This is a genomic window from Amycolatopsis pigmentata (genome assembly GCF_042684065.1).
In the GTDB taxonomy this organism is placed as follows: domain Bacteria; phylum Actinomycetota; class Actinomycetes; order Mycobacteriales; family Pseudonocardiaceae; genus Amycolatopsis_E; species Amycolatopsis_E pigmentata.
Map to the genome: position 1 here is coordinate 1 of NZ_JBHUKR010000016.1, position 51,849 is coordinate 51,849.

The 51,849-nt window shown below is 63.7% G+C and carries 41 protein-coding genes and 1 pseudogene; 8 read left to right on the forward strand and 34 right to left on the reverse strand.

Going from position 1 to position 51,849, the window contains the following annotated elements; translation table 11 throughout:
• Positions 1-50 precede the first annotated feature (50 nt).
• Entirely contained in the window at positions 51-1,418 is a 1,368-nt protein-coding gene (locus ACFSXZ_RS27375) for an MFS transporter (RefSeq protein WP_378268088.1), read from the reverse strand.
• A gap of 225 nt (positions 1,419-1,643) precedes the next feature.
• Here ACFSXZ_RS27375 and ACFSXZ_RS27380 point away from each other — a divergent pair, with 225 nt between their 5' ends.
• Positions 1,644-2,303 carry a helix-turn-helix domain-containing protein gene (locus ACFSXZ_RS27380; RefSeq protein ID WP_378268089.1) on the forward strand — a complete coding sequence of 220 codons (660 nt, stop codon included), beginning with the start codon at positions 1,644-1,646 and terminating at the stop codon, positions 2,301-2,303.
• Positions 2,304-2,338: 35 nt separating this feature from the next.
• Here the strand turns inward: ACFSXZ_RS27380 and ACFSXZ_RS27385 are convergent, their stop codons facing one another.
• Genes ACFSXZ_RS27385 through solA form a run of 3 tightly spaced genes read right to left on the reverse strand, consistent with a single transcriptional unit; the run spans position 2,339 to position 6,092 of the window.
• Positions 2,339-3,862: an aldehyde dehydrogenase family protein gene (locus tag ACFSXZ_RS27385; RefSeq protein WP_378268090.1), complete on the reverse strand. Its 1,524-nt coding sequence runs from the start codon at positions 3,860-3,862 to the stop codon at positions 2,339-2,341.
• The gene (locus ACFSXZ_RS27390) at positions 3,859-4,833 is read right to left on the reverse strand and encodes a succinylglutamate desuccinylase/aspartoacylase family protein (protein ID WP_378268091.1); all 975 of its coding nucleotides are present in this window, start codon (positions 4,831-4,833) and stop codon (positions 3,859-3,861) included. The genes ACFSXZ_RS27385 and ACFSXZ_RS27390 overlap by 4 nt, the downstream gene beginning before the upstream one ends.
• Positions 4,834-4,853: 20 nt before the next feature.
• A complete protein-coding gene (gene solA / locus ACFSXZ_RS27395; protein ID WP_378268092.1) occupies positions 4,854-6,092 on the reverse strand; it encodes an N-methyl-L-tryptophan oxidase in 1,239 nt (412 codons plus the stop codon).
• 480 nt (positions 6,093-6,572) lie between these two features.
• On the opposite strand from solA, the gene ACFSXZ_RS27400 reads away from it, so the two are divergent.
• Together ACFSXZ_RS27400 and ACFSXZ_RS27405 are read left to right on the forward strand one after the other, a co-directional pair.
• Positions 6,573-7,166 carry a GntR family transcriptional regulator gene (locus tag ACFSXZ_RS27400; RefSeq protein WP_378268127.1) on the forward strand — a complete coding sequence of 198 codons (594 nt, stop codon included), beginning with the start codon at positions 6,573-6,575 and terminating at the stop codon, positions 7,164-7,166.
• 218 nt (positions 7,167-7,384) lie between these two features.
• Positions 7,385-8,533, forward strand: coding sequence for an NAD(P)/FAD-dependent oxidoreductase (locus tag ACFSXZ_RS27405; protein WP_378268093.1), 1,149 nt, complete (start codon positions 7,385-7,387; stop codon positions 8,531-8,533).
• 469 nt (positions 8,534-9,002) lie between these two features.
• Here the strand turns inward: ACFSXZ_RS27405 and ACFSXZ_RS27410 are convergent, their stop codons facing one another.
• The 9 genes from ACFSXZ_RS27410 to ACFSXZ_RS27450 all read right to left on the reverse strand — a co-directional run bounded on the left by ACFSXZ_RS27410 (position 9,003) and on the right by ACFSXZ_RS27450 (position 21,474).
• The gene (locus ACFSXZ_RS27410; RefSeq protein ID WP_378268094.1) at positions 9,003-10,388 is read right to left on the reverse strand and encodes a serine hydrolase domain-containing protein; all 1,386 of its coding nucleotides are present in this window, start codon (positions 10,386-10,388) and stop codon (positions 9,003-9,005) included.
• A gap of 268 nt (positions 10,389-10,656) precedes the next feature.
• A complete protein-coding gene (locus tag ACFSXZ_RS27415) occupies positions 10,657-11,655 on the reverse strand; it encodes an alpha/beta fold hydrolase (RefSeq protein WP_378268095.1) in 999 nt (332 codons plus the stop codon).
• Complete coding sequence (locus tag ACFSXZ_RS27420) at positions 11,570-13,477, reverse strand: dipeptide ABC transporter ATP-binding protein (RefSeq protein WP_378268096.1); 1,908 nt, start codon at positions 13,475-13,477, stop codon at positions 11,570-11,572. Before ACFSXZ_RS27420 ends, ACFSXZ_RS27415 begins: the two co-directional genes overlap by 86 nt.
• Positions 13,474-14,340: an ABC transporter permease gene (locus ACFSXZ_RS27425; protein ID WP_378268097.1), complete on the reverse strand. Its 867-nt coding sequence runs from the start codon at positions 14,338-14,340 to the stop codon at positions 13,474-13,476. The genes ACFSXZ_RS27420 and ACFSXZ_RS27425 overlap by 4 nt, the downstream gene beginning before the upstream one ends.
• A gap of 4 nt (positions 14,341-14,344) precedes the next feature.
• A complete protein-coding gene (locus ACFSXZ_RS27430) occupies positions 14,345-15,301 on the reverse strand; it encodes an ABC transporter permease (RefSeq protein WP_378268098.1) in 957 nt (318 codons plus the stop codon).
• Between the two features lie 155 nt (positions 15,302-15,456).
• Positions 15,457-16,857: an ABC transporter substrate-binding protein gene (locus ACFSXZ_RS27435; protein ID WP_378268099.1), complete on the reverse strand. Its 1,401-nt coding sequence runs from the start codon at positions 16,855-16,857 to the stop codon at positions 15,457-15,459.
• 866 nt (positions 16,858-17,723) lie between these two features.
• Positions 17,724-19,724, reverse strand: coding sequence for a CocE/NonD family hydrolase (locus tag ACFSXZ_RS27440; RefSeq protein WP_378268100.1), 2,001 nt, complete (start codon positions 19,722-19,724; stop codon positions 17,724-17,726).
• 364 nt (positions 19,725-20,088) lie between these two features.
• Entirely contained in the window at positions 20,089-20,262 is a 174-nt protein-coding gene (locus ACFSXZ_RS27445) for a hypothetical protein (protein ID WP_378268101.1), read from the reverse strand.
• Between the two features lie 531 nt (positions 20,263-20,793).
• A complete protein-coding gene (locus tag ACFSXZ_RS27450) occupies positions 20,794-21,474 on the reverse strand; it encodes a GntR family transcriptional regulator (protein WP_378268102.1) in 681 nt (226 codons plus the stop codon).
• Positions 21,475-22,159: 685 nt separating this feature from the next.
• On the opposite strand from ACFSXZ_RS27450, the gene ACFSXZ_RS27455 reads away from it, so the two are divergent.
• Positions 22,160-24,514 (forward strand): ATP-binding protein, encoded by a 2,355-nt coding sequence (locus ACFSXZ_RS27455; protein ID WP_378268103.1) that lies wholly within the window; start codon positions 22,160-22,162, stop codon positions 24,512-24,514.
• A 592-nt stretch (positions 24,515-25,106) separates the two neighbouring features.
• On the opposite strand, the gene ACFSXZ_RS27460 is transcribed toward ACFSXZ_RS27455, so the two are convergent.
• From ACFSXZ_RS27460 to ACFSXZ_RS27500, 9 genes are all read right to left on the reverse strand, one after another.
• On the reverse strand, positions 25,107-26,279 hold the full coding sequence (locus ACFSXZ_RS27460) for an NAD(P)/FAD-dependent oxidoreductase (RefSeq protein ID WP_378268104.1): 1,173 nt from the start codon (positions 26,277-26,279) through the stop codon (positions 25,107-25,109).
• Complete coding sequence (locus ACFSXZ_RS27465; RefSeq protein ID WP_378268105.1) at positions 26,276-27,094, reverse strand: alpha/beta fold hydrolase; 819 nt, start codon at positions 27,092-27,094, stop codon at positions 26,276-26,278. The genes ACFSXZ_RS27460 and ACFSXZ_RS27465 overlap by 4 nt, the downstream gene beginning before the upstream one ends.
• Before the next feature lie 63 nt (positions 27,095-27,157).
• Positions 27,158-28,471: an MFS transporter gene (locus ACFSXZ_RS27470; protein WP_378268106.1), complete on the reverse strand. Its 1,314-nt coding sequence runs from the start codon at positions 28,469-28,471 to the stop codon at positions 27,158-27,160.
• Between the two features lie 130 nt (positions 28,472-28,601).
• The gene (locus ACFSXZ_RS27475; RefSeq protein WP_378268107.1) at positions 28,602-29,642 is read right to left on the reverse strand and encodes a LacI family DNA-binding transcriptional regulator; all 1,041 of its coding nucleotides are present in this window, start codon (positions 29,640-29,642) and stop codon (positions 28,602-28,604) included.
• Positions 29,611-30,948, reverse strand: a complete 1,338-nt coding sequence (locus tag ACFSXZ_RS27480; RefSeq protein WP_378268108.1) for a hypothetical protein — start codon at positions 30,946-30,948, stop codon at positions 29,611-29,613. Before ACFSXZ_RS27480 ends, ACFSXZ_RS27475 begins: the two co-directional genes overlap by 32 nt.
• 25 nt (positions 30,949-30,973) lie before the next feature.
• Positions 30,974-32,068, reverse strand: a complete 1,095-nt coding sequence (locus ACFSXZ_RS27485; RefSeq protein ID WP_378268128.1) for an NAD(P)/FAD-dependent oxidoreductase — start codon at positions 32,066-32,068, stop codon at positions 30,974-30,976.
• A 431-nt stretch (positions 32,069-32,499) separates the two neighbouring features.
• Positions 32,500-33,861 carry an MmgE/PrpD family protein gene (locus ACFSXZ_RS27490; RefSeq protein WP_378268109.1) on the reverse strand — a complete coding sequence of 454 codons (1,362 nt, stop codon included), beginning with the start codon at positions 33,859-33,861 and terminating at the stop codon, positions 32,500-32,502.
• A gap of 77 nt (positions 33,862-33,938) precedes the next feature.
• Complete coding sequence (locus ACFSXZ_RS27495) at positions 33,939-35,237, reverse strand: MFS transporter (protein WP_378268110.1); 1,299 nt, start codon at positions 35,235-35,237, stop codon at positions 33,939-33,941.
• A 358-nt stretch (positions 35,238-35,595) separates the two neighbouring features.
• Positions 35,596-36,348: an alpha/beta hydrolase gene (locus ACFSXZ_RS27500; RefSeq protein WP_378268111.1), complete on the reverse strand. Its 753-nt coding sequence runs from the start codon at positions 36,346-36,348 to the stop codon at positions 35,596-35,598.
• A gap of 457 nt (positions 36,349-36,805) precedes the next feature.
• On the opposite strand from ACFSXZ_RS27500, the gene ACFSXZ_RS27505 reads away from it, so the two are divergent.
• From ACFSXZ_RS27505 to ACFSXZ_RS27515, 3 genes are all read left to right on the forward strand, one after another.
• Complete coding sequence (locus ACFSXZ_RS27505; RefSeq protein WP_378268112.1) at positions 36,806-37,444, forward strand: GntR family transcriptional regulator; 639 nt, start codon at positions 36,806-36,808, stop codon at positions 37,442-37,444.
• 103 nt (positions 37,445-37,547) lie between these two features.
• A complete protein-coding gene (locus ACFSXZ_RS27510) occupies positions 37,548-38,396 on the forward strand; it encodes a fumarylacetoacetate hydrolase family protein (protein WP_378268113.1) in 849 nt (282 codons plus the stop codon).
• A 1-nt stretch (position 38,397) separates the two neighbouring features.
• Complete coding sequence (locus ACFSXZ_RS27515; RefSeq protein ID WP_378268114.1) at positions 38,398-39,180, forward strand: SDR family oxidoreductase; 783 nt, start codon at positions 38,398-38,400, stop codon at positions 39,178-39,180.
• Between the two features lie 57 nt (positions 39,181-39,237).
• On the opposite strand, the pseudogene ACFSXZ_RS27520 reads toward ACFSXZ_RS27515, so the two are convergent.
• The 10 genes and pseudogenes from ACFSXZ_RS27520 to ACFSXZ_RS27565 form a co-directional block, all read right to left on the reverse strand.
• A pseudogene (locus ACFSXZ_RS27520) lies at positions 39,238-39,444 on the reverse strand (transposase family protein); the annotation flags it as partial.
• Between the two features lie 917 nt (positions 39,445-40,361).
• Positions 40,362-40,577, reverse strand: a complete 216-nt coding sequence (locus tag ACFSXZ_RS27525) for a LysR substrate-binding domain-containing protein (RefSeq protein ID WP_378268115.1) — start codon at positions 40,575-40,577, stop codon at positions 40,362-40,364.
• Positions 40,578-40,844: 267 nt separating this feature from the next.
• The gene (locus ACFSXZ_RS27530; protein ID WP_378268116.1) at positions 40,845-41,618 is read right to left on the reverse strand and encodes a maleylpyruvate isomerase family mycothiol-dependent enzyme; all 774 of its coding nucleotides are present in this window, start codon (positions 41,616-41,618) and stop codon (positions 40,845-40,847) included.
• 48 nt (positions 41,619-41,666) lie between these two features.
• A complete protein-coding gene (locus ACFSXZ_RS27535; RefSeq protein ID WP_378268117.1) occupies positions 41,667-42,275 on the reverse strand; it encodes a dicarboxylate/amino acid:cation symporter in 609 nt (202 codons plus the stop codon).
• A 9-nt stretch (positions 42,276-42,284) separates the two neighbouring features.
• Positions 42,285-42,641: a hypothetical protein gene (locus tag ACFSXZ_RS27540; protein ID WP_378268118.1), complete on the reverse strand. Its 357-nt coding sequence runs from the start codon at positions 42,639-42,641 to the stop codon at positions 42,285-42,287.
• Positions 42,642-42,792: 151 nt separating this feature from the next.
• Complete coding sequence (locus ACFSXZ_RS27545) at positions 42,793-43,047, reverse strand: ribonuclease domain-containing protein (protein WP_378268119.1); 255 nt, start codon at positions 43,045-43,047, stop codon at positions 42,793-42,795.
• Positions 43,048-43,055: 8 nt separating this feature from the next.
• Positions 43,056-44,639, reverse strand: a complete 1,584-nt coding sequence (locus ACFSXZ_RS27550; RefSeq protein ID WP_378268120.1) for an RHS repeat-associated core domain-containing protein — start codon at positions 44,637-44,639, stop codon at positions 43,056-43,058.
• 170 nt (positions 44,640-44,809) lie between these two features.
• Entirely contained in the window at positions 44,810-45,586 is a 777-nt protein-coding gene (locus ACFSXZ_RS27555; protein ID WP_378268121.1) for a HEAT repeat domain-containing protein, read from the reverse strand.
• A gap of 412 nt (positions 45,587-45,998) precedes the next feature.
• Positions 45,999-46,325, reverse strand: a complete 327-nt coding sequence (locus ACFSXZ_RS27560) for a DUF4265 domain-containing protein (protein WP_378268122.1) — start codon at positions 46,323-46,325, stop codon at positions 45,999-46,001.
• 208 nt (positions 46,326-46,533) lie between these two features.
• A complete protein-coding gene (locus tag ACFSXZ_RS27565; RefSeq protein ID WP_378268123.1) occupies positions 46,534-47,415 on the reverse strand; it encodes an Imm52 family immunity protein in 882 nt (293 codons plus the stop codon).
• On the opposite strand from ACFSXZ_RS27565, the gene ACFSXZ_RS27570 reads away from it, so the two are divergent.
• Entirely contained in the window at positions 47,408-47,941 is a 534-nt protein-coding gene (locus ACFSXZ_RS27570) for a transposase (protein ID WP_378268124.1), read from the forward strand. The two genes, ACFSXZ_RS27565 and ACFSXZ_RS27570, sit on opposite strands and share 8 nt — an antisense overlap.
• A gap of 64 nt (positions 47,942-48,005) precedes the next feature.
• Here the strand turns inward: ACFSXZ_RS27570 and ACFSXZ_RS27575 are convergent, their stop codons facing one another.
• Complete coding sequence (locus ACFSXZ_RS27575; RefSeq protein ID WP_378268125.1) at positions 48,006-48,686, reverse strand: Imm52 family immunity protein; 681 nt, start codon at positions 48,684-48,686, stop codon at positions 48,006-48,008.
• Positions 48,687-48,697: 11 nt separating this feature from the next.
• Positions 48,698-51,835 carry a polymorphic toxin-type HINT domain-containing protein gene (locus ACFSXZ_RS27580; protein WP_378268126.1) on the reverse strand — a complete coding sequence of 1,046 codons (3,138 nt, stop codon included), beginning with the start codon at positions 51,833-51,835 and terminating at the stop codon, positions 48,698-48,700.
• Positions 51,836-51,849: the final 14 nt, after the last annotated feature.

Here is a 51,849-nt window from a genome sequence, read left to right on the forward strand (position 1 = left end):
CACCACACCACCACCAAGATCAACAAGCACCAGGGGTTGACTTAGGAAACTCATTGCACGGCTCCTTCGGCGACATCCAGCTTGTCCACCTCGTCGAGCGCGCCGACATTGCTGGTGTCAGGGAGCGTGCACACCAAGACGATAGCGAGGACAGCCGTGACTCCGACCATGTAGACCGCCGGCGCCAGCGGACTACCGAAGGCTTTCGTCACCCAGGTGGCGACGAACGGTGTGGTGCCACCGAAGACGACGTACGCGACGTTGTACGCGACTGCGCCACCGGTCACCCGGATACTGGTGGGAAGCATCTCCACCGTCAGCAAGTTGTAACAAACCGACACCGAGGCCACCAGCGTCCCGAGAACACACATGACGCACACAACCGCCGCGTATCCGCTCGGCAGCAGTGTGAACAAGGGCAGCGGGGCAAGCACCGTGATACCGGCGGCGACGAGGAACCAACGCCTACGGTTGACAGCGTCGATGACACGCCCGAATGCGACGGTGACTATCAGCTGAACGGTCGCGGCGATCATCAGAGCGGCCAGGGCCTGCCGGGGACTGTAATGCAGGTTCACCTGCAGATGCGAAACCATGTAACCGAGGAAGATGTAGGTCACCAGCCCGGCCACGCCGGCCGCGCAGAAGATGGTCACCAGCGCGCGGGTGTGAGTTCGCAGCGACTGGCGCACCGGAATGCTCTTGACCACTTGCTGTTCCTGCTCACCCTCCAGTTCCTGCTTGGCTTGGAACTCGCGGTAGACCGGCGTCTCCTCCATCCGCAGGCGCAGGTAAAGGCCCAGCACGGAGAGCAGCCCGACCACGATGAACGGCACTCGCCAGCCGAAGTGCTGGATCTGGCTCGCACTCAGCCAGCCGAGAACGAACAAGGACATCGCCGTGCCGAGAACGGTGCTGAGCGCGACTGTCGCGCTGATGATGCTCGCGTGCTTACCCCGTCGGTCCGACGGTGCGTGCTCGGTGACGAACGCTGTAGCGCTGTTGTACTCACCGCCGGCGGATACACCCTGCACAATGCGGCAACAGATCAGCAGCACCGGGGCGAGCACCCCGACCTGCGCGTGCGTGGGGAGGACACCGATCGCGGCGGTCCCGGCACCCATCAGAACGACCGCGAGCGATAGGGCATACCGCCGACCTTTTCGGTCCCCGATGGCTCCGAAGAGGACGCCGCCGAAGGGTCGGGCGAGGAACGCGACGGCCAGGACGGCGAAGGTAGCCAGCAGGCCGGTGAGCGGCGCCTCGCTGGGGAAGAAGTTCGCGGCGATTTGTGGTGCGAACAGCCCGTAGATCGCGAAGTCGAACCATTCCAGTGCGTTCCCGATGCCGACAGCGATCAGGAGCCTCCGTGGCGATGCTACTCGCTGGGTCGACTCGGGATTCGGCAATCGCGCCATATGGGACCTCCGAGGATGGTGTCGCGACACTGCGGCTTTCTTCACTAAATTGAAGAATGACTACCGTAACACTGAAGACGTCCGCTGTCGATGCCTGCTGCAGGCACGGCGACAACGCCGTTCACGGCGTGCCATATTCATACACCCAGCGTTACGCACCTTCTGCGAAGCGCTGGAGAAGTGCATCATTTTACTGAAGACTCGGGCGGTCGATAGCATGGTCGGATGAAGAACGGCTTCGACGGCGAGCATGGCGACGACAGCATCCGCGCGATGGGCGAGCAGCTCCGATTGACTCGCCGGGCGCGAGGCCTGTCGATCGAGGCTCTCGCGAAGGCCGCGGGTGTCGGAGCCGGGACGGTCAGTCAATACGAGCGCGGGATGGGCAACCCGACTGTTCAGACACTGCGCAAGCTGGCCAACGTTCTCGATGTGCCGCTGACGGCATTCGCCAGCGGTCCGTCGCCCATACAGAACGGCGACCTGCATCACGCACGAGGAGATGCACCCCAGACGCAATGGGCGCCGACCGCCAGGTCGGGCCGCGTCGACGTGGTGCGCGCAGACCGACGCCGACGCCTCACGCTCCCCGGCGTTGGTCCGGTATACGACATCCTCAGCCCCGACCTCGATGGTGCCCTGCTGCTCATGCACAGTGTCTTCCGAGTCGGCTTCGACAACTTCAACGAACCGTTCCAGCACGTGGGTGAGGAGGTCATTGTCCTGGTAGAGGGCCGTCTCGAAGGACAAATCGGGGACCAATCTGTGATCCTCGAAGTTGGGGACACGGTGACGTTCGACGCCTCGCTCCGGCACGGCTGGCGCACGCTCGGCGACACCGACGCCAGCCTCTACTCCGCCATCACTCCGCCCACGCTCAAATGACCCGCATCGTCCCTGCTGGTTAGTCACCCTTCTCTTCATAGGTTTTCGGACGCATTAGTCTGGTCGATCGGCACGGCTACGAGAGCCGGGTGCGCCGGCGCACCTCGTCTGATGGCGATGATCTTTGGCTCCGTCATGCTTTCGACGGCGTAGCGGACGCCTTCCCGTCCGAGGCCTGAGCGCTTTCCCCTTCCCCCGAACGGCATGGCGTCGATTCGGAAATCGCCGGTGTCGTTGATCATGACCGCACCGAAATCAAGCGAATCAGCCACTTGCAGGGCCAAGTCGAGATCTGCGGTGAACACCCCGGCGTGAAGTGCGTAGGGCGAGTCGTTTGCGCGCTTGATCGCTTCGTCCACGCCATCGAACGGCAGCACTGTGGCGACCGGCCCGAAGACCTCTTGCTGCAGGACTTTCGATTGGCTTGGCGCATCGGCCAAGAGGGTGGGTTCGTAGAGGACGCCGGTGCGATGTCCACCGGTGAGGATTCGCGCCCCGTCGCGGACAGCCTCCTCCACCCATTCGGCTACCCGGATGGCTGCCTTCTCATCGATGAGCGGGCCGACGTCGGTGCATTCGGAACTCTTCGATCCGACGACAAGTGATTCGGTGCGCGCCCGGATCATCGAACTTAAGTCCTCGTAGCGCGAACGCTCGACGAAGATCCGCTGAACTGACAAACAATTCTGTCCGGCGTTGTTGAACGCACCGTCGACGATCGCGTCGGCGGCGTCTTGAAGGTCGGCGTCGGCGAGGACGATGACCGGCCCGTTGCCGCCCAGTTCCATCAGCAACTTCTTCGGTCCGGCAAGTGCGGCGATGGCGGCGCCGGTGTCGTAGCCGCCGGTGAACGAGATCATGTCGGTCCCGGGGTGCGCCACCAGGGCCTGGCCGGCCTCTCGCCCCGTGCCGGCGACAACTGCCAGCAACGAGCCGGGAACGCCCGACTGAAGCAGGAGCTCTGTCAGCAATAGGGCCGTCAACGGAGTGTGGTCCGACGGCTTCAGCACCACCCCGTTACCGGCGATCAAGGCCGGCCCCAGCTTGTGCGCCACGAGGTTCAGCGGATCGTTGAAGGACGTGATCGCGCCGACCACGCCGATGGGCTCGCGGGTGTACCAGCCGCGCCGTCCGGCACCGCGCGGCGTGTCGTCGAACGGGAGCGTCTCTCCCGCCAGGCGTGAGGCCTGCTCGGAGGAGAGGCGCAACGTCTCGACCGCCCGTTCCACCTCCGCTCGCGCGTCACGAATCGGCTTGCTCGATTCCGCGCAAAGGAGACGTGCGAAGACCTCGCTGCGCTCAGCCAGCGTCGCGCTCGCGACTCGGAGAGCCTCTCGTCGCTGCCACAGTGGCCATGCGCGACACCGCACTTCGGCCGCCACGGCGCGGACCGCTGAGTCGACTTCGGCCGCGGTGGCCGCGACTACGCGGCCCACGACAGTTCCGTCCTCCTGATTGACGACGTCGGTCCAGTGGCCGTCTGTCTGCCATTGGCCGTTCCAGAACCCGCCGCCCGGTAGGTCGAGTCGAATCTCGGCTAGGAGGCTGTCGGCGCTCACTGGACTACCCCTGCTGGTCGGACGATGCACGCGAGGAAGTCACCGGCGTGCACAGCCAGGCTCGTCAAACCGTAGACATACACCCCATCCGTCGGCGACGTGATGACGCTGACCGTCGTCCCGAACGCGTCTTCGATCGTGCCGAGGGCCGCCCCAGGAGTCACGACCTCTCCCGGCTTGACCTTCGGGAACCACAGACCGTCGATCTCCGCCGAAAGACCCGCTGCCACCTCGAACAGCGGATGAGTCGTCGGGGAGCCGGGTCGATGCGAGTCGATGATGCCGACGCGGCCCGCAACCGCCATGAGACCGGAGAGTTGACGCTCGACCTCCCCCTCGGTCCACTGTCCTCGCTCACCGAGTTCGACGAGGACGGCTGGGATTCCGGCCTGTGCGGCCGCCCAGATCGTGGACCCGGAGGTTCCCGTGACAATGCTGCGTTCGACATCCCAGCAGTTCGCCATCTCCAGCGACTTCTCGTCAACGCTGGAATCGCCGCTGAGCACGAGCCCCGTGAAGGCTTCGAGACTCTCAGGCAGGTCGCCACAGTGGCAATCCACGTAGAAGTCCGCACGGGCGATAATGTTCTCCCACAGCCAGTTGGCGAGACGCTGGGTCGGGGTGCCAGCGGCGTCCCCGGGAAAGCAGCGGTTGAGGTTCTCCTCGTCGATCGGATTCACAAAGGCGACCCGGTCGCGGAAGGCCAGAGGGCTGGACTGGAGCGAGATGACGACCGTGCCGCGGACTGTGGCCGGATCAAGAGCTTGCAGAAATCGCCGGGCGGCGAGGATGGACACATATTCCCCACCGTGAATTCCGGCGGTCACCGCGAGAAGCGGGCCGGGTTCGGCGCCGTGGATCACGGCCACGGGGAGGGAGATCGCCTCGGCTCCGAGGTCGACCTCGCAGTATCCGACGGTCGTCTTTCCCGCACCTGCTTCGAGAGTTCCGAGGAAGAACGTGCTTTGCATGGTTGCGCGCCTCGTTTCCATCAGGCCAGCGGGAGTGTGTTGAGCGTCTGACTCTCGTCGAGGAAACGCGCCGGGCTCATGAACGCGACGTCGGTCGAGGTCGCACCTGAGATCGCCAGGTCCGCGGCGACAGCTCCGAAAGCGGATGCCATCTTGAATCCGTGGCCGGAGAAGCCCACGGCAGCCACCGTTCCCGGCATGCCGGGAATCTCGCCCAGCAAGCCGGTCGAGTCGACCATGTAGCCGTCCGCGCACAGCTGGGTGCGGACGGGATCGGGAATCAGGTCCGGCAGGTACGTCCCGACCCAACGGCGGATGGTCTCGAGGTGTGCGGGGTCCCACGACGGAGGCCGTTCCATGCTCTCGACCTCGTCGAGGTACACGCTCGCCGCGACCTTGACGGTCCAGCCGTCCGCGCTCGGAAATCCGTAGAACTCCGCGTCCTTCGACCGGCGTATGAAGATCGGAGAATCCGGCGCACTGTATGCGTTTTGACGCGCCATGGGAAACCAGGTCAGTATCTGCGGCCGGAGCGCGAGATGCGTGCCCAGCGCCCGCGTTACTGCCGAGGCGCCGGTTCCGGCCGACACGATCACCTTCTGCGCGACCACGGCCTCCCGGTCGGTCCGGACGATCCACCGATCTCGCTGTGGCTCAACGGCCAGAGCCTTGCGGTTCCCGAGGAAGGTGGCTCCCTTTGCGGCCGCGAGTTTCAGCGCCGTGACGACCGCCCTTTCCGAGCGCAGGTAGCCGGCCTCGGGATCGAAGAACACGGTGTCGGTGTCCAGGATGTTGTGGCCTGGAAAGCGAGTTCGCGCTGCGTCCCCGTCGAGGATGTCGTGTTTGAGGTCGTAGGACTCACTGGCGTCCACCAGAGCCTCGAGATCGGGATGATCTTCTCCGGCGATGGTCACACCGCCGGTCATCGCGAGCAGCTCCGCTCCGCCCTCGGCTTCGAGTTCGCGCCAGAGTTCTTGGGAGCGCTGCAGCAGCGGCGTGTAGTGCCCGCCTTCCTTGTAGACCTTGCGGAACAGGCGCGATTCGCCCGCATAGGCAGACAGCGGCCCAGGGATCGAGAACCGGTCGAGGGCGACGACACCAACCCCTCGGCTGGCCAGCTGCCACGCGGCCATGCTGCCCACCGACCCGGCCCCGATGATGACGACATCGGTCTCGCGGACTTGCATTTTACCCCTATCACTCGACAAATCCTCTATAAATTGAATGCAGTCATTACACTGACGATGTGGGGTGTCCATAACTCACCTGAGACGCTGCGTCGCGACCCAACCGGGCAAAATGCCGGTAAGCGGGTGGCTGCGACGCCGACGGCGACGTCAGCCCAAGTTCCCCAGCCTCCGCAATTAAGTCTGCGTTCTCATTTCCAGGAATGGTCCACAGTAGACAGATCCGATCGACCGCGGCGAAGCCCGGGCACGGGTGCCGCGCCGGCGGTTTGACGTTGTGCAGCCGGGCCGGGTGCCGTTCAAGGGCGTGCCTCCACGGAGCGAGTGTGTTTGATCTAGCTCGTTGACTGTCGGACATTGCTGTTTGACATGTTCGTCTTATATAGTTGTTGGTAGATCGTGTAGTGTCAAGGCGCTTGTCGAGTAGCGCTACGCACAGGCAGGAAGGAGAGAAGAGCCGTGACTAGCCGAGGGGTCCGGGATCCCGAGCCCCTACTGGCCCGGACGCTCGCGCCGCGACCTGGCCGGCGAGACACGTTGGTGGACCAGGTAGTGCGCCACCTACGGCGAGAGATAACCCGGGGAACCCTGGATCCTGGCCTTCACCTGGTGGAGAAGCGGCTCGCAGAGGACTTTTCGGTCAGCCGAGGCACCATCCGCGAGGCGCTCGCACGGCTCGCGTCAACGGGATTGGTTGAATTCGTCGCCGGCGCCGGCCACCGGATCCGGTACTTCAGTGACCGAGACGTGTTCGAGATAGGTGAGGTGTTTGCGGCGTTGGAGGGGCGTGCGGCCTCGCATGCGAGGCTTCCTCTGCCGGATTCGGTTGCTCACGAGTTGCGTGAGACTGCGGAGCGTATGCATGACCTACGCGTGCCCGAGGATCTCGACGAGCTGATGGACCTGGATCGCGCGTTTCATAGCACTCTGATGGTTCAACAACCTCGGACCAAACTTTTCGACGCCTGGAAGAGCCAAGAACCTCTCCTAGCTCTCATGGTGGTCCCTCTGGCACGACGCCAAGCGACCACTGGGGAGGACCACGCCGCTCGCCACCTCCTGCTGCTCGACGCGGCTATGTCAGGGGACTCGGCGAAACTCATTACGGCACTGGAAGACCACTATCACCAACGAGATTCATCGTAGCTATTCACGTGCCCACCTCCCCTTGCTACGTCGGCACACGCTCAGCCTTATTCGATCCTTAGCTCATAACGCCGCCGCGAACCTAGCCCACTGTGGCACGCCAGCCGATTGACAAGGAGACATACTTTGGACCACGGAAGAAAGCCGGAACAACACACCGGCGGCCCTTGCAAGACCAGCCTCACCGCAGCTGGAGATGGAAGGACTGAGAAACTCGCATGAAAATAGTCGTGGTAGGCGCTGGGTCAATTGGCGCACACATTGCCTATCGGTTGGCTTCACGTGGCGCGGATGTCGTTCTCGTCGACGCCGCAAACGCGGGATCGGGCACCAGTTCCGCGTCGTTTTCATGGATGTCTTCGTTCCCGCACTGGAGCTGGCCGGAAGACGAGGGCCGGGCGCGCCTGCGCCGCGCCGTACAACCGAGGTTCCGACAACTGCACGAGGACCTGGGCGGCGACTGGCTGCACTGGTCAGGCGGCCTCAACTGGGTGCCACCAGACGAGCGCGATCAATGGCACGCCTCATACGCCACATGTCGCCAGCTCGGCGTGGACCTCGAATTGCTCGACGGACGCACGGTTCGTGAGCGGGTACCCGAACTTCACACCGATGATGATGACGAGGTGATTTGGGAACCCGGCGCCGGCTGGATCGATGCTCCCGCGCTGATCGCGCTATTGATCAGCAACGTGAAACGGCTCGGCGGACACGTGATTACCGGTCGGGCCGTCGTCGAGATGCACACGACATCGGACGCGATCCGCGGCGTCGGACTCGATGACGGTACAAGGCTGGACGCTGATGCCGTAGTGAACGCCGCGGGTAGCTGGTCGACGCATTTGGCCGCACTCGCGGGCCTGGCTGTGCCGCTCGACCTCGTTCCAGGTTTGATGGTGTACACGCAGCCACTCGACCACGGCATGCCGGATCCCGTGGTCAACTCGCTCTCTTGGCTCGCGCGTCGCGATCCGTCTGGTGGCTTGGCGCTGCACCGGCGTGGCGTGCCGATGAGCGCCGGGTACGGAGGAAATGCGTTCTCCGCACAGGCGATCATTGACGAGGTTGCTCAGATGATCCCGGTTCTGGCAGGCACTGCCCCGGCTCAGGTCCGGGTTGGCGTGCGGGCAATCCCGCGCGGTGGCCCAGTAATCGGCGAGGTACCGTGGCTTCGCGGCTTGTATTTCGCCGTCTCACACGGCGGCATCGGCTGGGCGCCGGTGTGGGCAGACGCCGCAGCCAGTGAGCTCCTGGACCGGGTACCGGTTGCCGACCTTGCGAGTCTGCGTCCGACGCGCTTCTTCCTCGACAACCGGTCACGCGCTGGGCGGTTTGCAGATGACTTCGAGGTGTATTCCGCCGGCTGAGCGCAGAGTGCGCGGCACGCCGAGTTCCGGCTTTCGAGCTGGCGAACCGTGCCAAGAAGCGGCGTTCTAGCCCGTCTAGCAGGCAGTCTGCGTTCAGAAGCTCGGGCAAGCACTGGTCGTGTACAGAAACGTCCACTCGGCTGACTCCACAATTGTCCGGTGGCAGCGGTGGCGAGCCCGGCCGTGCTGTACGGCAAGAGTGTCGTAGCCGTGGCGAGTGGTGTGGAACGGCATCGAAGCGATCGGGAACGGTGTCGTGTGTGACGCTCAATCGGAGCCGGTTCCCAGTTGCCGGCGAACCGTCCCGGGGTCTGCGTGGGCTCGGACCCCGGGACGGTCGACCTGGCCGGAAGATGATCGATCAATAAATGGTGCTTCGTTCTCAACGTCGCGCTCGACCGTGCCTACCACCGAGTGGCTCAGTCGTATGTCCGGATCGAGCAGGGGTCAACAGCGCTCTTGATTTGGCTCACGCGTCGGCCCTTCGCAAGATCCGTCCGATGTGGAGATATCGAGCGCGCCCAGCGCCGTCGTCGCCGATGAAGCCGTGCGGGATGTGCAACCCGCGCTCGTCGGGCGTAGCCGGGACGAGCGTGTCGCCGCGCCAGGCGAGCAACTCGACTCGCTCGATCCGCTTGCCGATCTCGATCGCAAGCCCCTTGGGCACGCGCCGCATCCACACTCGCCCGTCGTCGTCTCGGGTCACCGTTATCTCCCAGACTGATGAGGAGTACGTACCGAGATAGCGAGAGGCGTCCTGCGGCGGGGCAGCACCCTCGGGCGCCGGGGAGGCTGGTAGCTCGACATCGGCCAGTTCTCGCAGCACGCGCCCGAAAATATCGGCGTAGAGCGGGAGCGGATTGCCACCGTTGGTCAGGAGCGTCACGGCGACATCGCGCCCGGGCACGACGCGCAGGAACGCGGCCTGGCCGATCGGTGAGCCGTCATGACCGATCACTTGGCCACCCGGAAGGTCGAAGATCGCCCAGCCAAGTCCCCAGGCGTCGCCCAATCTGCCGGTGTCGGGCAGTTCGACCTGCCGCTGCTGCATGGCTTTGACACTCGCCGCGCTCAACACCTGCCCTTCCGGCCCGGCGCCACCGTTTGTATGCATACGCACGAACGCCAGCAGGTCCCGCGGACGCATTGCCAGCATCGCACCGGCCGGTGCCGCGGACCGCTCCAACGCCCACACCGGGGTCGGCTGCGGCTCATCACCGTCCCGCTGGATATGCCCGACGGCAGCTCGGTGCAGGATCGCCTCATACGGTCCAGCGGCGACGTGCGTCAAATGCAACGGCGTGAACAAGTACTCGCGCAGACACTCGTCGTACGGCCTATTTCGCAGCACCTCGACGACCCGGCCGAGCACATTGAACGCGGCGTTGTTGTAGGAGAACATCTCGCCCGGCTCAAACAACTGCGGCACCTCGGTCAACCGGGCGACGTGTTTCTCCACGCAGTCGTCGCCGGTCCCGGTATCGGAGAAAAGGTCGCCCTCGAAGCCGGAAACGTGGCACATCAGCTGCCGTACCGTGATCCTGGCTCCCGCTGCCGAGTCACTTGTCCGGAACTCGGGCAGGTACGTCAGCACCGCTGCGTCGAGGTCGAGCGTGCCCTCATCGACCAGCTGCATCGCCAGAGTCGTGGTCCAAACCTTGGTAATCGACCCTATATGAAACAGCGAATCCGTATTTGCCTCGACCCCGGTCGCCGTACTAAGCACACCGGCTGCCGCGTCGATCACCTCACCGCCGCTACTCACCGCGACAGCGGCGCCTGGCACCCGATGCTCGACGAGCAGTTGCGGCAACCGCTCGACCAGCCAGGCGTCGATCTCGTCCAGTCTCGACACCGCATCCTCATCTCGTCGACGGCGATCTCCGATATGGGGTCGGCGATAACAGTCGGTTCACAAAGTGAAGAATCTTATTATCCGACACCAATGTCCTATATATTTGTCCGAAGGCCTGCGATGTCAACCCGTGTTACACGCGACCTGAATCGAGTAGCGCTACGCCGGGAAGGCGACAGCAGCCCCCTCCGCACGACGCTGTCGAGTTTGATGACGTCGTCTCAGCGAAGGAACCGCTGCGCGGCCAGTGTCAACGGGTCCTGGGAGGCTAACGCCTGTAGTCGGCGGCTCGGGTGACGAGATCGGCCACGATCTCTGGAAGGTGCCGCAGCATTGAGAAGTGGCCTTCGCCGGGAAGGATGTGCAACTGGGCCTCAGGCGCGTGATCGAAGATCCACTGTGGATGGATGAGGGAAATGTGGTCGTCGGAGCCGTGCCAGACAGCGACATTTCGGCTGTCGGATACGTCGAAGCCCCACGGGTTGATGAACGCAAGGTAGTCGTCGCGTACACCCGCCGGGGTGGGGAGGTAGCCCGACGCAAGAGAATCGACGAGCCAGTCTGCGAGATCGCCGTAAGCGCTCTCTTGGTCTGTTTGCGACGGGAGCGAGGCAACGGCGCGTTGGACGTCGATGCCGATCACTGAGGCAGCCGCGTCCGCCAGTGCGCGGTCGTAGCTTTCCCAGTCGCCTTCCATTGCTGGTCGCACCTCGTCGATGAGCGCGAACGTGTCGCGGAAGGACTGATGTTGGTCATACGGCGCGATGCCGCCGATCACGGCTGTGGCTCGGCATCGGTCTGGTAACAAGGCGGCGCACGCGAGTGCATGCGGTGCACCGCCTGACCATCCGGCGGTCACAAAGGTGTCGATGCCGAGATGGTCGAGGATGGCGGCAACATCGTCGGCAGCCTCTGCGGGTGTGCGCCCCGGCTTGGGTGTCGAAGCGCCGTAGCCAGGACGGCAGTACATGATGGAGCGCATGCCATTTTGCCCGGGGTCGATTTCGCTGGGGAACGGTATGACGCCGTGGGTTGTGCCCATGTGGAAGACGAGGGCTGGGCCCTCGTGTGGGCCAGTCGTGACGACCTCAAGTTGTCGACCTTGGTGGGTGACTATTACACGTTTGCTGGGATGCTTGTACATGGATGCTGGTCCTCTTGTTTCCATTGCGTTGCTCCGGCTATGACGTGACCGAGGCTCCCGATGAGCGGATGCTCCACGCCTCACTCCCCGGGATCGCAGCGACGAGACCTCGGGTGTACTCATGCTGGGGATTGTCCAGGACCTCCGCGGTCAGGCCGACCTCGACAATCTGGCCGCGATAGAGGACGACGACTCGCTCTGTCATTTGCCGGACGACTGCAAGGTCGTGAGTAATGAAGAGCATGCTGATGTTGGAATGGCGTCGAATCGTCCGGAGCAACTCGAGGACGTGTGCTTGGGCCGACACGTCCAGGGCGGCGACTGGCTCGTCACATATCAGTAGCTTCGGCTGAACCGCTATCGCGCGGGCGATAGCGATGCGTTGTCTCTCACCGCCGGAGAGAGCGACCGGGCGGATGTCGGCATAGCTGGCGGGTAGCCCTACCTCGGCCAGCAGGGCTGTGACCTGCTCGGTCGCGTCGTCGACTTTTCCCCGGACGGCGAGCGCTTCGCGCAACGTCGAGCCGACGCTCAAGGCGGGGTTGAGCGACGCGTAGGGATCCTGGAAGACCATTTGCACGAGGCGATGCAGATGCCGCGCGCGGCGCCGGGAGCCGTCAGTCTGGTCGGCACCTTCGATCTCGACCGTCCCGGAATCGGGCCGCGTCAGGCCGGTGATGAGTCGCGCGATCGTCGTCTTTCCCGACCCGGTCTCGCCGACGAGTCCTACCGACTCCCCCTCTCCGACAGCGAAGTTGACCCCATCGAGCGCGACCGCTTCGCGGTTGCGGCCAAAGAACCGGCTTGAGCGAAAGCTCTTGTGCACATCGGTGATCACCGCTACAGGGGCGGATCCTTCCATGATTGGCCGGGGTGAGGTGGCGGTGGTGTGTCGCGCCGAGAGTCGCCCGGTCAGTTCGCCGCGGATGTGATCGATCCGAACGCAGGCTGACGTGTGTGACGCATTGATTGCGGCCAATGGCGGTCTGCTCGACACGCATGGCGACTGTTTCCATTCGCAGCGATCGGCAAATCCGCATTTGTCACCGACGTCGTCCGCGCGCGGCACGGCACCGGGGATCGCGGCGAGCTTCTCGACGTAGCGGTCGACCGGAGGTTCGGTCAGGAGCAGACCCAGGCTATAAGGGTGGGCTGGCTGGGCGGCGAGCTGCCGTGCGGGTGCCTGTTCCACCACGGAACCCGCGTACATCACCTGGATTCGATCGCAAACCTCGAACGCGACTCTCAGATCATGGGTGATGAAGATCAGGGACATACCGCGATCTCGCTGGATGCCGGCGAGCAGCCGCAGGACCTCTGCCTGCGTTGTCACGTCGAGTGCGGTGGTCGGCTCGTCGGCGATCAACAGGCTCGGATCACGCGCCAGGGCACAGGCGAGGGCGACCCTCTGTCGCATCCCGCCGGACAGTTGAAACGGGTACCGTTCAGCCACATCGGCTGCGAGGCCGACTTCGGCGAGCCGGCGGCCGATGTCGGCGCGAGCATCGCTCTGGGTTCGGTACCCGTCGACCCGCATGGACTCGAGAAGTGCCGTGCCGACCGTGAGCAGTGGATTCAGGATTGTGAATGGATCTTGCAGGAGCAGGCTGACTCGTGCGCCGCGGATCGAGCGCAGATCTCGCTCTCCCCTGCCAATGATTTCGAGACCGCCATAGCTGACGGACCCGGATGCGTGCAGCCCCTTCGGTAGCAGGCCGACGAGGGCGCGCGCGGTGAGCGATTTGCCGCTGCCCGATTCGCCGACAATGCCGAGTGTCTGGCCGGATTCGACCTGAAAGGATACGTCCTGGACCAGAAGCCGCCGGTGGCGTTGTGGTCCGCCTGTGATGGTCAAGTGCTGGACGCTGAGACGGCCATCGTCCGGTTGAGCGGTATGAACCGTGGTATTGGTGGGCGTGGTCGCGGCGTTGCTGACCCTCGTCATTGTTGTGTCCCTCGCCGTGAGATGCGCTCGTACACCGCGTCCCCGAGGAGCGTGGCACTCGCAGCAGTGAGGATGAGTAGTACAGCTGGTGCGATCGACAACCAGGGGTTCTGGCTGATGAGCTGCTGCCCGTCGGCGAGCATGCCGCCCCAGCTCGGCTGGCTTGGCGGTACCCCCAGGTGGAGATAGCTCAGCGAGACGAAGCCGATGAGCGCCACGACGAAATCGAGAAGGAAGGTCGCGACAACCGTCGGCATGATATTCGGCAGGACGTGCTTGAGAAGGATTCGTGTTGATCCATGGCCGAGCGTTCGGGCGGCCTCGATGTAGGGCAGGCTCACAACGACAAGTGCGGCGCTACGGGCTAGCCGGATCTCGTAGGGAAGCGACAGTAGTAACAGGACGGCGACGGTGAACCAATATCCGCCGCCGACAACCCCGACGACGACGACGGCGATGAGCAGGGCCGGCAGAGACAGGATGAGATCGGCACACCGGGTCACTACCGCGTCGATGACGCCGCCGCGGTACGCGGCGATCATGCCGGCACTACATCCGATCAGCACGCAGCCGACAGCGACGACAAGCGGACCGAGTATCGCCGGCCGGGTGCCGGCGATGAGCTGGGACAGCACGTCGCGGCCAAGCTGATCGGTGCCGAGAAGATGCGCTTGACTAGGCAGCGTCACGCTCAACAGAGGATCTTGCGCGTACGGGTTTTGCGGCGCCAGCAACGTTCCCGTCACCATCGTAACCAGCACGGCTACGAGGACCGCGCTGCACAGTGACGGAATTATGAGGCGAAGCTTGTCGTGGCTGCGTGGCGACATAGTGCGTCCGGGGAGGACGACGTCGGTTGTCATGTGTTCACCTCCGTGCCCCGTCGCGCGTTCGTGGATCGAGAATGAGCGTCACGGCATCGACCAGGAGGTTGACGCAGACCACAACGAGCGCGATGAAAAAGGCCAGACCCTGAACGACAGGGATATCTTTTGATTCGACGGATTGGACCATCAACTGCCCGACACCTCCGAGGGCGAACACCGTTTCCACCAACACGGCCCCGGATATCAGGTGGATCGCGAGAAGCCCGCCTGTGTTCACGACGGGCGCGGCCGCGTTCCGCAGTACGTAGTGCAGCGTTATCCTCCGGAGGGTAAGGCCGCGGGCGCGGGCGAAGGTTACATAGTCCTGGTCCACGACGCCGCCCACGGCCGCACGTGTTTGGCGCATGATGACCGCGATGATCCCGACGGCCAGGGCGATGGCCGGCAGGGTCAGATGCTCGACGCGATCGGTGAAGTCACCGTTTCCCCCGCCGTACACGGGAAAGATCGCGACTTGTACGCCGAGCAGATAGATGAGAAGGATCGAGACCACGAAGCCCGGTGCGCTCATACCGAGTACGGACAGGCCCGATGTCGCCCTGTCGAACAGCGACCCTTGACGTATCCCGGCGACGATGCCGGCGGTGGTTCCTATGGCGAGGATGAGCAGCAGGGCATACACGGCCAGCTCGAGTGTGATCGTCAGATGAGAGGCGATATCACTCGTGACGGCCTGACCTGATTGGATCGAGCGACCGAAATCGCCGCTGAGTGCACTTTTCGCCCAGTCCCAGTATTGGACTAAAAAGGGACTGTCGAGATGATACTGCGCGGTGACCTGTGCGATCGCCTGTGGCGTGGCCGGCCGGGAGCCCAGCAGTGTGGAAACTATCGATCCGGGACTGGCGGCCAGCAGGCTGAACACGAGAAAACTCACCAACACCATGATCCCGATGCCCCAGGCCAAGCGTCGGGACGCAAATGTCATGAACGACATGGGATTTCACCTGCCACTAGGTGGTCGTCGAGTTGAAGCACCACTGCGACCGGAGGCACTGTCGTCACGCAGCAGGCTAGCTTCATCGGGGAGGCTCGCGGCGTAGTCCGCGGCGGCCGGGAAGTGGTTGATATCATTACAGGTTCATTCGGTCTCTAGTTGGCCTGGAGATATTCGGGCCAAGTGCCGTTGTTCTTGAGGTCGAGGACACTGATGTTCTGGGTCAGGGAAAATCCGCCGCCGACAGCGAGAACGTGGCCTGGAGCCTGCAGCGGTATGTACGGCAAATCGTTGGCAATCGCGGTGAGAATGGTCTTGACGGCCTGCCAGCGAACTACCTTGTCAGATGATGCCTCCAGCTGCTTACCTGCCGCCTCAACGTCCGCGGTGGTCCAGTTCGCCGTGTTGAAGGCTCCGGGACGGGCGTTGCCCGCCGCCGTCGTCTCGACGAGCATGGTGCCCGCGTCGGGACCCGCACTCGTGAAGGGGAGAAGTTGCAGTCCAAGGTCCTTGTGCGCGTAGACGGCTGCGATCCACTGTTTCTGGGTCACCGGAGTGGGGGTGATCGTCACGCCGATCTTGGCCATGTTCTGCTGCAAGTTCAGAACGGTGAGCTGGGCAAAGGGCGCCGACGAGTCATAGCTGACGGCAAGCTGGAAGCCGTTGGGATATGCGGACTGAGCTAATGCCTGCTTAGCCTTGGTGAGGTCAAACGAGTATTGCGGAAGTCCGTTGAGAAACGCGTCTTCCTCGGCTTTGGACGGAATGACGTCCGCGAGCTGGTCTGCCGTGCTCAATCCGCGTAGCAGTTCCGCATAGGTGCCATACGCCGCCGTTGTTATTCCTTCCTTGTCGAGCGAGTAGGCGATTGCCTGCCGCACGTGTAGGTCGTTGAGCGGCGCCGCTTGGGTATCGAGCGATATATAGTTCACCGAGATGTTCGATTTGAGGGGGGACAGTTTCACGCCGGGAATTTGTTGGTACTGCCCGGCAGTTTTGAGGTTTGAGACAAGGTTTGCCTGCATCGAGCCGGACCGCATTGCCAGCTGTGCGGTATTGTCGTCACTCACGGGGACCATGACGATCTTGCTCACCTTCGGCTTTGCCCCCCAGTAGTTGGGGTTCGCTGCCAAAGTCACGGCCTGCGGGGTGTCTCCGACGAACATATACGGGCCAGTACCAATGGGTTCGGCGCCCGGTGCACCGAGGTCATTCGGGTGCGACTTGGCGAAATTCGCCTCCTGCACGAAAATGGTAGTTGCGAGCAAGCTGCGCATCTGCCCGTCTGGGTGGGACATTTTGACCGTTACCTGCATGGGGCCACTGACGCTTACGCTGCCGAACGCGATGAGGTCGGCGGCGAGCTGCGAGGCCCCGGTCGCGTCGTGTTCGATGCTCCACGCCACATCATCCGCGGTGAGCGACGTTCCGTCGGAGAATTTGACGCCGCTGCGGATCGTGTAGACGAGGGTGGTGTCGTCAGGCTGCTGGACGGCAGTAGCCAGTTGAGGTGCCAGCTCCCCCGTCGCCGAGTGCGTTTCCAGCTTCTGGGTCACCAGGGACACATATGTGGTGACGCTGTCGTCATAATCCTTTGCTATGTCAAGGGAAATTGGCGCAGCCGGAATCCCCATCGTAAAGGTCGACGAATCATGGGCTGCAGATGATCCCGAAGACCCAGTACAGGCCACAGAAGTCATCCCAGCTATCGCACAGACAGCGAGCACGCCGAGAACGCCGGCGCCCTTGCGATTTTGGCACATCATCGATATTCGTCTCTCTCGGTGTGGGACAGGGTGATTGGTATGCATCCGGTGCGCCACTACAGCGAACATGAGGCGAGATCTACTGCGGACGCGCCGCCGTAGCTTGCGGTCGTCCCTGGTCGTGAAGATCTCTCTCCCGCGAGCCCACGGCCCCGGCCATATGCGAGGCGTCTTACCTGGTGGATCGGAGTGAGGACCCCGAACGTCTCGCAGTCTCAGGCCTGGCACCGTTTACCTCCCGACACTGATTGTCCGACACCGTAGTTGGACGCGGTCGTCGTATAATCATGCACCGCAGCGACCACGTCAAGCCCAAACACCCGCATCGCTTGGTAGCGAGACCGACTTGGGAGAAACGGCGACCACGACTGCTACAGGGCGGCCCGCATGGCTGACGGACCGTAATTGGCGACTGTGACGGGCACGCACGCGCGATCGTGACCGCCTGCACCGATCCGTCGCCGTCAGCAGATCAGAAGACCCTCGGACCGCTGAGTTCAGGTTGGGTTGACTCGCGGTACCTTATTAAGTCGTGCGCAGACTGGACGTGCGAGCGGTCTGCGGCATCGCGTTACACGACGCCGCCCACCGTCCTTCTGGGCGGCGGCCGTTGGCCCTATGCCGTGACGATGGCGCCCTGATCGAGGTGATGTGGCTCAACTGCGATCGAGATCAGACCAAGGACGTGGTGGCCGAACATGACCGTGGTCCTCCATGCGGGCCGGGTCGGTGACTGCAGTCGCCGGGATCAGAGGAAGCTTGATCCGGGACGGTCGTTGAGCGTCGTGGTAGACAGTATTGATCGCAACCTGCCGGCGCCTTTCGGTGCCAAGCGGCTCACCGGTGTTCGAGTTCACGTCGAACCGCGGGAAATTCGAACTCGAGATATCGAGTCGGATGCGGTGGCCTTTGACGAAGAGGTTGCTGGTCGGGTATAGCTCGATATCAACAGGCACGATACTGTCCGGGTCGTACGACTCAGCGGCATCGGGGCCATTGCGGTAGCGAAGGCGGATGATGGAGTCGCTGATGTTGAGTGCGTATCCGCGTGGGTAGGTTTCGCTGGACGGGTAGAGGTCAACCAGTTTGGCGGTGAAATCTGTATCCTTCGCCGACGAGCTCACCCACAGCGAGACCGTGATCGGTCCCGTTACTTCGACGTCTTCTTCAAGGGGTTCGGTCCGGAAGACGAGGACGTCAGGTCGCGCCGACAGCGGCAGGTAAGGGGCCTCGCATCCGAAGATGCCCGGCGCTTCGCGCTGGTCATAGCCCCCGCCCTTGATGACTTCGTCTCGGCGATCGAGGATCGATAGCGATCGTGGATCGGTGACGTCGTTCGGCAGTTCGGCGAGGTCCGCGAACGAAGAGTTGCTGCCGCCGATTGTGGGGACGGGACGGCGTGGGTCGAATTCGAATGAGGTCGGCGGTTCGAACTCTGCCGGCGTCGTCGTGGTGAGCGCACCGTCAGCGTGCAGATAGAAGTCACGAAGCTCGGTACGGGCCAAAGGCCACTCGTTCTCATAGCGCCACCTACCGCCATGGTCGATCCGGCCGCCGGGCCCACGCTTGCCCGACCCGCCTCCCATCACAAAGAGCGTGACCGGAGGCTGTTGATCGACGCCGTTGTCGGTACCCCGCAGCCATCGGTCGTACCAAGGCAGGTGAAGTGACAGAAAGTCGATGGCGGCATGCCCGCCGAACCAGGTGTCGCCGGAGAAAGCCTTGTTAACGCCAGAGTGGGTCCACGGTCCCATAATAATCTTGATTGGCCCGCGCTTCGTAGCGGCCAGGGCCGAGAACAGTTCCAGCGACGCACGGGCGTAGGAGTCGTACCAACTTCCGACAAGCAACGTGGGGACATCGATGTAATGCTCGATATTCGCGGCAGCGCTGACGCTTGGACTCCTCCACTGTTCGTCGGTGTAGTCGTCGCCGAGAATCTTAAAAGCCCATTTCTCGTAATGGGGAACCAAAGCGAGATCACTGACACCCTTTCGCAGGGCCCCGCGCCGCAAGTAGTCGGAGAACCTGTTTGCACCGAAATTCAACGCAGCAGCGATGTGCGGATTATTACGGTGGATCTGCGTATTAGACGCCGAGTGCCAGAACGCCCAGGCGATCCAGCGCAATTCTGTCGCTCCCCCTTGCCGGACGGATGAGGTGCGACCATCGAATCCGCTCTGACAAGGGACCAAGGTAGTGATGCCCTCGACCCCCGCTGCCGCTACAGCCGTTTGGGCCCAACCGCACCAGGATGTTCCGAACATTGCGACTTTCCCATTGCACCAAACCTGTTCGCGAACCCACCCAATAGTGTGGCGTCCATCTTCGGCTTCGGGAAACAAGAATTCGAGCTCACCTTCTGAAGCAAAGCAACCTCGACAGTCTTGAATGACGACGGCATAGCCATTGAAAGCAAGTTGTCGCGCCCACCCGAATTCGGCCTCGGTCACCGATTTGCTGTAAGGTGTCCGATGCACCAGCGTGGGCCAGGAATCGAGTTCGTCCGGTGACATTGCGAGCGGCGGGAGATAGACATCGGCCGCCAGCGACACGCCGTCGGGCATCGACACCATGATGTCGGTGTAGACGCGGACATCTTGCGCGTTGAATGAACTCATTGTGGCGAAGTTCTTGTGAGCATCTGGGACGGTCACGATGATATTCCTTTCGCATGCCTGTGGATGCCATACGTAGACTGGCCCCAACGAAGCTCGCATCACGTTTGGTGCGGAAAATTCGCGCCTCGCTGCCGTGAGACTACGTTCGCGGCCTGGGCCGAGCTGTTCGCAGCCCGTCACGTGGCCCCTCGTCGGCTGGCTGCCACGCGGTCATCGGCCCGATGGTGCCGAAGGGTCCCGGTGTCGGAAAGTGGGTCGCCCTCGACGGCGATAAGGTCTGCTTCCAGGCCAGGCTTGAACCGTATTTCCCGGCCCATCGCCGCGGCCGCGTGACTGGCCCTGGCAAGGAGGGAGGCCATCGTCGACATGCCGCTGCGGCACATCAAGGCGAGTTCCTCAATCAGGCCATCGAACGGGTCTGCCGCCACCCCGAATCGCTGCCGGCGACTATCCTGGCCCCTGCCTGGTGCACACGTCCCAGATTGTCGAGGTCGGCTTCCGGGATCAGGCTCCAGCGGCGCGGGAACTCCTCCTCTCCCGGCGTGCGTTTTTCTTTGTCCTGTATGGATTTCACGCAGAATCCGGCTACCGAGATACCAAGAACGCCTCACAGTCTCAGGGCTGACATCGTCTACCTCCCGATCACCGATTGTCCGACATCATAGTTGGACGATGTCGTCGTATACTCATGCACCGCAGCGACCACGTCAAGCCCAGACACGCACACCGCTTGCTGGTGCGGTGACCACGAACGATCACCGCTCTACCGAGACCGACTTAGGAGGAACGCTGACCATGACCGTGACAAGGCGGCCCACATAGCTGACGGACCGTAATTGGCGAGCGCGCACGCGCGATCGCGACCGACCTACATCGATCCGTCGCCGTCAGCAGGTCACGAGACTTCGGATATCGGAGCTACGACGGGGTAGGCCCGCGGTTCGTTGTTAAGTCGTGCGCTGGCTGGAGCTGCGAGCGTCGCGTTGCACGACACAAACCGAGATGATGCTGGCCGAACGTGGGCACAAGGTGCCGCCGAGCTGGATTTCGGCGGGTTCAGCAACCGCTCTTGCGATCGTTCCTGTTATTTGTCCTCGTTGCCCGATCATTCATGCTGATGGTAGTGATCTTCCAGCGCCTCAATGAGCTTCGATGCCTCTCCCGACATGGCAGCGTCAAGGAGCAGCAGGTGGCGGGCGGCGTGGTCCTGGCTGGCAGAGTGACCGCGCCGTAAGAGCGGGATCACCATGAGCGACAGCAGGGGCTCCTGACTCTTCCACGCATCAAAGAGCTTGCTTCGAGGCTGGTGTCCCATCAGCGTCGCATGAAATGACCGATCCAGTTCCAACAGTTCGTCGAGGTCGTCAGGTACGCGCAGACCGCGCATGCGTTCGGCTATATCGCGCAACTCCCGCGCGATTGACGCCTCGAGTGGAAGCTGAGTGTGCAGGGCCGCGCGCCCCTCGAGGGCGGCAAACACCTCACCGATCTCAACGACGTCTCCGTCGCTGAAGTAGCGCACTCGATGCCCGGAACCAGCGACAAACTCGACCAGTCCGGTCGAAGCGAGGCGAGTGAGTGCTTCGCGGATCGTACCCCGACTGACCGAAAAGTCCTCAGCGAGCCGCGTCTCAACCAGATGGCGGCCCGGGTCCAGTGTCCCCCGGGTGATCTCCCGGCGAAGGCGTCGCACAACTTGATCCACAAGGGTATCCCGCCTAGCGGTGGGCGGCGCCAGAGTGCGTTCCAGCGTCGGCTCGGCGCGGTGAGACGACCGGTTGGTCAAGGCATGCCTCCGTTGCGCATAGGGGTTCGCCGCAGGGCCAGGTTGAGCGAACCTGACATTACACGATCACCAATGAAGTATTGGACTTCCCTGTCGAACAGACATGTCGGATACGACCGCCAGGCGTGATGCGGTAGCCAGGCGACAATCCCATTGTCGGCTAAGCCGATCACCCAGCCGCCCGGAGATCGAAGCGCCGCGCGACCCTCCATCCGGCTCCGTCGCCACGCCGCTCACGGGCTACTGGAACATGACTGGGCGCTGTGGCGACTGCGCGCCGATCCCGAACCCGAGATCGCGACGCGGCGAACATCATTCACCTTATGGTTGAGTGCTGATGACTACTTCTGGTCACAGGCTGCCTACGCGTTGGCATCGACCTCCGTTCCTTCATCGCGGTCGGCGAGCAGAGCAATCCAGCCGAAGGCCACGTTGTCCTTACCGACCCAGCTCCCGCACGTCGGCTGTGCCAGCCAGTTCAATGACGCCAGGCGCTGGCGTGCTAAGAGCGCCGTTGATCAGCTGGCTGAGCTTCTGGTGGGATGGGCTGCGACTACTTTGCGTAGCATAGTTCCTGGTGAGAGGCGTAAGCTGCGGTGACCACGATGGTTCCCGGAGCCGCCATGCACGACAATCGTTCGGCCAAGTTGAGCGCGGTGAAACCAAGCAAGGAGCCGCGGTAGCGATGGGTGCTCCTGCGGGGTTGCGTGAGGGCAGGTTGCCGGCGGACGTCACCAGCTTTGTCGGACGTCGTCGGGAGTTGGGTGACGTCAAGCGGCTGTTGTCAGAGCTCCGGTTGGTGACCGTGACCGGTGGGGGTGGGGTGGGCAAGACGCGCTTGGCGCTGCGCGTAGCCGCGGAGGTGCGGAGGGCATTCCCACACGGGGTGTGGTTCGTGGGCTTGAGCTCGGTTCGTGATCCTGACCTGCTCAGCCAGGAGGTGGAGGATCCTGATCTGTTGGCCTATCTCATCGCGGCCGAGCTGGGCCTGCGGGAGCAGGCGAGGCGAGATCCGCTGCAGTCGCTGGCGGAACATTTGGCTACGCGCAGCGTGCTGTTGGTACTGGACAACTGTGAGCATGTGGTCCCGGCGTGCGCAGTGGTCGTCTCGGCGCTCCTGCAGGCGTGTCCGCGGTTGCGGATCCTGGCTACCAGCCGTGAGCCGCTGAGTGTTTCGGGCGAATCAGTGTTCGCGGTGCCGCCCTTGTCGACGCCGGATCCCGATCGGCACGCTCCGCCGGCGGAACTATTGTTGTCCGAGTCGGTCGCGTTGTTCGCGGCGCGGGCCGTGGTCGTCGACCCCGATTTCCAGCTGGCTGAGGACAACTGTCGTGCTGTGGCCGGTATCTGTCACCGCCTCGACGGTGTCCCGCTCGCCATCGAACTAGCGGCCGCCAGGCTCCGCGCGCTAAGCCCGCAGCAGATCCTGGACCGGCTGGCAGACCGATTCGCCCTGCTGACGCGGGGGTGCCGCGCCGGGCCGGACCGGCAGCAGACTTTACGGGCGTGTGTTGACTGGTCGTTCGAGTCGTGCACGAAGCAGGAGCGTCTGTTGTGGACCCGGCTGGCCGTGTTCGTCGGTGGCTGCGAACTCGACGCTGTAGAGGGTGTCTGCGCGGACGATCAGCTACCCGAAGCCGATGTACTGGATGAGGTTGCCCGGTTGGTCGACAAGTCGGTCCTGGTGCGTGAAGGGACAGGCGAGGTGGTCTGCTATCACATGCTGGAAACCATTCGGGAGTACGGCTTGCGGCGGCTGTCCGAGTCCGGCGACCACGAGACGCTGCGTCGCCGTCACCTCGACTGGTACCAGCAGCTGGCCGCACGGGCCCGGGTGGAGTGGGTCAGTGCCCCGTGGAGGTACTGGTTGGATCGCCTCTGGCGAGCGCAACCCAACCTTCGGGCCGCCGTGGACTTCTGTCTCGGCGAAGTCGACGAGCCGGAGGAAGCTCTACGACTCCTGACGGCCCTGCCGTGGCTGTGGTGGTTTGGGCAGGGCGCGTTCGGTGAGGGTCGACGCTGGCTGGGAATCGCCCTTGCCAGGGCCGACGCCCCGAGCGCGCTGCGCGCCAGGGCACTCCTGCTCAATGCCAACCTCTCCCTTGTCCAAGGAGAGACCGACAGGGCGATGCGGCTGCTGGAGGAGGGGGACCGGCTCGCCAGGCAGCTGCAGGACCCCCCGACGATGGCCTTTGCCGACAGCATCCGTGGACTGAGCCTATGCCGCAGCGGCTATCCGCAGGCCGCGATCGACGTACTGACGCGGGCCCGGGACGCCCTATCGGGTGCCGAGCAGCCCGACGCCGACCTGCTGCACGCGGTGTTGGCCCGGCTGGGGCAGGCCGCTGCAATGGTAGGTGACCGGAAACTCGCCGATACCTGCCAAGCAGACATGTTGGCGATCACCGGGCCCGGGCCCGCGTCCCAGCAGTTGACGTGGGTGTTCGGCCAGAACGCTTGGCTGCTGGGCGACATCGCCGAAGCCAACAAGTATTTGAGGGGCTACCTGAGGTACACCCGAAAACACGGAATCATCGACCGATACGGCACCGCACGAGCCCTCGAGGTCCTGGCCTGGGTCGCCGCGAGCGAGCGACGACATCGGGCTGCCGCAAGGCTGCTCGGCGCAGCAGAGACAATGTTTGCCGACATCGGCGCACCCATCGCCACCGCCCTGCACCTGATCGACTACCACCACGCCTGCGAACAACAGGCCCGGCACGCCCTGGGACGCGTTGCCTTCGACGAGTGCATCCACAAAGGACAAACAGGCTCCTATGAGGACGCCATCGCCTACGCCCTCGGCGAGCAGCCAGCAGACACGGCCTCCACAATGGCGGACTCCCCGGCGGGGCTCACCCGCCGCGAGCGCGAAGTCGCCGAGTTGATCGCCCAAGGGCACAGCAACAAGGAAGTCGCCGCAGACCTGGTCATTTCCCAACGCACCGCCGAAACCCATGTCGAGCACATCCTCACCAAGCTGGGCTTCACCTCCCGCACCCAGGTCGCCGTCTGGGTCGCCGCACAGAAGGCACGCTGAATTCGAGGCACGAATGGCAACCGGAGTCGGGCCGGTCGAGTATTCCGCGCGTACTGTCGATTCACTACGCCGCCAACCGGATCGCGGCGACGGAGCACGGATCAGCTCACGCAAGGTCCGCAGCTGGCCGCTCGTCCATCAAGCACGCGGGTCCCGACGGGTCGATCGCCTTCGCCCTGATCCGAGCTGATTCGGTGCTGAGGTCGGCGCTGGCGATGTTGGCATCTTCGGCTGCAAGCTCACGAGGCGCCGTCGAGTCCTCCTCCGCCGCCAAGCGCCAATGTCGTCCGTCCGATGAGTCCAAGATCCATGGATGTCCTTCGTTAGTAGGAAGTAAACGAAAGTTCCGGGAGATAGGCCGGCTAGCGGTAGCCAGCTAGCCAGCCGTGGTCTGCTCCACTCGCTACGAGTCGCCGGCAGGGCGGGTCCTGGGCTTCGACTGCCTCTCCCGACTTCGGTCACAACGCTGGCGAAGTACCTCGCCGAGAAACGATCGGTCCCTCGATAGTAACCGCCGTGCCTCCAACTCCATGACTCGTACACTTGAGCTGGCCACCCTCTCCGGAAACGCCGGTAGGTAACCTTTTGCTGCTCACGAAGAAGTCGGGGCCTTCTCGCCCTCGATCGCGTAGGGATCGAAATAGGGAACGTCCTTCGCGGTGGCTTCGATGACGCGCGTCGGCCGGAAGGGCTCCAGTAACTGAGACGCTTTTCCGGTCGTGATCTCTTCTGCCGCAAGGCGTCCCATGGTCGCGCCCTGGGTGACTCCACTGTGCATGGTCATGACGTAGAGGCCCCCGATGCCGTCCCAGTGACCGACGACCGGCAGCCCGTCGAACGGGTAAGGCCGTGCGGCGATCTGTATCCTTTCTCCGCGGACTTGTGCCGGGTCGAGGTCGGTGACACCGGCAGCGGTGATCTCGAGCAGCCTTTGCACCTCGGCGTCGGGCAGTGTCCAGGCGGACCGGTCGATGTGGGTGTCGCTTTCCGCCGAACGGACCACGAGCCGCCCGCCGGTGTCGGGGCGCACGCTGAGGCCGGGCAGGTGCAACATCGTTGTCAGATTCGATGCGCCAGGCGACGTGGTCACGGTTACACCTGGGGTGCCTTCGGTCTGAACACTGACTCCCTGGCCAGCCATCAATGCGCCGATACCTGCCCCAGCGACGAGAACGACAATATCCCCGACGACCCGCTCGCCGCCTTCGACGACCGCCCCTGTGACGCGTTGCCCGTCGGTGCTGAGCTCGGTGACGTTGGTGCTGTCCCGAAGAGTTGCACCCATCTCCTTCGCCGCACCCAAAAGGTCATGAATGAGCAGCGGAACGGTGATGTAGCCTTCGCCGGGGAAAAATGCGGCGAGTTCATAGTCGTCGCGCACACGGATCACCGGGTCGAGGCGCGGCAACTCGCGCGGCGCCATCGCGACCCCTGCATAGCCACAGGAATGCAGCCGCTCCACGCGCGCGAGGAGCGCCTCCGCGTCGACCGGGCTGTTGGCGACGTGCACATTGCCGTCACGGTGCAGCCACGACGAGGAGCGCAGCTCGCGTGCGACGACGACCCACTCGTCAATCGACATCGCATTGAGGTTGTGGTAGGTCCGAGGCTGCTTGTCGCAGGAGTTCAGCCACGCAAAGCTTGCCGCGCTCGCGGCACCTCCGGGGATCCCCTTGTCTAGGACTGTCACATCACAACCTCGCTTGGCGAGCTGGTACGCGACCGAGGCGCCCAGCACACCGGCGCCGATGACAACGGCTTTCATCCCTGTCCTTCCTTCTTCTGTGGCTTCGTTTGTGGGCGCTCACCCACTGTTTGCAGGATGAGTGCGGCGGTGGCTTGTGGCTGCTGCCGCAAGAAGAAATGGCCACCGAGATCCACGGGCACAATGCTCATCCGCTCGCCGTACCGATCGACGGCCGCCTGTTCCAGCAGCGTGGCCGCCGCCAGCACCGTGACCGGGCATGGCGACTTCGACAACGCCGCATCCAGGTCCCAGGCGAGCACGCTCCTGAACAACGGGATGGCGCTGGCTTGGGGCGGAGACGACATCTGCCTGATCGTGTCCTCGATGAGACCACGATCATCGTTCCCTGCCCAGTAACCGTGCACGGTCGCTTCGACGGCGGCGCGCCGATCGCACGCCATTGAAGCCACGGTCGCTTCAATTGCTGCGTCGTCCTGCTTCGGATAACGGTTGAGATAGTGCAGCGAATCGATTCCCACGACATGCACCACGTCGGCGTTACGCACGCGGTGCGCGGCTTCCAGTGCGATGGCACCCCCGCCGGAGTGCCCGGCGAGCACCACCTCGGTCAGGCCGAGATAGCTTACCAGGGCCACGAGATCGCAAGCCGCCCTCTCGATAGTGAACGAATCCCGGGACGTGGTCGAGCCGAAGAAGCCGACCGTGTCCATCGCCACGGCGTGCCATCCCCTGGCTGCCAGGATCGGCAATATATCGCTAAAGTTGTCCCTGGAACAGCACCAGCCAGGGACGAACACGATGCCCGATGAACCATGCCCCGTCTCGTCGTACGTAATATCCGCGTCATCCAGCATTACAGCCGCAGTTTTCATCGAACCTCCGGTACAACGTTGCTCGATCAAGTTCGCCGTTTGATGGTCATCGGCGTGCGAGAGCTACGCCTCTAGATCTCGACGGCCGGTCTCTGCGGTCACCAGGGTGGCGCCGAAACTGATGACCGCAGCCACCATGACCGCTATTGCGATGCTGATACCGGTTCCGGTTCGTCCCACGAGCCACACCGCGAAGATCGGCGCGGTTCCACCGAACAGCGCGGATGCGACGGCGAAGGCAAGCCCGCCGCCGCTGACACGGACTCGGGTCGGAAGCAGTTCCAGCATGATGGGGGTTTGCACGCCTTGGTGCAATCCGATCGGAACCACGATCGCAAGTTGCGCCAGCAGAACGAATCCGAATGTACGCAGACCCATCAGCAGGAACACCGGCACGGACAGGATCACGAAAAGAGCCTGCGCGGCAAAAAGTACAGGACGACGACCAAATCGATCCGCAAGCGTTCCCGAGAACGGAACAATGCACATCATGAAACATTGCGCAATAAGTGCGCTCAAGAATATGGCGCGCGCACCGAACTGGGTATGCCCCAGAAGGTAGGTCGGTACATATGTCAGGAAGACGTAAAACGCGAAGAAGCTCCCGCACAGGAAGATCCCCAGCAGTCGTAGGAGCTGGCCCAGGTACCGCCTGTTGGTGAACAGTTCGACAATAGGGGCGGGGGCCAGGGTGCCACGTTCTTCGATCTTGCGAAACTCCGGCGTCTCCGTCAGGCGTGCCCGGACAAACCATCCCATGACCCCCAGCGGGGCGGCGATGAGAAACGGGATGCGCCATCCCCACGTTACCAGCTCATCATGGGGCAACACGGCCGAAAGCAACGTCGCCGCAAGCAAAGCCAGAATGCTTCCCGCGATCCCGCCCACCTGCACCCAGCTCGCCGAGAAGGCGCGGCGGCGAGACCCGCTTTGCTCGAGCACCATGGCGCCGGCGGCAGGAACCTCACCGCCGGTGAAGACTCCCAGTGTCAAACGAGACAGCACCACGAGCACCGGAGCGGCAACGCCAATCGCCGAGGCCGACGGCAGGACGCCGATGACGGTAGCCGCACCCGAAGCTCCAAAAATTGTTATCGCCATAATCTTGCGCCGCCCCAGCCGGTCGGCGAAGTGACCGAAAATAGCTGCGCCAAGAGGCCTCGAAACGAAGGTCGACAGCAAGCCGGCAAAGGTGGCCAATAAGCTCGCGACTTCGCTCTTGGCTGGGAAGAATTGAGGCGCAAGAAAGACGGCAAGATATCCATATAGCGTAAAGTCGTACACCTCGATAATTTGTCCCGCAGCACCGGCGATTCGAATCAGAAACTGTCGCGGTTCTCGTTGAACTGGACTGGCTTCACTTTTTTGGAGTGACATGGGCCGCCCTCTTCGTTGAGGAATACTAATTATTCGTTTTCGTAAACAGCAACAGTGGTCTACGGGCAGAAGTCCCGTCCCTGTCGCCGGTCCGCGCGCTAAGCGTCGGATTGTCGGGTTGCGCCCTCGTTCATATGTTCTCGCCGCAGGACGCGCGGGCGATGAGTTGTGGCTCGAATGTCAACTGCTCGGGCTGATCGGGGTCGTCGACGATGAGCTCAGCTGCCCGCTTACCCATCTGGTAGGAAGGTTCCGCGATCACAGTGATGCCTAGCGCCGGGGCCCAGGAGAAGTCGTCCACCGTCAGGAACCCCACGTCATCGGGAATCCTAAGCCCGCGGGCAGTCAGTGCGGAATGCACGGCGACCGTACGGCGCCCGGCGAGGCAAACGATCGCGTCCAGGGACGTACCACGATCCTGGAGCGCGTCTACAGCGCCGTCGACCTCGGCGTTATCTATCGCGACTACCACGGCATCCTCGGGAAGCGGCCTGCCCGCTTCGGTGAGCCCCTGTCGCAGCCCCTCGGTTCGTTCCAGCTGGCCCGGACGGTTGCCGGCGGAAATCACCCCGATCGATCGCCGGCCGCACGAAATCAGATGGTGTGCCATCATCCGGCCGGCCGCGATGTTGTCCAGTCTGACCGAGTGCAGGCCACGCGGAGGGTCCGCCAACGACCGCCCGACGATGACACAAGGCGTTCCCGCTGCGGCCATCCGGCGCGTCCTGGTGTCCGTGGACTCACCACTGGTGATGATCAGGCCACGTACCCGCTGTTCGTCCATGGTTTGCACATGTGCGACCTCTCGCTCGGCGCTGTGGAACGTGTTGGCGAACATGACGAGGCTGTCGTGCTTGGCCGCCACCTCGTCGATGCCGCGCATCAGGTCGAGGTAGAACGGGCTCGTGAGATCATCGATGACCACACCGATCGTGGTGGAGCGCCCGGCGAATATGCTCTTGGTGAGGGCATTGGGGGTGTAATCGAGCTGGGCAGCTGCCTCCCATACCCGGGTGGCGGTTGCCTCCTTGACGGCGCCACCGTTGAGTACCCGCGACACTGTCGCGACGGACACGCCGGCTGCCTTGGCAACGTCGCCGATGGTTGTTCGCTTCACGGTGCGTTCCTTCCCGCGCCGGTCAGGTGGTGACACGCCGACCGCCGCGGACAACGGTCTCGCCACCTATCATGACGGTCTGGACGTGCGCCAGCTCCGCTGGGTCAGTCAGGACCAGGTCCGCGACCGCGCCCGGGGTAACCCTGCCCCGCCGCGGCGCCACGTCGGGGATGGCGTCCGCGACGTTGGCGGTGGCCATCCGGATCGCCGCAGGCAGATCTACCACGCCAGCCTTCGTGGCACGGTCGATCGCGAGCAGGATCGCGTCGTGGAAGCCGGCCGCGTAGTCCGTCGAAATCGTATCGACCAACCCGGCTTTGAACATCGCGTACAGCAACTCCGGGCCGTCGGTCAATCGCTGCGCGCCGAAGATGTCCACGGTGGACACATCCACGATGGCACCCACCTCCTTGAGCCGTTCGGCGTGCTCCAGTGCTTCACGCACGGTGAAGCTCGGATGGTTGGAATGCCCAGCAATGAGTGGGACGCCGGTCTTGGCGATCGTGGCAACCTGGGTCATCGACGCGGCCGCATTGTGCACGAGCACCGGCACTCCCGCCTGGTACGCGCATTCTGCGGCCTCGGCGAGGCCGTGCAACGCGATGTCGAACGCAGGCAGCACGATGTCCGAGATGATCTCGCGGATGTCCTCGACCGACAGCTTGCCAGCCAACCCCGCGGCCACCAGCGCCTCTTCGACCGCATCCCGGTCGAATGACGACGCCGAGATGTGCTGGCCCAGCACGGCGACCTTCAATGCATCCGCCTGTCGGGGTGTGATCGTCACCCCGCTGCGCCGGGCGACCTCGGCCGGGATGTACAGGTAGCTCGCCCCACCACCGCCCAGGGTCTGACCGGAACCGATCTCACCGAGAGCGACAGCGCCCTCCTTGACCGCCTGACGCGCGGTGAATCCGCGCGTCTCGTCGGTCAGACCGCCGCCATCGGTGATCGACGCCGCTTCCAGGCAGGCCGGGGTGTTGCACGAGGCCAGTTTGACGGTGAGCGGATGGTCATCATTCGTCTCGGAGACGGCCTCAGCGGTCACGAAACCGTCGACGCAAAGAACAGTGGTCGTGCCCTCCAGCAGATGCCGGTCGAGATTCGCACGCACCTGTTCGTGTGTCAGTCCCTCGTGGCCGCTCGGGAACAGCGGCCCATACGCGGTGCCATGCGAGTGATTGTTGATCAAGCCGGGGATGGCCAGGTAGCCCGCGGCTTCCACGATCTCATCCACCCGGCCATAGGTGTCCGCAGGCCTGGTGGGCACGATCTCGCGAACCGTGTCACCCTCCACCACGACGTCAACGCCCTGCTGTGTGTCGCTACCGGTGCCATCGACCAGATCGCAGCCGCGCAAGACTGTCGTACGCACAACGCCTCCCTCAGAATCGCTCGAACCGGAACGGGGCCAACTCCTGGTCGTGGTCCTCACCCATGACCTCCGCCGCTACGAGAGCGCCGGCATGCAAGCTCAAGGTCGCACCGCTGTGTGAGACGGCGAAATGGAAATTGGGCAGCCCGGGTACCCGGCCAAGAACCGGTAAGCCGTCAGCGGGGATTGGCCGCTCACCCACCCGCACGCTCTCCACGCTCCCGGTGCGGATACCTGGGTAAAGCGCGCATCCCGCCTCGACGACCTTGTCGACGGCGGCCTGCTCCACGCTGATCTCCCCGGTGTCCGACACCTGTACGGAATCATCGATCTCGAACGACTTCAGTAGCAGCCGCCCGGCTCCGTCCGGCCTCAGCTGCACGCGCGGGGCGTGGACCACGCGGGCCACCGAGACCGCGACCGGCGAGGTATAGATAAGGGCTCCACGCTTGTTATCCATCGGCAAGTCCAGCCCGGCGAGCATCGCGACGTCGGCCGCCTGCGGCCCAGCACAGTTGACCATCGCGTCCGCCGGCAATCGCCGGCCCGACGCCAACTGCACCGAATGCACCAGATCGCCGGACACCTCGATGTCAGTGACCGCGTCACCCCACATCCGTTGTCCGTCTACAGTAGACAGGAGGTGGCCGATCAGCCGGGTCGGCTCGATCCACCCCTCGGCCGGGAAATAGGCAATCTCGTCCGCCGGCAATTCCGCAGGGTTCACATCGGGCTCGAGCCGCAGCACCTCCTCACGCTTGAGCCAGCGGGCTTCATACCCGTAACCGAGCATCGTCTTGACCTTCCGCTGCAGCCGCTCGCGCTCGCTGTCATCACCACCCCATTCCAGGTTGCCGCCCTCGTGGTACCAGTCGCTGCCTGGCACCCCGCGCGCCAGCCGACGGTGCGCTTTCATACCGGCAACATTCAGATCGTGGTACGAACGCGGCTGCTTGCCAGACGAGTTGGTCCACGAGTACGTCGCACCCGATGTACCACCCGCCGGGAAACCCCCATCGACCACCGTGACATCGGCACCCCGCCGCGCTAGTTCGGCGGCCACGGCGGCACCATAAACACCGGCACCGACAACAACGACCCGCATAACCACACGAATCCTTTCTCTTACTGAATAGCCAAAACCCGGACAGGCAACGCCCAGCGGGAACCCTGCGCTCTCACCAGTTCCACGCCGAGGCACGGCAGTCCGCCTCAAGTCTTGTAACTAGTTACAGTAATTAATTACACTAGAACATGCGACAGCGGAGTCTGTCAATGGCCGAGGCCTACCCCCGGAAGCGCTACGACCGCGCGGCCAAATCACCCCCCGCTGCGCTGCGTTCATTCGACGCGGAGCCGATAACGCTTTCGACCACATGGAGACCTTAGACGCTGCGTTGGTCGCGCCAGAGGCTTCGCGCGAACTCGGAACGTCGCGACGGTCGCCAGGGTGACGACCTCCGAGACTACAACCAGGTGCCAGGATCGGGAGGATGCGTAATGTGTCCAGCGACGCGGGGCCTGCCACAAAACTGATCATGGCTTCCTCGCTTCCAACTCTGACTCGCGATCCGTCATCATCCGTTCGACCACGGCATAAAGCCGATCGGGGACAACGTTCCTCACCGAGGGGCTCCCGGCCGGGAGTGCTGCAGCGACCGCGGCACACAGCGCGGCATCGCTCAGGCGCTCGTGTTTGGCGAGGACGCCCTCCGCATCGAGGCCCCACGGGGCAAGATCGACTGAATCGCTGAGGCCAACGGCAGCACTCGATGCGAGCCCCTTACGCACGTGGATTATGATCGTCCTATCGCCTGAGCGCTCATACCGAAAGACGTCTCGATACCGCAAGACAGCTGGCTGGTCGTTCACTGAATCCCACTGCGGCCCGGGCTCGACTCCCGAGATCAACAGACTGAAAGCCGCAGGTAGGCTGAATGCTACGTCGGCCGTACCGAGAATGTCAGGTTCACAAAACTTCTCGACCTCGTCGGGGCCAGTGAGGACGATTTCGACGATCTCGTCGTCTGGCGAAATGTTTTTCAGCAACTGCGACAAAGTCTTGAGATACTCCTGAAGGTGCCAACAGACCGGAAAAGCCTTGAACCCGACTCGCAACACGGCCGGTTTCTCATCCAGGGCCTGTTCGAAGTCCCAACGGTCCGATCCGGCCATCTGCCACATCCCCGCGTCGCCATCGAGCGCCCTCGTGACACCCGTCTGTCCCGCCGTCACCAGATCAATGGATAGCACGGCCCCCGCAGCCGCCCATCCCAGGTTGTTCTTGACCGCAGGCACAGGCCGCTCGTACCACTTCGCAGTGTAGGGCAGCAATGAGTGCGCGACGGCTACGCCAATTACGCGCTCCAGCATCGAATCATCAAAGTCAAGAGCGACACCCACACCGATACTTGCCGCAACCGTGTCCCACACGCCGACAGACCGAACCTGCGCGGCCCGTTCATGCGACGGCACGGATGCGGCGCCCAGAACGGTGTGGGCCTCATATCCGGCGGAAATTCCCCGCAACAGACGATCGAGCGATAGGCCTTCACGTGCACCCACAGACAGAACGGCACCAATGATTGGCGCCCCTGGGTGACCAAAAAGCGTGTCATCATAATCCAGCGAATTAGCTGCTTGGCCGTAAAGATATGCCATCGCAAATGACGAGAACCGATCCTTCGAACGATAACCATTTGAGCTCGGGCTCAACAGCTTGCCGGCAACGGCAATGCTCGGCTCGAAATGTTTCAACGAAAGACCCGCGGAGTAACAACTCAGGCTGTCCAGGAGACACAACTCCGTCCGCCGTAGCACGTCGGGATCCCAGGAGTTGTTTCGAAACTGCGCAACGTGTGAAGCCAACCGAGTGGACACACTCGACTCGTTCGCCACAGCGGAAACCCTTTCCTCATCATGTTGTTACCAAGATGCTCTAGGCTCGCGCCGAGGACATCCTTTCGAGATATCGATCAGCCGGCAGATGTCGAGGGAGCCGGCACTGCGCTCCCGTACTTCGGCAGACGTTTGGTCCAGAGGGCACCGGCCGCCGTCAGGGCACCGCCAAGCATGAAGACCAGCGCGAGCGGCAGCGTGGAGCCACCCAGGTACTCCGCCCAGGCCAGCGCGGGGATCGGCAGCAACGCACCGCCGATCACGCTCGCCACCGCGAACGCGAAGGACAACCCGAAGTAGCGCAGGCGGACCGGGAAGTGCTCACTCATCGCGGCGCCGATTACCCCACTGTTAAGGCCAAAGGTGGCCAGACCGATCGCCATGCCGATCCAGAGCAGTACCGCTGAACCGGACGCCACCAGCGCATACGCGGGGAAGGCCGTCACGATTGGGAAGACGCCGCAGATCAGCAGCACTCGCTCTTTGCCGATCCGTGCGCCGAGGTATGCCGACCCGAAGGTGACCAGCCCCATGACCACTGCACCGATGATCATTCCGATCTGCACATCCGCTGCATTCAGCCCAGGCACGTGCCGCGGCACGAACGCCAACAGTCCCGTGGCAAAGGTCAGTATCGCGACCGCCGAGGCCTGCACGTTCAGAACCATCGCGAGAATGGCCTTGCTACCCTCGCGCAGTGTCACCATGAAGCTCGCACGGGGCTCAGCGCCCCGTTCGGCCTTAGCCAAGGCCGCCTTGAACTCGGGCGTCTCCTCGATCTTGGTCCGAACCACGATCCCGATCGCGATGAGCACTGCTCCGATCAGGAACGGCACCCGCCAGCCCCACGCCTGGAATGCCTCTCGGCTGACGATTGTACCGATCATCAGAAGCGAAGCAGTCGCGAATCCGAAACCGAGGGCGGTGCCAAGTTGCGGTATCGCACCGAACAATGTCTTGCGCTTCTCTGGAGCGTGCTCGACGGCGATAAGAATCGCGCCGCCCCACTCCCCACCGTAAGCGACACCCTGCAGGACTCGCAGCGTGACCAGCAAAATCGGCGCGGCGGCCCCAATTGTTGCGTATGTGGGCAAGAGTCCGATGAGAACTGTGGATAGGCCCATCAGACTGAGCGTGACGAGCAGACCACGCCGGCGCCCTGCCTTGTCCCCCAGCCACCCGAAGATCACAGCCCCGAGCGGCCGGGCCACGTAGGCTACGGCCTGGCTGGCGATCGCGAACAGCGTGCCCGCCCACGGCGCGACCCCGGGGAAAAACAGCGGCCCGAACACAAGTGCCGCGACGAACGAGTAAAGAATGAAGTCGTAGACCTCAATCAGGTTGCCGATTGCCGAAGCTGCCGCGATCGTCCGCAAGGATAGTCCACCGGTCCGCGCTGTCCCCTTTGTCCTCGCCCCCGCCCCAGTGGTGGTCATTTCTGGACCACCGGTCGTCGATCGCCGCCGTACTGCCCGGCGCTCACATGATCCAGATGTACCCACTCGACGTCCGTGGTCGCGCTGCACCCGCCGTCACTCATACTCGGGACGGATTGGATTCCCGTGCTGGACGTGCACAAGAACTCGAACACCTGACTTCACCTCCGGTGCTGAAGTTGGTTACGCTAGTTCGGTGTTGTAACTAGTTACATTGACGATGTTCGCAAGTACCCGACAGATGAAGTGACTGGTCAATGGTCGCTTGTCATCTGATCAAGCGGGCGCTCGGCGTCGGCTAGTCGGCTGGCGCGAGGCAACAATCCTGACCCTGAGCTGTTACCTGGATCGCGGGCAGAGCGGTCGGAATGTGGGTAACGAGCCAGGCGTGCACATAGGTGGCCGCAACGGACGAGGTCGGATCCAGGATGAGGTCGTGCCCGGCGTTCAGCACGACAGCCCGGGTCGCACGATAGGTGCGTGTCGCGTAGTCGGCGAGTTCACTGACGTGCCCGCGGTCGCGTTCGGCAGTGAGCACGAGTACGGGGCATTCGAATTCTGCGCTCTTGATGGCGCCGCCCCTCGTGACATCGTTCAGAGCCGCCGGCGATTCCGGACACAATCGTTGGAATAGCTGGTCGAACCAATCATCGTCTATCACGTGGAAGAATTCTTTCCTCGCTTCCTCTCGCTTGATCACAACCGGCTTGCCCAATGGGAAATCGGGCCGGAATTCATCCCCCTTGCGTGTTCGCCCGGACGCCACGAGCACCAGCGCCCTCGGGTTCGCGTGTTGGGCCACCATTTGTGCCACGATCCCGCCCATGCTGTGACCCACGAGGACAGGAGGTTCGTTCAGCCAGCCGAGGAGTTCGCCGACGGCGCGAGCGTAATCGGAAAGGTCGAGCGCGACGAAATCCGAGTCGGGCAGTTGTTTCGAGTCGGTATGGCCTGGCAACGATATCGCGTACGTGCACCATCCCAACTCTGCGAAATGTGACTGCCAGATCTCCCACGCCCACCAGCCATGAAATCCGCCGTGGATGAACACGAGTGGATGTCCGGTCCGCCATCGGACCGCCGGCGACACTTCTCGGACGAACAAGCCGTCGAGGTCATGGTCGATAACAGTAGGGCTATCCACTATGCCGTCCCTTTGTCGTGACACTGTTCCGGCCAAGCTGGCACGGGACGGAGCCGTCGTGCGAGGAGCGAGCACGACCACGTACGTATGCGCGTGCCGTGTCCACCAGCAGCAGTCTATGTAACTAGTTACATTCTTGTCGCAATAGTGAACCACGCAACAAGCGAACAGTCAATGGCATGGCCCAACGCGTGTGAAACGAGGGCGTCACGCCGTGCCGCCCGACGGTGATCGGCGACGTTGGTTGGGTGACAACACGATGTGACCGATCTTGACAGGGGAAGACTTCCCGGCGTCTCTCTCCTCGCGCGACCCTGGTGAGGTCATGTATGCCACAGTGCATCAAGTATGCAAAGGTAAGAGGGTGCGCGAAACTAAGGCGAGCCGGGTATACGACGAGGTGCGCGCGGACATTGTGGGCGGAAGGCTGGCGCCGGGTTCCGTGCTCGACGAAGGCGAGCTGGCAGCGGCCTTCGAGGTGTCGCGGACTCCGGTCCGGGAGGCATTGCGCGCGCTCCAACGAGACGGTCTGGTGCGGAGCGGTGCACGTCGGCAACTGTTTGTGCTCGATTTGTCCGAGCAGCAGCGGGAGGTCGCGGCACTGCGGGCAGCGTTGGAGGGGACGGCTGTCACCGAGGCGTGCACACGGTGCACCCCGGAGGACCTCGACGACCTGCGGCTAAACGTGATCAGGCAACGTCGTCTTGCCCGCGCCGGGAACAGCGAGGGCTTTCTCGAGCTCGACGAGGAGTTCCATCGCCGACTTGCCGGTGTCGCACGGATGCCAGTGCTCTCGATGCTGCTGGGTCAACTCGGTGCCTTCGTCCGCCTGGCGCGAGCGGGCGAACCCACCGAAACCGAGCACATGCTGAGCCTCGCCGACGAGCACGATCAGATAGTGGACCTGCTGGAAGCCCGTGACACGAAGCGGCTGCGGGCCGCTCTACTGGCCAACATCGACAACACCCCGCGCCGGGCCGGGCCCGCTCGCCACCGGTCGTAGACGTTGACGGCCAGGCGGCCGAATCATCTCCCTCGTCATGTATACATATTGATAGTAAGTATGTAATTACTGATCTAGCGCACAACGGAAGGGAACGACGGGTATGCGGCTGGCCAGCATCACGCGAGACGGGCGGGCGGTTCCCGCGGTCGTCGCCGAACATGGAGTGGCAGCGGTCGAAGACTTCGCACCGGGACTTCCGGCCGACACGATGGAATTGCTCGACAACAAGCTCTGGCCAGAGGTGGTGGCCAGCGCGGAACAAGCCACCGCAGAGATCTTCACCCCTGCCGAGACCGCAACCTTCACCGCGCCTTACCTCCGCCCGCACAAGATTTGGGGCATCGGCCTGAACTACGCCGACCACGCCGCCGATCTCAGCGAGTCCGCACCCGACCAGCCCGCGTCGTTCATCAAGGGCGACCACACCATCATCGGACCCGACGAGCCGATCGTCATCCCGCGACAGAGCAACCGCACGACCGTCGAGGCCGAACTGGGAATCGTGATCGGCCGGTACTGCCGCAACGTCTCCGAGGAGGAGGCCCTGGACCACGTATGGGGAGTGACGACGATTCTCGACCAAACCGCCGAAGACATCCTCCGCATGAACCCCCGCTTCCTGACCCGCGCCAAGAACTTCCCCACCTTCTTCTGCTTCGGGCCTGAGCTCGTACCGATGGCCGACGTGCGCGCCAAATTCCGATCACTGGACGAGATCGAGGTGACCACCGTGGTGAACACCGACGAGCGCCGGTCGAACGTGGTGGCCAACATGACGCATCGCCCGGGGTCACTGGTCAGCTTCCACAGCCAGATGATGCCGCTGTTCCCCGGCGACATCATCTCGACCGGCACACCCGGCGCGATCGTGGTCGCCGACGGTGACGTCGCCCAGGCGATCGTCCCTGGCATCGGAACGCTCACGACGACAGTGAAGCGGGAGGCCTGACATGGATCTGGGACTGAAGGACAAGGTCGCCCTAGTGCTCGGTGCCGGTGGCGGACTCGGTGGCGCGATCGCCGGCGCGCTGGCCGCCGAAGGCGCCAGGATCGGTCTCGCCGACATCAACGCCGATGCGCTCGCCGCCGCCACCAAGCGCATCGATACGGTCACGATGGCGACGGGCATCCAGTGGGATCTCCGTGACCTGGGTGCGATTCCCGGCAACGTCGCCACGGTCGAGAAGCAGCTGGGGCCAGTGGACATCCTGGTGAACCTGACCGGTGGCCCGCCGCCAACCCCCGTTTCCGGACAGGACTTTGCCACCTGGTCGAACCATTTCGAGTCCATGGTGCTCTCAGTCATCGGCGTCACCGACGCGGTACTGCCCGGGATGCGCGAGCGGAACTGGGGCCGGATCATCACCAGCACCTCCAGCGGGGTGATCGCGCCGATCGCCGATCTCGGCCTCTCCAACGCGCTCAGGTCGAGCCTCGTGGGCTGGAGCAAGACGCTCGCGCGTGAGGTCGGGCCAAACGGGATCACGAGCAACATCGTCGTTCCCGGCCGGATCGCGACCGCCCGGATCACGCAACTCGACGAGGCCAAGGCCGTCCGTGAAGGCCGTTCCCTTGACGACGTCGCGGCCGAAAGTGTCGCTGCGATTCCGGTCGGCCGTTACGGCGATCCCGCCGAGTACGCCGACGTCGTCACCTTCCTCGCCAGCCCCAAAGCCGCATACGTCACCGGAACCATCATCCGCGTCGACGGAGGCCTCATCGCCTCCGTCTAAGCCGGCGGGCTGCTCACGGAAGGTCTGCCGCAAGCACTCGAGGCACCCGCAGCGCATCCGTCGAGTCCGCAGCCGTATCAGCACACGCCGCCCGTCAACCGGCACATCAGCCACTTGCAGGACGACATAACCGTGCACCCGCCCCGTCGCCACCCCACAGTCCGGGCAGTCCACCGGCCCGGGCCGCGTCGATGCCCGCACCACCAGCACCCCAGCCTCATCGTCGACACCATCGAGGACCAGGGGCGACAGCCCCGAGGACACAAATCCAGCAGTTGATCACCAGCGCACGGCGCTCACCCTGGCACAACACCGAATCCCGCACGCATCGTCACCACCGGATCCGGGCCAGAGCCGAAGATCGAACAGACCCGATCATGGCTATGCGAAACACCACCGGACCGGCATGCCCTGGTTTACCCAGCACGCGGATCAGCCGCCCAAACCCGGCCACGGCCCGAACGGCACTCCAAAGACTGATCGGCGCCAACCGCGCAACGATGCTCCACGAACTCGAACGCCCCGCGACCAGCACCGAACTCGCCGCACAACTCGGTCTCTCCCTCGGCACCATCGGAGGAACGCCTCGCCGTCCTCCGGGATGCCAGCCTGATCACCGGAACCCGGGTCAGCCGGCGCGTGATTTACCACCGCACCGAAACCGGAGACCTCATCACGCTCCCACGATCCGGCCAGCACACCTGCCTACCCGCCGGTAGACCCCCTTTAGTCAATTTTCGCCGCTACCGGCAAGCGCCAGTCAAGGTGTCTACGAGCGCTGTGCACCAAAAATTAGACCAAACGGGATCCACCGAGGACATGAAAAAGAGGGCCCCCACAGGCACTGACCTGCAGAAACCCTCTCGGCCGTCGGGACGACAGGATTTGAACCTGCGACCCCTTGACCCCCCAGGATGGTCTGGACAATTCGCTGACCAGCGGAAACAGAGAATCCCCAGTACAAAACAAATCCGTTCACGTCAGTTCACCGCAATTGAAGTCACCAACGGGACATTCGACTCTCCCAATTTTATCCCTCTCCCGGTGACTCGATTTCACTGAACGGGCCGCCAGACGACTCCATGGGACCCGTTCAAACAATTCGGCCTTCGTTCTCGGTGCGAGGGGTGGGATATCGCTCACCGAGCAGGTTCAGGAATGCCTCGGTGGCCGGGCTGGGCCTAGGGGCCGGAGGCGGTGGCGACGGGGAGCTGCCAGCGCAGTTCGTAGTCGGTGACCTGCACGGTGTCGAGACCGGTGGAGTCGTCGACCAGAAAGCGGCCGAGGAAGCCGATCCCCAGCCTCGCCCGGATGAAGTCGGCGGCCGTGCCCACGTTCGCGACCTCGACAGTCACTTCCGGCTCCACTCCCGCAGCGGCGAAGGCCTGGTCGACCATGCCGCTGAGTGCGTTGATACGGGAACCCCGACACCTCCCGTCGAGGCGTGAGTTCCCCGGACCCGGCCCGGCTCGAACGGGCTGCCACCCCCACCGTGCGACGGGCAGGACGCACCCTTACCGGGTAGATGCGCCTTGGGCGGGCTCATGTGTGATGGTATGTCGGAGGCGCCTACCGCGGCGGCCGAATTTCGCCCGCAGTGATCCGCGCGCTCATGCCGCATAGAGCGCTCGCTCCGACAACCACATCGACGAGGAACAATTCCGTCAGAAGCCGGGGAAAACGCGACGCAGGTCGTCGAGCGTGATGCTGCCGTCGATGGTGACGCCGTTGTCGTAAGGGGCCTTGAGACGGCCGCTGATCAGCCGGACAAACGCTTCTGGCGGCCCGTTGAACGTCGCGGAAGGTGACTCCAGGTGGTCCACCACGGTGACCGCGTCATCGATCACCAGACCGGCGCCTGGGATCGCGACGGACACCGGGCCGGCGAGCTCGGCCGGCTTCGCGAGGAAACTCAGTATGAAGCTCACGGGCCCGGTCAGCAGGTCGACCAGCACCCCGGCCGAGTCGGCGTCCACTCCGACGTGGGCGTCGAATGCCACGCGCACGTCCCACGAGTGGTTGGCCACCTCGTTGAGCCGCATACCCAGGGCGGTCACCAGCGGGACCGGCTCCGGCAGGAAGCCGAGATCGACGGTCAGCGACGAGCGCTGCTCGGGCGTGAGTGCCTCGACCGTGTCGAGCCAGCGGCCGTTGTACTCCAGGAAGCCCTCGGCCTGCGCTCGCGGCGCGGACGCATCCCAACGGGCCCAGATCGTCTGGTTGTCCTCGGCCGTCACGGTCTCTCCGGCCGCCCGGGCAATCGGCGCGCGGCCGATCTCCGCACCGCTACCAAGGTGGGAAAGGACCTGGGCGACGGTCCATTCCGCAGCGCCACTCGCGGTGGCCAACTGGTCGTCGGTCAGGGTGCGCACGAGATCGGCAAGCACGTCATGCTCACAGCGGAGTGCGGTCATCGTGCGGTCTACGAGTTGACTCATGCCACGCCCAACCCTCAAACGGACGTATCTGTTCCCCTGAGCAATGCCTCACTCGCCCGACCAGCACAGGCCGCACCACCACCGATCTCCAGAGCGGCCAGATACCTCCACCGGATGCGTCGCCGGTCGCGGCCGACGCGCGCTCATGCCGATGTTCGGTCGGCCGGTCCGGAAGGCGGTTCGATGCGGGGTGGTGTCGTTTTCCGGGGTGTGTGCCGAACCATCCGGAGAGCGCTGCCCGCAGCACGGGCGTGGCGTGTCGGTGGGTTCTCCGGTGGTCACGGCCCAGGCGATGTGGGTGACCGGCGGATCAGGTTGATAGGCGTGGGCGATGAACAGCACCGCGACCGCCTGGTACATGCACGCGCCAGAGGTGTTGAACGAGTACCCCAGCGGCACGGCAAACGAGCAGGTCTTGCGGGAAACGCCGTAGCTGTCCAGCTTCTCCAGCAGCGGCGGGAGCGCAACCTCCGTGCTACGGCCGAGGAACGCGATCAGCGACGCGGGGAAAATGTGCCGGAACAGATCCCAATACCGAATGCCGAACGTCAGCCCGACAAGCGGGAAGAGCCCGAAGATCACCACCGCGAAGCCGGCATAGAGCACACTCGGGAAACCCAGCAGCGACACCCCGTAGTTGGCACTGGCGTAAGCCATCAGGGAAGCCTACGATAGCGATTCGCGATCATTATTCTCACCATTGACCCATTCGCCGACAAAGAAGTATTCGATCTGACGATTAGCGGTGCTATCGGTAAGGGCTGCACCGTCTGTTATGGACAGCAGATTATGCACACAACGCAGGAAATGATAGGTATTGAACCGGGCAAGCGCATCGAGACCATCGATCACCACGGCATACGGCGTAGACTCAGGACTGGTCAGGAAGTCCCAGAGTCGATCTTCAAACGCAGCCCAATTTCCCGCCCCTAATTCGTTAAACCTCAGGCGTTGCGTAAGTTCAACAAGGAACGCACGTTCCGGGTCTCGTGCACCCTCGTGCAGGCTTGCGTTGACAACCATGAAGCCTGCGCGAGACAGGCGTTCCCGTAGCTCAGAGGCACTGCTCGGGCTGACCAAGTACGGCCGCCCCTGCAACCAGGGGACCTGCGCTCTCACGTCCAGCCATGGACGGTCCGGCGTCCTAGGGTCCACCCATGGCGGGATTCTTCTGTCAGCACCCACAGTTCGGCCCCCTGAGTTGAACAAAGCCGTCATCGTAGTGGTTCGTATACCAGACCTCGCCCCGGCCACCGAAGATCAGCCGGCCGCCACCAGGCCTTGTACCTCCCGAAGCGGTCGGGAGTATATCCGTCTCGACATAGTAGCGCAGAGGTGCCGCGGGAAGTCCGTCGCCGCTGTAAATTCCAGAGCCTATCTTACTACCCCCCTTTCGCACGCCAGCGGGGAGGGTACCGTCGATATCCATTTGCCGAACTACATTTTCGGCATCAGGTTGTAGGTGCGGGTGGTGGCGGACAGAAAGCTCCCGGCTTCACGCCACAAGCTGTTCCGCGACGTTTCCCGCTGCGTTAAATACCCCGGCATCAACGAAAACAGCGACAACGGCGTCACAATCTTCGACGGCCGCTCCGGAGCGCCGATCAGGCCCAGCAAATCGAAATCCGGAGCCCTCCCCCTACCCGGACTCCCGACATCGGAATCCGAGGACCCACCACCGCCCCCTGGGGAACCGGTGCAGCCACAGACGTTGGGATTGGAATCCCCGCAACTCCAGCCACCGTTACGGCAGGCGTCGCCGCCGCCGTATCCGCCACCGGGCAGCGGGCAGGATCCGTCAGGACCATGGCACAGCCCCGACGGATCGGAGAACATCACCGGGTTCCCGCCCGCGTAGCTATAACCGTTGAACTGCTGGGGGTTGGTGGTGTCCATGATGGGATCGACAGTGGTGAACCGGCCGGTGAGCGGGTCGTAGTCGCGGGCGCCAAGATGGGTCAGGCCGGTGGTGTTCTGGTATCCCCCGAGGTAGCCGTGCTTGTCCGGCCAACCGGTCGGGGCAGGGCCACGAGCAACGCCGTAGGGGTCCTGCCAGCGTTGGGCGACGGCGAGATTGTCCGCGTTCACCGTGGCGTAGGTGGTGTCCTGGTTATCCGTCAGCATCCAGGACAAGCCGGTCGTGGCATTGCGCTCGGCGACAGGGTGGCCGTTGAACGTGTAGAACCGGGTCCCGATCGTGCTGGAGGTCCCTGCCGCGCGGAACAGTTCGAGGTCGTTGAGGGTGAGGGTGGTGCCGGTGGCGTCCTTGGTGAGAAAGAGCTTCCCGTCAGCGTCATAGGTATAGCTGGAGACCTTGCCGGCGGCATCGGTAGCCGTGGCGACCCGACCTTCGGCGTCGTAGGTGAACGTCAACCCCGCACCCGAGGCCCCCTGGGTGAGGGTGCGACCCGCGGGGTCGTAGGTATAACCAGCGTGCGTAGTGCCGCCCGGGCCCGTGGTGTCCAGAGCCTGGATCACGTGCGGTTGCACCTGCCCGGCAGCCGGGTAGGTGGACACGGCCGTGCTGTCCCCGCCCGACCCGTGCTGGGTTTGGGTCAGCCGGTTACCGGTCTGATCGAACGTCCACGATGTCCAGTACGGCGCGGCGCCTCCCAGGCCCGTGACGCTGGGAGTGGTGGCGCAGTTGCCGGAGCCGGGGGTCCAGGCTTGGGTCAGGCGTTGCACGTAGTCGTAGTTGAAGCACTGGGTGTCGGCGGCGGCGCCTTGGGGGGTGTCGGCGATGGTGGTGATGTCACCGGACGGGTCGTAGGTGTAGGCGCGATTGCCGATCATGTAGTTCGTCGAGGTGGCCCGTTCGGCCAGGGTGGTGGCCAGTCGGTTGGTGCCGTCGGCGTAGGTGTGGGTGACCGAGAGTTGGTTGGGCAGGGTGGGGTCCTGGTAGTTGTTGCGCAGGACCTGCCCGTAGGGGTTGTAGTCGGTTTCGGAGACCAGCGTGGTGCCGTTGGCGCTGACGTCTTCGAAGGTGGCGGGATTGTCCAGGGCGTCGTAGAAGGTGAGCATCGACTCGTCGGGCAGGCCGCCCTTGGCGGGGCTGCCGAAGGAGCGCAGGACGTCGCTGGCCGGCTGAGCGGCGTGCTACGGCTTGTTCTTCCAGGTCAGCCTCCAGTGTAACCAGCCGAGTAAAGGAGTCTTATGTTCCGGGTGGTTCACCTTAGATCGCCCTGCGTGTCTCATGTGGACTCAGTCCCATCGACGGAGCCGTCGGGGTCGATTGCGAGATCGCGTTCGCCGATCCACTCGATACTCGCGACGATGTCCTCACGGAGCTCTGCGTGTCGTGCACCGTTGACCGCGCGGTTACGAGCCTGCACGACAAGAAATGGCCACGGTTGGGCGAAGTCCAGCATGGTGTTGTCTCTGGGATAATCGACCCGCCGCGTCCGGCCGTCCGGTTCGACACTCCAGAGTTGGAAGTAGAGCGTCACCTGACGGTGGTTGGCAAGATCACCGATTACGTCGATGAGCCGAGTCGATGGCCATGCAGGGAAACCGGCGCCCCTCGCGCCTTGTAGGTCGGCGGTCAGTCGCGGAACAATGGGTTGTCTGGCCCCAAGGTCAGTCAGTGCGTGTCGCAGGACCACTGATGCCACCGAGTCGAGCGGATCACGCCGGGAGAGGCTGGCCTGATACGCACGCCGCAGCGCGGGGACCGCGTCATAGACACGCAGCCGGCCAAGAGCCTCGGCTGCCCACTGGCGGACAGTACTGTTCTCGCTGTCCAACAGCGACTGGTCAGCGCGCCGATCGTCGAGTTCCTTGAGGATCTCAATGGCGCACAGCTGTCCGAAGCTGCCCAGTGTCGGCAGTGCGCGCAGCAGCGGCGGGACGACGTCGGTGTGGCGGCCCTGGGAGGTGAGCACGGCCTGTGCATCTTCGGCTCGCTCGTCGCTGTCGGCGTCGAGTTCGCGGATCAGCCACTCGATGGTCCTGGGCTCGCCCGTGTTCACGGTCGTCATCCTAATCAGTAGTAGGGAGGGCGCATCGAAACTCTGGTCCTGACCACCCTGACCCATACCGCACCGCCGTATGCGCCGAAAAACACACCCTCGACGAACGGACCTGGCGCACCGGACGCACCCACGTCCTCACACGACAAACCCTCTACACCACCACCTACGCACAACGGCAACGGGAAACAGCAGCCAAGAACAACATCGCCCGAGAACTCGACATCCTGAACAACCATTGAGGCCACAAGTGCCGCAAATCCCCTCACAGCAGTCGTGGTCGAACGCCACCGGCTCCTCGCCGGGAAGTAATCGTGGCACAACATCGACGTGCTCCGAACCATCGTCGCCCTCACCGTCAACGTCAACGCGCTCGGCGTTGACGTCCGCGCAAACACCAGCCGCCTAACGCTCAGACCAAGATCCGTTCGACCTCCACGGCCTCACCCAGTTCGGCGAGGCCAGCGAAGAACTCGTCGCGGGATCTCCCCCGCTCAACGCCTACGGCGATATAACCTGAATTGAACCACTCGCACGAGTACCGGAGTTGCCCGATCAGAGAGTGGAGCTTCGGATGAACTCTGTCGACGTCCTGCGGCCGCTTGACGGCGACCCGGACCACACCCTTGCCCGAGCGCAGCTCGACAGCCTGGATCACATAGCCGGTCGCGGTGTCAGCACACACGACATCACCGAGAGCGCTGTCGTAGGCGAACAAAGGGATGCAGCACGTGCACAAACGGCGCCGATGTCGGAGGATCCAGCCTGCAGCACGACATGGAACCGCACCGACTCACCGCCCTCGATGCTGGCTGGCACGTCGCAGCGTCGAGCCGGGTGGCGAGGAAAGTGTCGTCAGTTGTCAGCCAGGAGCTGCCCGACCAGGGCGGCGTCTGGTTGCATGAAGACCCGTCTGGCAAAGAACAGCTCTACCCGTCTACTACTGTTCAGGAGAGTTCGATCGTGCTTAATTGAGCTTCCGCTGCTTTAATGTCATTGTCGGAAACCTGTAGAGGGTTCGGGCCAGCCGTTAAAAGCACACCGTTGCCGAGCGATGCAATCTCGATGCCAGCTTGCGCCTTAGAGATTAGGGCACGCTCCGTTCGGAGGTAGGTAAGCCACCCAACGTATGGACGCCTGTCGGCTTGCATGTCCTGCATCGTATTGCTCGCGAAGACCGCCCAGTCGGGATCCCACTCGTCAACCACGGCGCGGAACAAAGCTCGCACGGTTTCGGGCTGGTACAGACGAAGATCTTCTCCGCCAGGCAAGGGCAGGTTGATCAAGACTACATTCGGGGAGACCGCCGCGTCCGAACCGCACGTCACGTTCATGGCGACGCCTGACGACTCCCTCCCGTCCCACAGGGAAATCCGGAACCCAAGACCGGGGAATTTCTCGTCGTAGCTTTGTTGCAATAGTTTCCGCAGGCTCTCCTCCGAGGAGGCAACTCGTAACCTCAAGGACTCGGCTCGATTACGGCCTACCTTCAACCAGGTAGACAGCAGCGGATCCACCTCGGTAAGACGGTGCAAGCAGCGCGCCAATCGCCGCGCGCAGTCCTCTACAGGCTCGGTCCGCGAAGCCCAGTAAGCACCCAGGAAGAAGTGAACGGGCACTGGAAGACTTCCTTCCTCAAGGAACGACAGTGATGTTGAGGCGATACCGTTGCGCCTGAAGAGAGTAGTCGCCACGGCAGCCGCCTCCGGTTCCAGGAACATCCACGTGATAGGCGTCCCGCCAGCCGCGCCCAATTGCCGCCGAGCCTGACCGACGAAGTCGTCGGCGATCCAGGGCCGGAAGGTACTGGACGAGGCCGGGATGCGCACCGACCATCACGCCGACACCACCTGGGCACCCGTGGGCAGGATCCCCGTGCGCTCGACGGGCGGGCGCCACGTGGTCAACATGATCTCCGCGATCACCGCACAGGGAGCACTCCGCTTCGCGGTCTTCGATGGCAGCCTCGACGCCAAACGGTTCATCGAGTTCTGCAATCGCCTGATGCACGACACCGACGGGCCGGTCTACCTCGTCCTCGACGGCCATCCCGCCCACCGTGCCCGCGTCACGAAACGCTTCGCCGACGCCACCCACGGTCAACTCCGGCTGTCCTTCCTGCCCGGCTACTCGCCCGAAATCAACCCCGACGGGTGGGTCCGGAAGAACGTCAAACACGACCGCGTCGGCAAAGCCGGGACCACCGGCGCCGACGACCTCAAGACCAAAGCCCTCGGAGCACTCCGCCGCCTGCAAAAGCTCCCGCAACTGGTCCGTGCATTCTTTCCGCGCCCCCACTGCGTGCTGATGCGCCCGGGCAACGGTGGAATCCTCTTGAACCAGGGCGGGGCGTAGTGGTGGGCTGGCTGAGCGTGCTGCGATCGGGTGTCGACTCGGACGTTTCCGGTCGAGTTGCGATTCAACGGGCCTCGACGTTGACTTGGCTCACAAGGTTGGCGACTTCTCTAATGTGTTTCTCGGTGACCAGTAGTGGTTCCGGCCCGGCCACCAAGAGGGTACCTTCGCCCAGCCCCGAAATCTCGATGTCGGATCCTAGGGGTGATACCGCTGAGGGGTCAGTTCGGAGGTATGTCAGCCAGCCCGCAATAGGGCGTCGCGGCAGCTTCACCTGCATTTCTCGCATCTCACGAGTCGCAAAAATCGCCCACTCAGGATCCCACTCTTCCACGACTGCACTAAAGACAAGCTTCATGGTTTCAGCTTGGTAGAGGCTGCTATTTTCTTCCGTTGGCCGGGGTAGTTCAAACACAACTACGTTCGGCGAAACCACAGCGGGCGAGCCGCATATCACATTGAATCGGACCGAGTCGTGCGTTCGATCCCAGACGTGTACGCTGAACCCGAGCCGGGGGCGTTCTGGATCGTAGCTTGCTTCTAGCAATCGGCGCAAATTCTGCTGGGATGGTTCAATTCTTTCCCGCCGCGACTCCGCTTCGTCGCGGCCCACCTTCCACCACGTGGACGGTAACGACTCCACCTCCGCGAGACGGCGTAGGAACCTGGCAAACCTCCCCGCGCAAGCCTCGGCCGACTCGACACGCGACCCCCAATACGCCCCCAAGTAGAATGGGCTGGGCATGACAGCTCCTTCTAAGGTATCACGGCGATGTCGATACCCACTATATCGTTGTCAGCTAGGAGCTGTCGGACCAGGGCTGCCGACTCTGGCTGCATGAAGATCCACCTGATGGGCGTCCCAGCGGCTGCATCTAGCTGTTTTCGCGCTGCGTCGATGAAGTACGCGTTGATGAACCCTATGAACTTGCCATCGGATTGGATGAACTGGTTGTAGTTCGCCTTGGCGTCGAGGAGGAACCCACCTTTGTATCCGTCGAAGTTGTACCCACCCGCTCTGTAGACGAGACCCACCGGCGCGCCTGTTATACGAGTCTGATATGCCGCGCTCTGCGGGCTCGATTTTAGAAGGCCGAGTTCGCTGAAGGCAAAGGACCATATACCGGGGCCGGAAGGATCGTCAGTGAACCAGCAACCGTCGTTGTGGACGAGGACGGCGGTGTCGCCGCCGCGGACGTAGTAGGTGTGGAGGTGGTTGACGGTGAGGTTGTAGACGGTGAGTTTTTCGTCGTGCAAGCGCACGTCCAGCACGACTGCTTCCCGGCCGTCCGCGGTGCGCAGGCGTTCGCCAGGGTTGAGATCACCGGCGTCCACCCAGGACTCCAGGCCTCGTACCCAGAACGGATGGTTGCTGGTTGCCTGGATTATGGATACGCCGGTCGACGTGCTGATTTCGACGTCGGCGAGGTTTTTGGTGCCGCTGCCGGCGATGACCTTGGAAACCGTGCCAGCTGCACTACCGGCAGCATAAGGGGAACTGGCCAAGACTTGATCGTTTGGCGTGACTTGCGCTATTAGTTTTGTACTACCATCGGCCATGAGCACACCGGTGTCGCCGGTGAAGCTGTTCGGCGTGGTGGTGCCGCAATTACGGAAGAGGTTGGTCGCGGACTCGGCGAGCTGGGCTGCCGATGCTTCGTCTTCGACCATGGACCTTTCCAGGATCGCCTGGATGCGCGTGGTGGCTAGCGCGTCGAGTGCGGCGATGCCCATCCAGGAGGTGAAGGCGGTGCCTTCGGGGATGATGGACATTGCGAGTAGGCCGCAGGGTTCGAAGGCGCCGCATAGTCCGGCGAGTTCGATCGACAGCATCCCCAGGAGAAACTGGGTTGACGCGTTGACCGTGACGGTGGCCAGAGTGAGGTTTTGGTCGATTTTGAAGGTGGGGCTCAGGACGTCGGACAGGCATGCTTTGTGCAGGTCGGTGCCTTGCTGGTAGAGCAGCTCGCACATGGAGCCGTTGGCCAGCATGGTGGTGGCCTTGTCGTAGTCGGAGGCCGTGATCATGTGGATGCAGTCGGTGTAGGCCTGTGGGACGGCTTGGTACTGCTGGCAGTACTGGGCCTGCTCGAAGGCCTCCGCCGTCCGCGCGTCATCTACCTTTTGTTGTGCGGCGTGCAACGCCTGCTGCGCGGCAGCCGCGGCCGCGTCAGCGTCCTGGTGCGCGTTGTAGGACGACACGTACGCGTGGTGCGCGGAGTCGTAGGCGTCGGCGGCGAAGCGGGCGGCTTGGTTGGCCGAGGCGGTGGCCCAGGTTGACGAACGCGCGGCTTGCTCGGCCGACTGCTGGGCCGAGTTCGCGGCCGCGCGTGCGGTGGTGGCCGATTGCGCGGCTTGGGTGGCGGAGTCCTGGGCCTCCACGGCGGACTGGTGGGCTTGGTTGGCGTAGATGCCGGCCTGGGTGGCGTCCTTGCCGGCCTGCTCGGAGTAGCTGGTGGCCAGGGTGGCCTGTTCGCGCGCGGTGGCGGCGGTGGCCTGGGCTTCGTTGGCATTCTGCGACGCGGTAACCGCGGCTTGCGAGGCTTGGGCAAGCAACCCTGCTACAGCGTTGTTGTGGGTGGCGCTGTCCTGGTCGCGTTGCGCGGCGGTGTACTGCTCGACGGCAAGGAACTGGTGGAGCATGCCGGCCGTTCCGTCGAGGGCGACCTGCGCGGCGGCTTTGAGCTCCGGCCCGCTGGTGTCGGCGGCGAGGATCTGGTTGACCTTGATCCGCTCGTCGGTGGCGGCAGCGGTGTATTGCCGGGTGGACAGGAACTGCCGCAGCGATGCGTCGTCGCCAGCGTCCAGGGCTTTCTGAGCGGCCTGCTGCAGCGTCGTGTTGTGCGCGTCCTGAGCGGCGGCGAGAACCTGGTCGACGGCAATCCGGTCGTCGGTCCCCCGGCCCGGATAGTCCTGAGTCCGCAGGAAGGCCGCGACGTCGGCGTCGGTTCCCGCGAGCGCGGCCTGGACTGCCGCTTTGAAGCCGTCGGTGCCGGTTTCGGCCAGGCTGCGCAGGGTGGTTCGGTCGTCCTGCCCAGCAGCCTCGGCGATCCCGGTCCGCACGAACAGCACCGCCACCGTGTCTGAACCGGACAGTGCGTTGTAGGCGGCCGCCTGGGTCCATGGCCCCCCGGTTTGGGCCAGCGCGAGCGCGACCTTGCGGGCGTCGACGAGCACACGCGCGGGGTCGGTGGCCGGATCGTTCGCTTCGGCGATCAGCCGGTTGGTTTCCGCGTCGCGGAGCTGCGCCTGGGTGGCTTCCCACTTGTCCTTCGCGACAACCTGGGCCGCGGCGGCGCTCGCGGCTTGAGCGAGTTGGTCGTTTTGTTCCTGCTCGGTCGCGATACGTTCCGCGTCGGCGGCGCGAGCGGCGTCGTAGACCTGCTGGGCCTGCTCGGCGGCGTCGATCGCGGCTTGCGCCGCGGCGGTGGCGGCGTTGGCATGCGTGGTGGCCTCGTTGGCCGCGTCCACGGCGTGCCCGGCATGCGCTGCCGCGTCCTCGGCTGCCGCGGCGGCGGCCTCGGCGTCGTCGGCTGCCCGGTTCGCCGCATCACGCGCAACCGTTGCTGCGTTCGCCGCAGTCGCGGCGAACGCCCCGGCCGCCGCGGCGGCGCGGTTGGCGCGGGCCGCGTTGGCTTTGGCGGTGGCGGCGGCCTGCCGTGCCTTCGCGGCATCGGCACCGGCGTTGGACGCAAGGGAGGCGGCATCCGCTGATGCTTGGGCGGCTGCGGCTGCGTTGTTGCCTGCGGAAGCGGCCGAGTCCGCGGCCGCTTTCGCGTTGTTCACCGCGTCCAGCGCCGCCTGCGCCGCGGCTGCCGCGTCCCGCGCCCCGGTCGCGACGGCGCGCGCGTCTTCCGCGGCCTGGCGGGCCGCATCGGCATGGCCCTCGTCCACCGCCGCGGCCGAGG

Excerpts from the sequence above, each read along its gene's own strand:
- ACFSXZ_RS27390 (WP_378268091.1), bottom strand. The coding sequence starts at position 4,833 with ATGCAAAGCACGTTCTTCCTCGGAACTCTCGAAGCAGGTGCGGGAAAG.
- ACFSXZ_RS27405 (WP_378268093.1), top strand. The coding sequence starts at position 7,385 with ATGAAAATAGTCGTGGTAGGCGCTGGGTCAATTGGCGCACACATTGCC.
- ACFSXZ_RS27540 (WP_378268118.1), bottom strand. The coding sequence starts at position 42,641 with ATGGTTGTCAACGCAAGCCTGCACGAGGGTGCACGAGACCCGGAACGT.
- ACFSXZ_RS27570 (WP_378268124.1), top strand. The coding sequence starts at position 47,408 with ATGCGCACCGACCATCACGCCGACACCACCTGGGCACCCGTGGGCAGG.
- ACFSXZ_RS27460 (WP_378268104.1), bottom strand. The coding sequence starts at position 26,279 with ATGAAAGCCGTTGTCATCGGCGCCGGTGTGCTGGGCGCCTCGGTCGCG.
- ACFSXZ_RS27380 (WP_378268089.1), top strand. The coding sequence starts at position 1,644 with ATGAAGAACGGCTTCGACGGCGAGCATGGCGACGACAGCATCCGCGCG.
- ACFSXZ_RS27470 (WP_378268106.1), bottom strand. The coding sequence starts at position 28,471 with ATGTCACTCCAAAAAAGTGAAGCCAGTCCAGTTCAACGAGAACCGCGA.
- ACFSXZ_RS27420 (WP_378268096.1), bottom strand. The coding sequence starts at position 13,477 with ATGACGAGGGTCAGCAACGCCGCGACCACGCCCACCAATACCACGGTT.
- ACFSXZ_RS27465 (WP_378268105.1), bottom strand. The coding sequence starts at position 27,094 with ATGAAAACTGCGGCTGTAATGCTGGATGACGCGGATATTACGTACGAC.
- ACFSXZ_RS27430 (WP_378268098.1), bottom strand. The coding sequence starts at position 15,301 with ATGTCGTTCATGACATTTGCGTCCCGACGCTTGGCCTGGGGCATCGGG.
- ACFSXZ_RS27375 (WP_378268088.1), bottom strand. The coding sequence starts at position 1,418 with ATGGCGCGATTGCCGAATCCCGAGTCGACCCAGCGAGTAGCATCGCCA.
- ACFSXZ_RS27575 (WP_378268125.1), bottom strand. The coding sequence starts at position 48,686 with ATGCCCAGCCCATTCTACTTGGGGGCGTATTGGGGGTCGCGTGTCGAG.
- ACFSXZ_RS27525 (WP_378268115.1), bottom strand. The coding sequence starts at position 40,577 with ATGGTCGACCAGGCCTTCGCCGCTGCGGGAGTGGAGCCGGAAGTGACT.
- ACFSXZ_RS27545 (WP_378268119.1), bottom strand. The coding sequence starts at position 43,047 with ATGGATATCGACGGTACCCTCCCCGCTGGCGTGCGAAAGGGGGGTAGT.
- ACFSXZ_RS27550 (WP_378268120.1), bottom strand. The coding sequence starts at position 44,639 with ATGCTCACCTTCTACGACGCCCTGGACAATCCCGCCACCTTCGAAGAC.
- ACFSXZ_RS27530 (WP_378268116.1), bottom strand. The coding sequence starts at position 41,618 with ATGAGTCAACTCGTAGACCGCACGATGACCGCACTCCGCTGTGAGCAT.
- ACFSXZ_RS27515 (WP_378268114.1), top strand. The coding sequence starts at position 38,398 with ATGGATCTGGGACTGAAGGACAAGGTCGCCCTAGTGCTCGGTGCCGGT.
- ACFSXZ_RS27510 (WP_378268113.1), top strand. The coding sequence starts at position 37,548 with ATGCGGCTGGCCAGCATCACGCGAGACGGGCGGGCGGTTCCCGCGGTC.
- ACFSXZ_RS27455 (WP_378268103.1), top strand. The coding sequence starts at position 22,160 with ATGGGTGCTCCTGCGGGGTTGCGTGAGGGCAGGTTGCCGGCGGACGTC.
- solA (WP_378268092.1), bottom strand. The coding sequence starts at position 6,092 with ATGGACACCCCACATCGTCAGTGTAATGACTGCATTCAATTTATAGAG.
- ACFSXZ_RS27415 (WP_378268095.1), bottom strand. The coding sequence starts at position 11,655 with ATGAGTACACCCGAGGTCTCGTCGCTGCGATCCCGGGGAGTGAGGCGT.
- ACFSXZ_RS27425 (WP_378268097.1), bottom strand. The coding sequence starts at position 14,340 with ATGACAACCGACGTCGTCCTCCCCGGACGCACTATGTCGCCACGCAGC.
- ACFSXZ_RS27535 (WP_378268117.1), bottom strand. The coding sequence starts at position 42,275 with ATGGCTTACGCCAGTGCCAACTACGGGGTGTCGCTGCTGGGTTTCCCG.
- ACFSXZ_RS27485 (WP_378268128.1), bottom strand. The coding sequence starts at position 32,068 with ATGCGGGTCGTTGTTGTCGGTGCCGGTGTTTATGGTGCCGCCGTGGCC.